Below are 57,671 nucleotides of genomic sequence, written 5' to 3' on the forward strand. Positions count from 1 at the left end.
CACCGTCAGCCTCGTAACCCGAAGCTCAGAGGTGCAAACCCTAATCACGTAAACAGCGTCAGAAACACAAAAAAACAACCCAAAATACTACTGGGCCAACACTTCAAGCCATGAACCGAGCCGCCGAAGCTCAGGACAACAGACGCAAATACGACTAGTCACATTCCCGAGACCAACACGAAGCTAGGTTGCTCAAACGGTCTGACGTTTCTTTTCCGGCCAGAACTCATCTACTACGACATAGGCTGCGATTACAAAGAACGCAGCGCTGGCGACCTGCAGAACGCGCGTAATGCTTTTGACATCTGCCTCGTCGGAGAATGGTGCAATTGATCCACCATACACAATCAACGCTGTTGTAATTGCAGACCCGGCTGCTGCGGCCAGAGGGAATTGGGACTTTCCAAGAGCACCAAGTGCCAAGCAAAAGAAAAAGCAAAGCAGAATTGATGTCAGAATGACTGGGGCTATGACGTTAATCTCATAACAAATGATTGATATTGCGGCTCCGAGCAGGTTTGACGTGAGCATCGCCTTTGCCACGGTTTTTCCTGCTGCAGGCATTGCTGCGAGTTGTTGGCTGAGAAGGGCCACAAAAAACAAAACCAGCAAAGCTGAGGCACCAGATACGAAGAATGCCAAAGCAAAGGGCACTGTTACAAGCGACATTCTGACAATTCGTCGATGAGGGTCAAAATCTGTCGATGCTGCGGCTTTGCTGCCCGATGCCGTTTGCGGGGTCGATGGTATCAGAACAAACATCAACGTTGAAACAAACCCTGCAAATAGCAGGTTCAACGGTATCCAGAACACAAGCACCAACGCCAAATCCTGGGATTGTAAAACAAGGTTTGGAATCATCAATGCGCCCATAAGAGCGATGACACCGGGCAGAACGCCTGCTCCGGAAACCGACCACATGAAGGACAGGATTATTCCGATGGCCACCAGTATGAGGAACACGAGAGGATAGGGTGCAAGCACAGACGACAGAAAGAAGGAAATGAACATCAATCCAATCGAAAAAATGAACAGTTTTCCGAAGGCTGCCAACGGTAGTGCTGCAGGTGCCTGAAGGAACAGGGCTGTGAAAACCGACCCGACCACGGCAAGTGGCCACCCCAGAAACAGGCCCAAGGCGAAGACGCCAGTCACACCCAGCGCCAGTCGCATAACCGAGTTTCGGTCCTCAATACGCATAGGACAGGATTGAAACCAGACGGATATAGGTCCGGCCGACCATGTTCAGCAGGGAATTGTCGCTGAGATACATGATCACATCGGCCTGTCCGTTGAGCTGGAAGCGAAGATCATCTTCAGCGTCTCCAGCCTCATATCCCGGCAGAACTATCCGTACGGGAAACCGTTCTGGTTCACGCAGAAAGCCCTTGGTGCTTGGTGGGCTGGCCAACTGACCCGGTTCATCCCCACCGCTGAGTGAGACGGCTGCGCTGAAGCTCTCAATCACGCCGGGAACAATCTTGCCGGGGTGCATGTCCAACACGACGTCAACCGGCGATCCCACCGAAGCGCGGCCGATGTTGTTCTCGGTAAAGTACGCCTCGATCCAGACGTCGGTTGCATCTAAAAACGTCAACAGGTCCTGACCGGATCGTGCATATGTACCAGGGGCGATCAGCAGATTGGATATGACACCTGTTGCTGGTGCGCGCAGTTCCGTCCATTCAAGGTTCAGTTCTGCGTCTGCCAAAGCGGCCAATGCGCGCTGAATTTTCGGGTTTTCGATACCGTCATCGCCCAGCCTTTGCTTGGCTTTTTCCAGATCAGCTTTGGCATTCTCAAAGTTTGCTTCAGACTCGGCCAGTTGCCCGCGTGCGTCATCAGCCTTTGAGACGGCGATCAACCCTTTCTTTTCAAGGGCAAACACACGTTCGGTTTGAATGCGCATCGTGTCGAGATCACTTTGCGCCCGCGCCAGTTTGGCCTGCGCGGCACTCACCTCTGCCGAAGATGCACCAACTTCCTGCGTGGCTGCTTCCAGATCAGCTTCTGCCTTGTTGCGATCGATTTCATACGGCCTGGGATCAATCCGAACCAGTATTTCCCCTGCCGAGACGACCTGACCGTTTGCAACAAGGACTTCGGTGACTGTTCCGGTGACCTGAGGAACGATCTGGGTCGCGACGGCCTTTACTCTGGCGTTTCCAGTAAATGGCGTCTTTCGGTCGGCGACGAGGTACCAGACGAGGAAGATCAGGATGATGCCCAGCGTGGTCCATATCGTCTTTCTCATTCTGCTTCTCCTGCCGCAGCACTCTCGGCTTCGGGCGAAGCATCAATCCAGACTTTGAACAGCTCGTAAAAGACAGCGAACAGAACCGGCCCCATGAAAATACCGATCAAGCCATAAGCCATCATGCCCCCAAGAACACCGATGAGGATCACCAGCATGGGTGTCTCGAGCCCTTTCGAGATGAACACGGGTCTTAGGAAGCTATCCATTATTGTGACGGGAACGGCCAGTATCGTGAAGATCAAGGCGGTGCCGCCGGACATCGAGCTCCATGCGTATATGATCACCGGCAGAAGAACCAAGCCGGGGCCAATCTGGATGATCGAAAGTATCAGGCAGACAAATGCCAGCGTCGCGGCCGAGTTGATCCCGAACAGCACAAGCAATATCCAGACGACGACCGCCTGAATGGCCGCCACGCCGATCACGCCTTTTGTTACGTTTCGAATCGTTGCTCCAGCCAGAGTGACGAATTCCCCGCCACGTGGTGCGAAAACACGGTTCGCAAAACGTTGCAAACCTTGAACCATAGTTGGTCCAGGGCTGAACAACGCCCCCATGATCAAAACGGACAGAGCAAGTCCCAACAGCCCAATTCCGATTCCCAGAACCTTACCGAAAAGGGACTTTGTGATCTCAAGGATCTGCGCGCCGTATTTCGCCAACGCTCCGTCCAAATTCCGCTCGAACATCCCCCAAACGTCGGCAATCTTGCCTCCAACCAGAGGTAGCTCTTTGATACCCTCTGGCGCAGGTGGAATTTTCAACTCACCTTTGTCAGCCTGTTCTGCAAACTCGGACCCAAGCTCTGCAGCGCCCGATACCGCCGTTGCCACCGGACCAAGGGTTAGTACAAGACCCAGCAACACCAGGATTGTTGCTGCAAGTTTCTTCCGCCCGCCCAGCTTGGACTGCAACCAATCGAAAACAGGATAAAGTGCGACGCACAGGATCGTGGCCCAGATGACCACGCTGGCAAGCGGCGCAACCATGACCAGCGCGCTATAGAGGAATAATCCGAGAAAGAGTAATCGTATTGCGAGGTCGACAATTTTGGCGTCCTGAGTCTTTTCCATTCCATCCCTCCGCTATCCGTTTTTTTGAATATTACATTCAAAAAAACACTATATGTGTATTTTTTTGACCTTTGGGGGTCACCTATCATTTTGAAGACACGTATGAATCCCGGTCAGAGCCTGTGTCGTCATGTTGACGCCTCGTCAGCACGAGGATTTGCTTAGCCGGGGACGATACGGCTATTTCTCTTTTTTCTCGTCGCTTTGAGACAAGATCGTGTCCGCGACCGTGGTTGCCGCAGTCACGAAGACGCCGAGGCCCACAATGATGTATACCATCGTGAATATCTTTCCCGCCGCAGTTTCAGGTGAAAAGTCACCAAAGCCTACGGTCGAAATCGTCACGACAGAAAAGTAGATGGAGTCAAGCCAACTCCATCCTTCGACAAAGCGGTAGAAGACCGAAGCCCACAAAATCATTCCGATTGTGAAGGCAAGTAAGCCTTTCACTCGACCGTCCTTGAAGGCGACACTTATCCCTCGTGTTATTCTGGTTAGTGAATTCAACGAGCCCTCACTGGTAAACAAATTCATATATACTATTAACAAAGAACTCGAAAATTTGAAGCATTTTGGCGGACGGTCGTGCACAGGGTTACAAGGTGTGTTCAAAGGACGGATGGGAAAACCCCTCAAGCGAAAGCATATTGGATATCTGAACCGGCAATTTAGCAGGGCTTAAACACTGACCCGCGACGTGTACCAAAGGCGGCTTTAAGTCGAATCCATGCAAACGGTTTGATGGTTGCTGACGTGCCAAGAATATTGCGTTCAAATTTGCGTCCCGCCGATGTTTGAAGACACAAATCCAACGGAGCAAACTTGGATAAATATAGACATATACGCAAATTAATTTGGTTTTTGCAGACTCAACCCTGAAACCCATGTTAGGAATAAAGTTGAAGTAAGGGGACTTCAGAGGGGCAACATGTCTCGGGACCTGAGCAAGTGGCTAAGCGCAATTGGATTATCTGACTACGCGCAGGCCTTCCTAGATAACAAGATCGATTTTTCCATACTGCCAGATTTGACGGCTGAAGATCTTATAGAAATTGGGGTAACTGCGGTCGGGGATCGTCGGCGGTTGCTGCGTGCTATAGAAAAACTCGACGTTACGGAAACGTCCGAGGCATCTGAATCCTCCGATCCAATTGAACCTGCACGGCGCCAAGTGACTGTGATGTTTGTTGACCTCACGGGGTTTACAGAAATGTCCAGTGGTTTGGATGCCGAGGATCTGCACGCGCTGCTCAACCAGTTCTTTGGCAAAGTTGACAGCGTGGTTGAGAAATTCGGCGGGCGCATAGACAAGCATATCGGCGATGCTGTCATGGCGGTTTTCGGTGCACCTATCTCACATACCAACGATACAGAACGGGCGGCCAGAGCAGCGGCCGAGATACATGCGGTATTGCCAACACTGACGCCACCATTGTCTTGTCATATCGGTATCGCTTCGGGTCAGGTCATTGCCAGTACAACAGGCAGCTTGGCGCATACGGAATATACCGTCACCGGAGACGGGGTGAATCTGGCCTCGCGCTTGACCGATATTTCAAAGGGCGGTGAAACATTGGTTTCACATGACATTCAACGCGCTCTGGGTCCGCTTTTCGTGGGCGAGTCTATTGGTGTGCAGGCGATAAAAGGCCTGAATGACCCTGTCGAAGTCTGGCGCTTGGACCGTTTGGCCCGGAACATTCGGACAAGACGACATAAGTTCATCGGGCGCGACCGCGAGATGTCGTTGTTTTCGGCGACATTTGACCGATGCAAGCGACACGGAGAAGGCGAGGTTCATGTGGTGCTGGGTGAGCCTGGGATCGGCAAGACGCATTTGTCCGAACAGGTGGCCGAGTTGGCCAAGAGCCTGTCCTATTCAACCCACAATGGCGTGGTTATGGATTTCGGAGCGCGCGAGGGGCACTCGGCTATTCAGACCGTGGCCCGCAGTGTTTTGGGCCTTGATCCGTCGGATGGCGCGGAAACAGGTACGGCCCTGGCCAAAGACGCGATCGCCAAAGGCTGGGTCAGCCCTTCGAACGCCGCGCATCTCAACGCACTGCTTGAACTTGAGCAGGATCCCGGTTTGGCTGAGGTCTATGCCGTAATGGATAACAAGACCCGGTTGCGTGGGCGCAGGCAGGTCATTGATGAGTTGCTGCTTGCCCGCAGTCAGGACGCGCCTTTGCTGATCCAGATCGAAGATATCCATTGGGCGTCACCCGACATTCTTGCAGCCTGCGCACATATCGCCGCAGCAACGCGGCAAATCCCCTGCGTCTTGATGATGACCAGCCGGGTCGAAGGAGACCCGATCGACCGAGACTGGCAAACAGCCACGGATGGCGCGCTTGTCTCCAAGTTGGAATTGGCACCGATGGGGGAAGATCAGGCACGGCAATTGGTCGAGGAGTTTACGGCCATCGACCCCGAGCTTTTGGAAACTTGTGTCAAACGTGCGGGTGGCAACCCGCTTTTTCTGGAACAGTTGCTGCGCAACATTGACATTCTCAAGCAGGAAACCGTGCCTGGAAGCATTCAAGGCATCGTCCAGTCGCGTTTGGATGCGCTGGACCGCGCCAGCCGCACCGCCATTCAGGCGGCGTCAGTGCTGGGGCAGAGGTTCTCACCCGAGGTTCTGAATTACATTCTCGGGGAAGGGCATCTGGACACCAACAATCTGATCCGTTCGGCCCTGATCCGAGAGGCCGGGGCTGATCTGATGTTTGCCCACGCGCTGATCCGGGATGGATCATATGCTACGTTGGTCAAATCCGAGCGCGCGCGCCTGCATCGCCAGGCGGCCAAATGGTTCGAAGATCGTGATGCAACCCTGCGCGCGCAGCATCTGGACCGGGCGGGTGCCAACAATGCGGCGCAAGCCTATCTTGAAGCTGCCGACAAGCTGATCCACGCGTTCCGGTTCGACGACGCCAGCCCGTTGATCGAACGTGCTTTGGAACTGCCGTCGCCCGCAGGCGTCCGGTTTGACCTGCTGTGTGCACGGGGTGAGACGCACCGGCTGCAGGGTTTGTCCAACGAAGCCTTGCAGGAATTTCGAGACGCAGCGCGACTTGCAGAGACAGATGAGCAAATCAGCCGGGCGCATATTGGTCTTGCACAGGCTGCGCGACAGGCCAGCTTGTATCAGGACGCGCTTGAGGCGCTGGATACGGCTGAAGCTGCGGCCGAGCGTGCTGGCTCCGAACGGGACGTGGCCCAGATCAACTATGTGCGCGGCAACGTGTATTTCCCCTTGGGCCGAGACAAGGAAGCGTTGAGCGCCAACGAACGAGCGCTTACTTTGGCCCGCAAACTGGACTCCGTGCGCCTTGAAGTGGGGGCGCTCAGCGGGTTTGGTGATGCCAACTTCATGAAGGCCACAATGAGGACAGCGACTGGGTTCTACACGCAGGCGGTTGATCGGGCGCGCGAAAAGGGTCTGGTTCGGGACCTGGCGGCCAATCTGCACAACCTGAGCGTTGCGCGCAGTTACATGGGGGATGTCGAACAAGGGCGCGCAGACGCAAACGAAGCCATCGAAGTTTCGCAGAAGTATTTTGCTTTTGTGCCCGAATGTGTGGCTCAGACCTGCCTGGGTGTGGCCGATACCTTTTTGGGCGATCTTGATCAGGCGCTTGAGGCATTCCGGGTTTCGGCCGAGATCGCCGAGCGTGTGGGGGCTAAGCGGCTAGAGGCGCAGGCGTTGGAACATCTCGCCCGCACCCAGGTTTATGCCGGGCAAATGGATCAGGCTTTGGAAACGGGCCGCCGTGCGGTTGAGATTGCATTGGAACATGGTCGGAATTTTGTGGGGCCCAAGGCCTTGTCGGCTCTGGCGATGGCCGAAACTGACCCGGACGAGCAAATACACCTGTTGAATTTGGGGGCCGAAATCATTGCGGAAGGATGTGTCGGTCATAGCCATCTGCACTTCTACCCCGATGCCAGCGCAGTCATGTTGGCACGAGGTGATTGGCAAGCTGCAAATGACTATGCGGATGGGCTGGCGGCCTTTACGGCCGGGGAACCTTTGCCACTGGTTAATTTGTCCATCCGCCAGACGCGCTTTCTGGCGGAATGCGGGCAAAAGGGTATCGTGCCAAGCGAACATGAGAGATTTACCACCCTTCAAGCCGAGTTTGCCGAGATGGGAATTACTCAATCCCTGCTGGGGCGCGCTGATTTTCTGACGGAACAGGCAGGGGGCTGAATGAGCGTCGAGAAGAAGGTTTGGCTTATCTCTGGCCTGCTGACCCTAGGGTTGGCAGGTCTTTTGCTGAAACTATGGATCGAACTGAACCATTTCGAAGGTGATCCGACGCAGTTGCCAGATCAGGCCGCCGTAGACTCATATCTGGGTAAACTGGATGTTGTTCCAGACTACTACGTGCGGACAGGGATATTCATAAAGTCATTCAACTTTATGGGGGCCAGTGATGTTCAGGTCACGGGCTATATCTGGCAGCACTACAAGACGGGCGAGCATGATAAGATTATCCCGGCAGAGGGCGAGGTCGGATTTCTTCTGCCCGAGGCGGTGGACACCGCAAGCGGCCTGATTGCCGAGGCGTATCGACTGCCGCAGCCTGACGGTGTTCTGATTGGGTGGTATTTCGAACAAACCCTGCGCCAGAGCTTTGATTACACAAGCTACCCCTTTGATCACAAAACGGTCTGGGTGCGGTTCTGGCCGGCATCGTTTGACGACGCCGTCGCTTTGGTTCCTGATTTCGAGGCATATCCAGCGACCGGACCGGACGATATTTTTGGAATCGACAATCAGATCGTGATGGGTACCTGGGAACGGGAAAACACTTATTTCGACTACAAGCTGTCAAATTTGGATACAACGCTGGGCATCGGACAGAATGCGTATCAAACTAACGCGCCCGAGTTGCACTATAATTTCGTCATCAAACGCAATTTTGGCAATGCGTTTATCGTTCATATGGTCCCTTTGCTCGTTGTGATGATGTTGCTGTTCGGTGCGGTCATGACAGTCACCCGCCGCGAGGGCTTGGCCGAGAGGCATGATTTCAGCACGTCCAGCGTGATCGGCACCTGTTCGGTTCTGTTCTTTGTGATCCTGCTGGCGCACGTGCAGCTGCGCGAAGGCTTTGCCGGCTCGCCCGTAATCTACATGGAGTCGTTCTTTTTTCTGATGTATTTCATGCTGCTGGCAGTCTCGATCAACACCTATCTATTCGCCTCCGAGGCGGTGCCGTCGCTGCGGATCATCCACTACCGGGACAACCTTATTCCCAAGGCAAGTTTCTGGCCATTTGTGCTGCTGTGCATGGTGACGATCACGGCTTATAACCTTAGCCTGAAGGAAAGCCATGAATCGCCGCCGATCATCACACAAGACGGTTAAGCTACAGGTTCAAACCCCGGTTTTGGCTCGCCCTGCGCCATGTCCAGCGTGTAATCGCTGACCATCTCTGAAGTACCATCGCGCAAGTTCTTCAGGTATTTCTGTGGGTCTGCGATCACATAGGCGTATGCGGGCTTCATCACGCCGTTCACAACCACATTGATCTTCTTGCGGATATACACGTTTTCAGATGAGTTTGGGCCGTGGTAACCTTCCAGCTTATCCAGCTCGTGCAAGCCGGATTCCGTCACGCGATAGACCTCACCACTGACCTGTTTGCCCATACCTTGTTGATCCACAAGCGTGGCCATACGGTGCAGGTATCCGCAGTTCGGATTGTCACAGAATGGCTCGTTCGGGACGATCAGCGGCATGGGTTGCCGGGTGCGGGCCGGACCCACGAAGTCGTTTAGAACTTTGCTGTGCGCGGCGTGGTTCGGGAATCCCTGTTTCAGCGAACCGTAGGTGAAATAAAGATATGTTGGCTCTTGCACGGCCACAAAGCTCTCGTCGCGCCCCTGTTCTGGTTCAGCGATCTTCACGTCATGATCGCGTGCCCAGGCGTCCAGCATGGCTTGGATTTCGGGTTCGATTGTCATGCCCTGGACAAACTCGATGCATGATGTTGCATCCATGCCCTTTGCCCCCAGCAGGATTTCCACCATCCTGGGCGCTTTGTTCATCACCGCCACGTGCAAGGCCGTAAACCCGTGGTCATTGACGATGTTGACGTCGATCTCGCGGTCGATCAGATTCTGCGCAGCCTCGTAATCCGGCTTGCCCAGATTGTGACCGCTTTCGTTCAACTCACCTTCACCACCGGCTGCATAATGTAGCAATGAATCACCATGGGCCTCGTCCACGATGTTGATGCCGACAATATCTTCGTCGATGGCGCGGAACACCCGCTTCCATTCGTTGATGTCATCGGCGGCGGCAGCTTCGCGCGCCCATTTGCAAACACGGTATTTTTGATCGTCCAACTCCTCGAAGGCGTCGGCCAAAGCCTCCATGATCTGGTCCGGAGTTGCCATCATTCCGATACCCATCCGCCCGTTTGACAGGCGACCCTCGCGCGGCCCGATGAAATCAACGCCCAGCGTCTTCAGCTTTTCGACATTGTTCTGCGTAGTGATGTTGTTCCACATATTCGTATTGCAAGCGGGGCAAAGGATCACCGGTTTCTTCTGGTACTGCCACGCCACAAAGACTGAGGTCAGAAGGTTGTCAGCAATACCGTTGGCCACCTTGCCCATCGTGTTGCAGGTGATGGGAGCCACGATGACGCAATCGGCCCAGTCGCACAGCGCCAGATGCGAAGCCCGCACTGGCATGTCGAATTTCATATAGCGGAAATTCCACTCATCATCGTCGCGGTAATAGTCATTGTGGGTAATTTTGGCGTCGATCCTCTCCGCCCCGAAATCGCGGAAGAACTTTTCGGCTGAGACTGAGGGGATAAGTTTCACATTGTGCCCGGCATCGACGATGCGCTCGACAAGTTCAGGGATTTTGTCTGCTGCAGACGAGCCGCAAGCACACAACAATACGTTGCGCTTGCCCGCGTTGACCTGATTCATCACCCCTTTGGGATAGCCGAACGGGTTCTTTTCCAGGCTTGGGGTTTCGTTCAGTTCGGAAACAGGCAGCCCTTCCTGGCGCATCCTGGCCTGCAATTCACCGGCCCGGATCATGTCCACGATGTCTTCCAGCTCTTCGCTTTTACTGATGCATTCGCCCTGGAAAAACAAATACGGCACGTCCGGTCGTTCACCAAGCGTTACCAATTGCCGCCGCATCCTGATCATATTGGGATCGCGTCCGCCTACGTCGATCTGCTTGACGGTTGTCGCGCCGATATTCGACAGAATGCTGCGCAGCATATAGGACCAGGGGTCTTCATCCTCATAAAACAGAACCATCGTGTTGTGCTTGAGAATACTGACAACATCGCTCGGGTCCTCGGGCGGGTCGATTTCTTCGATCATCACCAATGCGGGGTCTTCCAGATCGCGCAACCCGCGGAAAATATTGCCGCGTGGCGCTTGCCAGACCTGAGAGGTCGCGGGGCTCATGTCGACAATGGTGACAACATCTGTGTCTTCGTCATAGGCGATGCAAAGACACCAGAACTCTTCCAGCAGGGCAGTTTCCCGATAGACGTTTTCCGGTGGGCGGATTGCTTCAATCCCGGTGACGCGGTTGAAGTCGATATTGATCATCAGGTGACGATCTTTGTTCGTATTCAGGCTCTTTAGCTGTTCCTTGAACCAATCCTGCGGGGTTTGGATCGATCTGTCCTTGCGGGTTGCAAAGCTTTGGAACGTACTGCCCAAATGCACGTTTTCAGACTGGCTGAGGTATTTTTCCGCCATCTCGTGCATGTCTTTGGCGGTGGCGACCCGGCTGACAGCTTCTGTGAACGACGCCTCGGTGGCCCGCAAAAGCTCATCCTCGTCCACGCGGTTGTCGCCGTGAATGGCCAAACTTTCCGCCAACACACCGAGTGAGTTCATATTGGGTGTGGCCCGACGGAACAGGTTGCGGCGCTTCTTTGGGTCTTTTGCCAAATAGAGCGTACTGTCGACATAGTTGCACCGCTGTTTGAACGTTTTCAGATGGGTTTTGACCGCGGCACGCGCCGAGAACCGCAGTATGCCACGAGACCGCATCGAGGTTCCGTCACGGTCCGACATGGCCTTCCACAGCCGTTCGATCGTAGTGACCCAAAGCTTGCCGTATTTTTCTGGATGCACATCCATCATGTGGATCAGCCCGGTGCTTGGGTTGCACTTGGCAATGACGGCAAAATGTCCGCCCGGCATGTTTTCTTTGCCATGGGCGACGCCGACTTGAAAATTCGCCACCAGAATATCGTTTTCTCCGCCCAACTGATTGGACTCGTCGATTGCCTCAAGCAGCAGCGGCACGCTTGTTGTGTCTTCGTCCATGAAATAGGCCTGAACCTGAACCCGGTCCCTAAGCCCTTGCGAATGAATATAGGTGCAGGCGACGTCAAACAGTTCACCCAACGAGATGCCGTCATTCACCACAAAGGATGACGGCAGCGCGCATTCGCGGAATATGTCATTCACCTCGCAGCTGAAACCCAGAGCCGACATGCTGAGCGCGGCAGCCGTCACGCTGCAACAATTGATCGGCTGCTGGAAATTCTCCAACTGTACACTGACAAGGTCGCCGAACATTGTAGCGAAACAGCGTTTTCTGATGTCTTTGGGTATATTCCGCCAGCTCTCGCTGGACAGGTATGCCAACCGGGTTCCGTCCAGCGCAAGCGCTTCGAGGCTGACAGGGATATCCGAGATCTGAAGATGTTCTTCGTAGAAATAATCACCCACATCTGCGCTGGCCAGAGGGTGGCCGTTTTGCCGCAATTGAACGACACCACGCAACACAACATACATGCCGTTCGCGGGCAGGACCGTGTTTCCGGTTACCTCGATACACTCGAAATGAGGGTTGATAACAGCAGGCTCGGCCACTTCGGCCTCGCCGGGCAGCACTTTGTAAATCTGGCTCCAGTCTGCGTCATTTGGGATGTATGATCTGGCATTGGCAATTTGGTCTGTGGTCAAAACTATGTCCCCCCGGAGCTGCGTTTCAAATTTTGAATTTCGACCAGCAGAATGTTTGTTTGTTGTTCGGGTGGGAACTTATCTTCGCGCAACAAAGACCACCCGGGTCGGAGCTTTTTCTCTGATCGAGGCTGATCTGTTGATTTAAAAAGTATGAACAAATCGGCCCAATTGGCCGAACAATATCCGATTTTTAGACAAAAATCACGAATACTATGAGTTTGATTTCAATGGCGTTGATGCTTGGGTCGGCTGCGGTCTGAATCAGTGCACGGCGCGTACCCTGCCAGAGCCATTTTTCGTTTGTCGCGCAGAGTTTCTGCCTAATCGAGGAAGAGGTAATCTAGGCGCATCACGGCGCTGGCCTTTTCCTGATTCACGCCAAGGAACCTTGAGATGACGGCTTCGTTTTCACTGCGGTCGGCCGTTTCCCGCAGACGCAAACAATTCTCAATCCGCGCCGCTCGGATCTGTTGCGATTCATAACTCAGATCGTTTCGCAGCGTCGGCACTAGGCGCGCTACGTTTTCCCTCGGGCTGTTTTCACCCGCCAGCCCGACGCGGCGGGCATGTCCGATAAGATAGTCGTCGGAATACTCGCATTCGACTTCAAGCACATGGGTTTTGGCCTGATCCCCGCAGAAATCTTCAAGCACATCCAAATTGGCTGGGTCGAGGCACAGAACCAATTGATCCGACCGGAAACTGTCAAACAGCATGCGTACAACCGCCCGCCTATGGCGTGACCGCTTGGTAAGGCTCGCTTCTATCCCACCCAAGTCGGGCAGGTAGGTGTCCTCTTCGTTAAACAGGTACTCAACACAGGGGATATCCGTCTCAGACGCGATCTGACTGACCAGCCGTTTGGCAACATGCCATTTCTTGCACACGATCACGAAAAGCTCGCGTTCAGGGCCCAAGGCCCGACCGGATTCCCAGAAGCGTTGCCCAAAGCGGCGACCGATCCGCCCGCGTCCGGTCAGAAATGCGTAAAGGTTAGGCCCTTCATTCGAGACCGGAAAATCAATGCCCTCGCTGGCATAAAGCGACCCCAGGCGATCTTTAAGCTCGTGCGCTTCGGGGCTGATCTTACGAGCAAACAGGTAATCCTGCCCCAAAAGCATGTCATAGTGGTCGTTGTAGAATGTGACCGGCATTCCATAGTCAGAAAACATAAGGAAAGTCGGTGTGCGGTTTTCGATCTCACCCTTCGGAATCAGGTGGCGTACCAGCGTCTGAAAGAAGGTCTCGTCCGGGATCCATGTGGTTGAGAAAAACCGGATCACATCTCGTCGCTGGCGCAAGAAGTCCAGGATCATCTCAACCGTGCGGCGGCGCAAGCACCACCACTGGCTGCCGATCATGATTTGCAGATCTTCGGGAATTTCCCGCGTCAGACCAAACCGCTTCTGCATCTCATAGGCGGTGTAAAACAGTTTGGGCTGAGTGCGTTCGTTGAAATGATGGCGATAGATCAGCCGGTCTTCTTTCATGCCGGTCTTGATCCAGTTGCTTTCAAAGAAATCGTGGCTTTCGATGAAATCCTTATCGCGATCGTCCAGAAAACGGTGGGTGTATTCGGCAGTTTTTATGGCCATGCAATCGCCAGAAAGCATGTAGAAATGCGTGGCGCGCGGAAATGCCTCGACCGCGGCCTTCACGGCGTTCAGCGTGGCGTGCACCAGCGACCATTCTCCCCAGCCGCATTTGATGCGCTTGGCGGCAAAGGCCACGTTGGGATTTTCGCGCAGCGCGGTTCGGATCCGGTCATAGGCGTCAGAGCTTGCACGCGCATCGAAGTGGATCGCCATGCAATCGCCCGCTGCAGTTAGCTGTTCGGCCTGTGCGATGATCGCCTCGGGGTCCTTATGGCACAGCAATATGTAGGCAATCTTTGCCATTGGTATCAGGTAATTTCCATTTCTGCCCGGTTTCAACCGTGATACTGAGGATGCGCGATTGAATAAACAGAATAATTTTGGTTCTTTAAGACCAAACGCTGGCGTATCGGATCGAGTTCTGACCAGCGAAGGAGGCACAGCAGATGGGGTTTCCCGGTACCTGGATGACCGAGAGTGAAAGCATGGTGTACCGTGTGGTGCCCAAATGTGCGTGCTCGACCATTGGCCAGATCATGTATTACTCGGATCACGGTCAGTTTTTTGATGGCGACATCCACGATGCAAAGGACGGAATGCACAAATGGGCTTTTGACCAGAGTCAGGGCCTGATTACCAATAATGTGCGCAGCCACGCCTCGTACTCTTTCACCTGTGTGCGCAACCCTTACACCCGCATACTTAGCTCGTTCTTTGACAAGATCTGCGGCATCCAGCGAAACGGCAAGCGATACCGGGGCAATCTGGTGCCGACGCTGATCTACAACTACGGGATCGAAGTGGGTGGCGATGACGGAAAGGGCGAATTCGATCAGATTGCCAGCTTCCGCCGGTTCCTGCTGTTTGCCCGTGATACGATCCGCTGGCGGCGTCCGATGGACCCGGACATTCACTGGTCAGCCATGTCAGGTCATGTATCGACCTTCATTGTGAATGGCGGGCGTTACGACCAGATTTTCTGGACCGAGGCCTTCAACGACGGAATGCAGGGTGTTCTGGATCATGTCGAATTGAAGCACCCAGTCGCATTGGCCGATATTCCGCGGTTCAACGAATCCGAAGGCCACGGCCCCAAACGCGCGCATCCGGTCGAGGATTACTTCGACGATCTGTCGATGCATCTGGTCTATGAAATCTACAAACAGGATTTTGAGCTGTTCAAATACGATTTCGAAAACCCGGCCAACAAGATGCCGATCGGCGAAATCGATCTGGATGAAATTCACGCCAAACTGGGCGATTGAGGGCAGGGCCTCCGCCTATCCTCACTGTTTCCTGCCAAATACTTCCAAGTATTAGCCTAGAAAGGGTCGATTAACGGCCAGCTGAAAAGGCTGGCCGTTACCAGATCAAAGCTGGCGTACAGCTCCTTTTGCCGCGCTGGTGGTCAGCTTGGCATAAGCTTTCAACGCAGTAGAGACCTTGCGTTTGCGCGGCGCGGCAGGTTCCCACCCCTTGGCGTCTTGCTCCTGGCGGCGCTCTGCTAGCTCTTCATCGGACACAGCCAGGTGGATCGAGCGGTTGGGGATATCAATCTCAATTTTATCGCCGTTCTTGACCAGTCCAATTTCACCACCCTCGGCTGCCTCGGGCGAGACGTGGCCAATCGACAATCCGGACGTGCCGCCCGAGAAGCGGCCATCGGTCAGCAAGGCGCAGGCTTTGCCCAGCCCTTTGGATTTCAGATAGGAGGTGGGGTAGAGCATTTCCTGCATGCCGGGCCCGCCGCGCGGGCCTTCATAGCGGATGACAACCACGTCACCCTCTTTCACCTTGCCGGTCAGGATGTCACTGACGGCCTGATCCTGACTTTCGCAAACGTAAGCAGAACCGGTGAATTTCAGGATGTTTTCATCCACACCAGCTGTTTTCACGATACAGCCGTCGCGGGCGATGTTTCCGAACAGAACCGCAAGGCCGCCATCCTGGCTGAAAGCGTGCTCTTTCGCGCGGATCACGCCGCCTTCGCGGTCGGTATCCAATTCTTTGAACCGGTTCGACTGGCTGAACGCCTGCGTTGTGCGCACACCGCCAGGAGCGGCCCTGAACAGCTCTTGCGCCCTGGGGTTGTTGGCGACCTTGATGTCCCAGTTGGCAATCGCCTCGCCCATCGTGGCCGAGTGCACCGTGCTGCAGTCTTCGTGCAGCAGGCCCGCTCGGCTGAGTTCGCCGAGGATCGAGAAGATTCCGCCAGCGCGGTGAACATCTTCCATATGCACGTTCTCAGTGTTGGGCGCGACTTTGCACAAGCACGGCACCCTACGGCTGAGGCGATCCATGTCGGTCATGGTGAAATCGACCTCGCCCTCATGTGCGATGGCCAGCAGGTGCAGAACGGTATTGGTCGACCCACCCATGGCGATGTCGAGGCTCATGGCGTTCTCAAACGCGTCAAAAGTTGCGATCTCACGCGGCAGGAAGCCTTTTTCGTCCAGATCGTAATGTCGCTTGGTGATCTCAACGATACGGCGACCCGCTTCCAGGAACAGCTCTTTGCGGTCGGCATGTGTTGCCAGTGTCGAACCGTTGCCCGGCAAGGCCAGACCCAGCGCTTCGGCCAGACAGTTCATCGAGTTGGCCGTGAACATCCCCGAGCATGATCCGCAGGTCGGGCAGGCGTTTTCTTCGATGTGCTGAACCTGCTCGTCGGTGAATTTGTCATCCGCTGCGGCGACCATGGCGTCCACAAGGTCGATTTTCTTCGCGTCCAGATCGGCGATGTCGATCTTGCCCGCCTCCATTGGCCCACCTGACACAAAGATCGCAGGAATGTTCAGGCGCATGGCAGCCATTAGCATGCCTGGCGTGATCTTGTCACAGTTCGAAATGCAGACCATGGCGTCAGCGCAATGCGCATTGACCATGTATTCCACAGAATCCGCGATCACTTCACGCGAGGGAAGCGAATAGAGCATCCCGTCATGGCCCATGGCAATGCCGTCATCCACCGCGATGGTATTGAACTCTTTTGCAACGCCACCTGCGGCCTCGACTTCACGCGCCACCATCTGACCCAGATCTTTCAGGTGCACGTGGCCGGGCACAAACTGGGTGAACGAATTGACGATGGCGATGATCGGCTTGCCGAAATCATCATCGCCCATGCCTGTGGCGCGCCACAATCCGCGGGCACCGGCCATGTTGCGGCCATGGGTAGAGGTTCTGGATCGGTACAATGGCATGATGCTGTTTTCCCTATTTCCTCGGGTTGCATGTCTTTGGGGTCGTACGTTATAGCGCACGTAGCACATGTGCGTTATAACGTACAAGAGGATTCGCGGAGCGCTAAAATGGATGCTGATGACATTACGCTTAGGTTGCGAGATGTGCGGTCGGCTTCGGGTCTGAGCCTGTCGAAAGCGGCTGAGTTGACGGGCGTCAGCAAGGCCATGCTGGGTCAGATCGAGCGTGGTGAATCCAGCCCGACAATTGCAACACTGTGGAAGATCGCCAAAGGCTTTCAGGTGCCGCTGAGTGCGTTGATCGACACGGCCAATGGCGACCCCTCAGTCTTTCAGACTGTCACCTTTCCCGGCAGTATCGAAGTCAAGATCGTCTTCCCTTTCGATCCCGTTCTGAGGGCCGAGACGTTTCACGTCAGTCTGACCCCGAACCAAAGTCACGAGTCACCAGCGCACGCAACGGGTGTAACAGAAGAAGTCTTTGTTCTTGAAGGTTCTCTCGACATTCTGCGCAACGGGGACTGGGTACCCTTGCAAGCAGGCCAGGGCGTGCGATTTGCTGCTGATTTGCCGCATGGCTATCGCGCAGGTCCGCAGGGGGCAGCGTTTCTGAACATGCATCACTACGCCCAACACACCGAATATTCACAGACGACCAAGGCAGAGTCATGACCGCATTTTTCGACAGCCTCACCATCGTTGACGCCATCGGCTCGTTCGGAGCCCTTATTGTGGTTGCGGCCTATTTCGCGACACAAATGCGGATGATGAACTCTGACGACCTGGCCTTTCCTGTCGTCAACCTGCTGGGGTCGGTGCTGATCGTCTATTCCTTGCTTGAGAATTTCAACTTGGCTTCAATGCTGATCGAAGGGTTCTGGATTTTGATCAGTATCATCGGCATCATTCAGCACTTTCGCCCGCGCGGGGCGCGATAAATCAAGTGGGTATCAGGCGCTAGCGCTATCCACACTTGAACCTAAAAGACGCGGGGTATAGGGAAAATCCAAGCTCGCTTAGGGGAGGCTTTGATGCAGGACGATCCAAAAACCCTCGTTTCGACTGAATGGCTGGCCGCGCATATGAAAGACCCGGATCTGCGGATTCTGGATGGGTCTTGGTATCTGCCCGCGCAGAACCGCGACGCCAAAGCCGAATATGATGCCGGCCACATCCCCGGGGCGCGGTTCTTCGATATTGACGAAATCTCGGATCACCGATCGGAACTGCCGCATATGGCTCCTCCGGTCGAGAAATTCATGTCACGCCTTCGGGCGATGGGCGTGGGCGATGGTCATCAGGTTGTCGTCTATGACGGCGCTGGGCTGATGTCAGCGGCACGTGTCTGGTGGTTGTTCCGTCTGATGGGCCAGGAAAACATCGCGGTTCTGGATGGCGGTTTGCCCAAGTGGCAAGCCGAAGATCGCGAGATCGAGGATCTGCCGCCGGTCATCCGTGATCGTCACATGACTGTGCGCGTTCAAAACCAACTTGTCCGGGACGTCACGCAAGTTTCCGCTGCAGCCAAGTTGGCTGATCATGAGATCATCGATGCCCGCTCTGCCGGTCGGTTTACCGGCGCGGAAGCCGAGCCGCGCGAAGGATTGCGTTCGGGCCATATCCCCGGGTCCCGCAACGTCCCGTTCGGCCAGTTGCTCAATGCAGATGGCACAATGAAATCGCCCGAGGACTGTCGTGCCATTTTCCAGGCCGCTGGCGTTGATCTGTCCAAACCTGCAATCACCTCATGCGGGTCGGGCGTCACTGCCGCGATTCTGAGCCTTGCGCTTGAACGCATGGGCAAGAAAGACCACTCGCTTTATGACGGCTCCTGGGCTGAATGGGGTGCCTTCCCAACCCTGCCCGTCGCAACCGGAGAGAACTGATGTTCGAGAACCTCAAGCCGCAGCCTGCCGACAAGATTCTGGCCTTGATGCAGATGTACCGCGAAGACCCGCGCGATCAGAAGATCGACTTGGGTGTGGGCGTCTACAAGAACGCCGATGGCGTGACTCCAGTGATGCGTGCAGTCAAAGCTGCCGAGCGACGCATTTTGGAAGAGCAGGAAACCAAAGCTTACACCGGTCTGGCGGGTGATCCGGCTTTTGCAGACGCGATGATCGGCTTGGTCCTGGGCACATCGGTTCCGCGTGCCAACATTGCCGCTGTGGCGACACCCGGCGGCACGGGCGCTTGCCGACAGGCGTTCGAGATGATCCGCATGGCGAACCCTTCGGCGCGTGTGTTTGTTTCGAACCCGACCTGGCCGAACCACCTGTCGATCTTGAACTATCTGGGGATAGAGACCGTTCAGTACCGGTATTTCGATGGCGAAACCCGCGGCGTTGATTTCGACGGGATGATGGCCGACCTGAAAACCGCCAAAGCAGGTGACGTAGTTCTGTTGCATGGCTGCTGTCACAACCCGACCGGTGCCAACCTGAACATGGTGCAATGGCAAGAGGTCGTGAACCTGATCAACGAGCTTGGCCTCGTGGCGATGATCGACATCGCCTACCAGGGATTTGGTGACGGTTTGGAAGAAGACGCACAGGCGGCACGCCTGGTTGCCTCATCGGTCAAGGAATGCCTGATTGCCGCGTCTTGCTCGAAGAATTTCGGTGTCTACCGAGAGCGTACTGGTTTGTTGATGGCGATCAGCGCGGACGCCGGACAAACCGCTTTAAATCAGGGAACACTGGCGTTTCTGAACCGCCAGAACTATTCCTTCCCGCCGGATCATGGCGCGCGCGTCGTGACAACCATCCTGATGGATGAGGCCCTGCGCGCGGATTGGGCAGCAGAGCTGGAAGAAGTCCGCCTGTCCATGCTGGGACTGCGCCAGCAAATGGCCGACGAGTTGCAGCGTCTGAGCGGTTCGGACCGTTTCGGTTTCATTGCCCAGCACAGGGGTATGTTCTCACGCCTGGGTGCGGCACCGGAACTGGTCGAGAAACTGCGCGTAGATCACGGCATTTACATGGTTGGTGACAGCCGCCTGAACATCGCAGGTCTGAATGCGGCGACGGTGCCGATTCTGGCACAGGCGATTATCGCCGTGGGTGTCTGACCGGGTCACCATCAAATAACAGAAGCCGCGCCAACCAGCGCGGCTTTTTTCTGGAATATGGCATTCGGTCCGACTGGCCCTATCGCCAACAAACAACCGCCCCTAACCTCATAGAGGTACTGAATACGAGGTTAGGAATGCGCTGGGCTGTTATCTTCAAAGACACAGAGGACATGCTTCAAGTTCGCGCACGGCGCGACCTTCGCGATGCGCATGTCGCATATGCCAAGGCCCATCCCGAGTTGTTGATCGGCGGCGGCTTGAAGCCTGATACAGATGAAGACTTTTGCGGCGCGCTTTGGGTTGTTGAGGCCGACAGCAGAGCGGATGTCGTCGGTTTGATCGAAAAAGACCCTTTTTATGTGCCGCAATATCGTAGCTTTGAAATTTTCACTTGGGGAAAATTGCTCGAAGATCAGATGGCGGTTTTATAAAAAAAGCCGGGCGCGAACGCCCGGCTTAGGCTCTAATATCTCAGGATTTAGCCCTTCGAGAATTCGGGGTAGGCTTCCATGCCCAGCTCTGCCATATCGAGGCCGTTGATCTCGTCTTCTTCGCTGACGCGAATGCCAAGGGTGGCTTTCAGGATCGTCCAAAGGATCAAAGCGGCCACGAAGGTGAAGACACCGTAGGCCACTACACCGGTCAACTGGGTTATCAGGCTGGCTTCACCGTAGAAGATGACGGCGATGGTGCCCCAGATGCCTGCGAACAGGTGGACCGGGATGGCACCGACCACATCGTCGATCTTGAACTTGTCCAGCATCGGAACCGCGAAGACCACGATGATACCGCCCACAGCACCGATCCAAAGCGCGCCGAACAGGGTCGGGGCCAGAGGTTCAGCGGTGATTGACACCAGACCGGCCAGCGCGCCGTTCAGCACCATGGTCAGGTCAGGCTTTTTGTACAGGACCTGTGTCATGATCAGGGCTGCGACAGCACCGGATGCGGCGGCCATGTTGGTGTTGGCGAAGATGCGCGATACGTCGGTTACGTCACCCACGGTGCCCATCGCCAGCTGCGAGCCGCCGTTGAAACCGAACCACCCCAGCCACAGGATGAAGGTACCCAAGGTCGCCAGCGCCAGATTTGAACCGGGCATCGGGTGAACCTTGCCGTCCTTGTACTTGCCAATCCGCGGGCCAAGGATCAGACAGCCAGCCAGAGCGGCCCAGCCACCGACCGAGTGTACAACGGTCGAACCGGCGAAGTCGGAAAAGCCCATGGCGTCCAGCCAGCCGCCGCCCCATTTCCAAGACCCCGAGATCGGGTACAGGATACCGGTCAGCACGACGACGAAGATCAGGAAGGGCCAAAGCTTGATACGCTCCGCTACGGCACCCGACACGATCGACGCGGTTGCCGCCACAAAGACCAACTGGAAGAAGAAGTCCGACCCGATCGAGGCGTAGTCCAAAGCAGCCTCGGCAGGGTCAACGCCGACTGGATCAAGCACGGTCGGACCACCAATGGCAAGGAAACCATTGAAGTCGCCCGGATACATCGTGTTGAAGCCAACCAGCCAGTACATGATCGCGGCAATGGAAAAGAGCGCAATGTTCTTGATCATCTGCATGGCGACGTTCTTGGACCGCACCAGACCGCCTTCCAGCATGGCAAAGCCTGCAGCCATGAAGAAAACCAGAAAGCCCGCCATCAGGAACAGCAAGGTGGTGAAGATATACTGGGTGTGCAGCGCAGCCTCGCCTTCAGCGGCCTCTTGCGCCAGACCCATCTGCGGCAGCACGACAAGTGCAGCGGCAGGGATGAGAGATTTCATCAGGTTCATTTTACTTCCTCGAATGAGTGTGAGTGGCCGCGCTTACAGCGCTTCCTCGTTGGTTTCCCCGGTTCGCACGCGCAGAGCCTGCTCGACATCGAGGACGAAAATCTTGCCGTCACCGATTTTCCCGGTTTTGGCGGTTTTGGTGATGGTCTCGACGATCTGGTCGGCCATTGTGGCGGGCACCACGATCTCGAGCTTGATCTTGGGCACGAAGTTCACCGCATATTCGGCCCCACGGTAGATTTCGGTGTGACCGGACTGCGAGCCGAAGCCCTTGATTTCGGTCACCATCATGCCGCGCACGCCAGCTTCGGTCAGTGCTTCGCGCACCTCCTCCAGCTTGAACGGCTTGATTGTCGCAATGATCAGTTTCACGTCTTTCCCCTCTGATTGTCCGGTGGGACCGGTTTGTTTGCACCTGCAGAAAAAGAGCGTGACAGAACGTCGTAAGAAACGGTTACGGGTCGTAATTGCATACCAAAATGGCGTATTGTTGCACATTTTTTGCACAAAAAGTACGAAGTGGCTAAAAAATGAGCAGATTGATGAGGGGAAATTACGGAAATTCGGACCTCTACATAGACGGGTCTCCGGGGTATGGTGGCGCAAAAGTATAACGGGCAGAGTTTGAGCATGACTGAGTCCAAGCGCCGAAAGCCGCGATTGGTTGCGGACAAAAGATACCCCTCCAAAGGGCGTAAACCGTCGGCCTCCAAGCGCCCGGCGGGCAAGAAATCGACCGCACGCAAGACGACCGCCCGCAAAACCACGCGCAAGACAAAGCGCAAACGCACCGGCGGAAACGGAGGCGGTATTTTCCGTCGACTCTTCCGCTGGATCTGGAGGTTGATCTGGGGTTTGACGTGGCGCGTGGGGGCAATTGTCGCCGCCCTGATCGCATTGGCGGTCGGCATCGTGTATACAACTCTGCCCAATGTAGATGCCTTACTGGACGGGCGCGCGCGCGGGTCAGTGACCTTGTTGGATCGCGATGGCAAGGTTTTTGCCTGGCGCGGGGATCAGTTTGGCGGGGTGATCACGGCGGATACGGTGTCGCCCCATCTGAAGAACGCCGTGATCGCGACCGAGGACAAGCGATTCTACCGTCATTTCGGTGTCAGCCCGCGCGGCGTTGCAAGTGCCGTGCGCATCAACCTGAGCGAAGGACGCGGGCCTTTGTCTGGCCATGGCGGGTCAACCATCACCCAACAGACAGCCAAACTGCTGTGTCTGGGAGAGCCGTATGATCCGTCTGAATGGGACTCTGAAGCCACTTACGAGGCCGATTGCCGCCAGGGCTCGCTTTGGCGCAAGGCCAAGGAAGCCGTTTATGCAATGGCGATGGAGGTCAAATACTCCAAGAACGAGGTTCTGACGATCTACCTGAACCGGGCCTTCTTGGGTGCAGGCGCGCGCGGGTTTGAAGCGGCCAGCCAGCGATACTTTGGAAAGTCTGCCGCAGAAGTTTCCCCAGCTGAGGCTGCGATGCTGGCCGGTCTGCTGGTGGCACCCACGCGGTATGCGCCAACGAATAACCTGCAACGTTCTCAGGAGCGGGCACGGCTTGTGATTGGTTTGATGGAGGACCAGGGCTATTTGACCGCGGCACAAGCCAGCGAAGCACGCACCAGACCGGCCGAGCTTTCAGAAGCTGCCGCTGCGCGCGCAGGCGGATATTTCGCGGATTGGGTCATGGCAAGTGGGCCCGAGTTCTTTACGCGCAACACCACCGAGGATGTGGTGATCCGTACCACTCTGGATCAGCGCATCCAAACCTCTGCCGAAGAAGCGCTGAAGTTCATCTTTCAGGAAAAGGTGCGCGAAGGGTCCGAGGCGCAGGCCGCGATTGTCGTGATGTCTGCGGACGGTGCAGTGCGCGGCATGGTTGGTGGGCGCAAGACAAGGGTGTCTGGTGCGTTTAACCGGGCGACGCAGGCGTTGCGTCAGACAGGGTCGTCCTTCAAGCCGTTCGTTTACGCCACCGCGCTGGAACTTGGGTATTCGCCGCTGGATACGGTGATGGATGAGCCTTACTGCGTGAACATTCCCGGTTCAGGTCAATGGTGCCCCAAAAACTACACCAACAAGTTCTATGGGCAGGTGACGTTGGCAGATGCGTTGATGAACTCTTTGAACATTCCGGCTGTGAAAGTGGCGGAGATTTCGGGTTTGGAAAACGTCCGCACTGTCGCAAGCGGCTTTGGTATTGCCAGCGATCTGGCGCAGGGTCCGGCCTTGGCGCTGGGCGCGTCGGAAAGCACGCTGATCGAGATGACCGGAGCTTACGCAGGAATCCTGAACGGTGGATCGGCAGTGGAGCCTTATGGCTTAACCGAGCTGAAGCTGCTGGGGGATGAAACTCCCGTCATGGTCACGACGACAGGTATTGGTGAACGGGTGATCAACGACTCGGCCGCCAAGCAACTGACCTGGATGATGGAGCGTGTGGTGTCCGAAGGCACCGGCGGACGCGCCAAGCTGCCGGGTTGGCAGGTGGCAGGCAAAACCGGGACAACTCAGGCCGCGCGGGATGCGTGGTTCATCGGCTTTACGGCTGATTATGTGACCGGCGTCTGGATGGGGTATGACGACAACACGCCGCTGTCTGGCGTAACCGGGGGCGGGCTGCCTGCTGAAATCTGGAAAGAGACCATGCTGCGCGTCACCGAAGGGATGACGCCTACGCCCCTGCCGATGATGGCACCTGAACCGCCGGTGCAAGTTGCGCAGCCACAGCCCCGTCGTAGGCAGGGCGGTTTTGCGGAAGACATCAATAACCTGCTGAGAAATATATTCGGCGGCAACTAACAAAAAAGGCGGTGCACTGGGTACCGCCTTTTGTCGTTCGTTTCTTGCGTGGTTTAGACGCTGGCATCCAAAGCTGCCAGGATCGCATCACCCATTTCGGTGGTGGACACCGGTGTGACGCCTTCATCCGCCAGCAGGTCGCCGGTGCGGACGCCTTCAGCCAGAACTTTCTCGATCGCGGCTTCAAGGCGGTCTGCCTCTTCGCCCTGATCGAAGCTATAGCGCAGCGCCATGGCAAAGCTGAGGATACAGGCGATCGGGTTTGCTTTGCCCTGACCCGCGATATCAGGGGCCGAGCCGTGGACCGGTTCGTACATCGCCTTGGGGCGGCCATTGGCCATAGGCGCGCCCAGCGAAGCTGAAGGCAACATGCCCAGAGAGCCCGTCAGCATCGCGGCACAGTCGGACAGGATGTCACCGAACAGGTTGTCGGTCAGGATCACGTCGAACTGCTTCGGCGCGCGCACCAACTGCATGGCGCCGTTGTCGGCATACATATGGCTCAGCTCAACCTCGGGGTAGTCGGCGGCGACACGATTCACGACTTCACGCCACAGGATGCCGGATTCCATGACGTTGGCTTTTTCCATCGAGCACAGCTTTTTGTTCCGGCGCATCGCCAGTTCAAAGGCCGAGCGTGCGGCGCGTTCAATCTCGGATTCGGTGTAACGCTGGGTGTTGATGCCGACGCGTTCATTGCCTTCTTCGAAGATGCCGCGCGGTTCGCCGAAATAGACGCCCGAGGTCAGCTCGCGCACGATCATGATATCCAGACCGGCAACGATGTCTTTTTTCAGCGACGAGAAATCGGCCAGCGCGTCAAAGCACTGGGCCGGGCGCAGGTTGGAATACAGGTCCATTTCCTTGCGCAGGCGCAGCAGACCGCGCTCGGGCTTGAGGCTGAAATCCAGATCGTCGTATTTCGGGCCGCCAACAGCACCCAGCAGAACCGCGTCCACCTCTTGCGCTTTGGCCATCGTCTCATCAGACAGCGGCTTGCCGTGGGCGTCATAGGCGGCACCGCCTACCAGATCCTCGCTCACGTCAAATTGAAGACCGCGATTGGTGCCGAACCAATCGATGATTCTGCGCACTTCGGCCATAACTTCCGGGCCAATTCCGTCTCCGGGCAGGATGAGGAGCGAGGGGTTGGACATGAAGGGTCTCCTTGCGTTTTGTTGCACAGGCCCTAGCGTCTGCGGTGCATCGGGTCAATGAGACGAACCCGTCAAAACACGAGGAAAACACATGCTGACACCTGGAAATCCGGTTCCTGCGCTGAAAATCGAAACCGTGGCGCATGGCAGCTTCGATCTTGAGGCAGACAAGGGCGAAAACGGGACTCTGGTGATTCAATATCGCGGACTTCATTGCCCGATCTGCATCAAGCAGATGACCGAGGTCGAGGCGGCGCTGGACGATTTTGCGGCGCTGGGCGTCGAGGTCATCATGATCACAACCGATACCGCCGAACGTGCCGCCGAAACAGCCGAGAAAGCCGGGGCAAAACGACTGCGCGTGGGTCACAGCCTGCCGCTGGCTGCCGCCCGCGAGGATTGGGGGCTGAACATCTCAACCAAGCGCGAAGGCAGTGCAGAACCCGATTTTTTTGCAGAGCCCGGTCATTTCTATATCGCACCCGATCAGACGCTCTATTACGCGTGGCAGCAAACCACGCCATTTGGGCGCCCGTCGATGTCGGATATTGCGGGTGGTCTGAAGTTTACCCTTGGCAACAATTACCCTGCGCGCGGGACTTATACAGGGCCGCTTTGACCGTCAAAGACTAGCCTTGAGCCCTTCGGCCAAAAGGTCCCAGACCCTGCGAATGCGCGGGGTCTGGCGCATGGCTTGCGGCGCGGCCAGCCACACCGGCATTTTCTTGATCTCGACCCCAATATCCAGAATTTCGATCAGCGGATCGGCCTCGGCCACCTGAATCTGACTGAATCCCAGTCCGCAGCCTGCTCTGATCAGTTCCCAATACACGGTCTGGTGGTCGCATCGTGTGGCAAAGGCATCGCGCCCAACGTTCCAGCCCCTTTCCTGCATCGAAGCAATGATGCGGTCATCCGTGTCAAATCCCACAAGGTCGTGTTGGAACACCTCTTCTGGTGAGGTCGGGCGACCTGCGCGATCCAAATAGCTTTTAGCGGCGCAAAAACATAACGAGATCTCACCCAAATGCCGGGTCAGAATGTCCATCTGTTCGGGGCGGTACATGCGCACGGCAATATCGGCTTCTCGGAACAGCAGGTTTTCGGTGGCATCGGTGGCAACCAGTTCCAACTGAATCGCAGGTTCCTGTTGCCGGATATGTGCCAAAATCGGCGGCAGGATGTGGTTCGATGCAAAGACCGACGCGGTAATGCGCACTGATCCTTCCAGTTGTTGCGACTGACCGGCTGCTGTCATGCTAAAAGCGTTCATGGCCGTGTGCATCTGTTGGGCCATGGGCAGCAATTGATGGCCCACATCGCTTAGCTTCAGCCCTCTTGCGTGTCGTTCAAAAAGAGAAACCTCCAGCTCGGCTTCCAGCGTCTGAATCTGCCGTCCCAAGGTGGGCTGGCTGCGGTCCAACTGTCGGGCTGCGGCAGAAAGAGACCCGGTTTCGGCCACCGCAAGAAAGCTTTGGATCAGGGACCAGTCGGCATGTGTAAGGGCTTTGTCCATTCAAAAATGAATACATGATCTGCAATTTGGGGCAATTCCCTATTGCTTTCCTTAGGGTAATCTCTGCCCCAACAGGAGGGAACCATGCCGCAATCCGTACTTATTCTGGGGGCCACGGGCCGATTTGGTCGCAACGCTGCGCTGGCGTTTCGCAACGCCGGGTGGACCGTGCACAGCTTTGACCGCACGCGCGACACGCTGGAACAAGAGGCGCGCGGAATGGACGTTATCGTCAATGGCTGGAATCCACCCTACCCCGATTGGGCAGGTCTTGTACCGGGCCTGCACCAACAGGTGATTAAGGTAGCGGAGGAGACCGGGGCAACGGTTTTGGTGCCGGGAAACGTCTATGTCTTTGGACCTGAAGCACCGGGTCCCTGGTATGGTGGAACACCGCACAAGGCGCGCAACCCTTTGGGTCGTGTCAGAATAGAGATGGAGGAAGCCTATCGCCGCTCGACCGCGCGTACCATTATTCTGCGTGCCGGGGATTTCATTGACACATGTGCCTCGGGCAACTGGTTTGATCAGGTCATGATCAAAGATCTTGCTAAGGGGCGGTTGGTCTATCCCGGCAACCCGGACATCCCGCATGCGTGGGCTTATCTACCAGATCTGGCCCGCGTTGCAGTGCTGCTGGCCGAAAAGCGCCATGAGTTGCCCCGGTTTTGCGATGTCCCATTCGAAGGTTACATCCTGACCGGATCACAATTTGCTCATGCTCTGTCGAAGGTCACTGGGCAGGACATTTCCGTGAAGCCGATGCACTTGTGGCCCTTGAAATTGGCTCGACCGTTTTGGCGTATGGCCGCGCACTTGCTTGAGATGCGGTATCTTTGGCAAGTGCCCCATCAGTTGGACGGCACATACCTTACCGAGTTGCTAGGCGCGGTGCCGCGGACTGATTTGGATGTTGCCCTATGTTCTGCGATTCCAACGCAACTTGTAGCCCCATCGCCTGCGATCCGGTCCGTCGGCGGCGGTCTGTTGAAACCTGCCAACAACTGACCTTCGTTGCGTTTACTTTGGACGGTGAAGGTTACCCGGTTCAATAAGAGGCCAGACCTCGCGCTGCTAATCCAATTGGCTGTGGCGGAGCGACGGATGCCGCCGCGAACAATTTTTCTGTTTATTGGATCTGATCCTTCAACGGGTGCGCCACGCCCCTTCGGGACCAACTATCGCGTCGCCCGAGGTTTCACGACCTCCACCGGTTTGTTGGCAAAAACCCTGATAGCTGAGGCTCACGAGGCGTGTTGACCCACAGCTCACGGTCCGGGTGCATACCGCCGCCGCGCACAGCGGGCACGGCGGATGACCGCATCCGGTGCAAAAGGCGGGTATCCGCTGTACCGCAATTTGGATGTACGCCGCCGTTTCCAGCCACCTCGGCCTCCCAGCGTGCCTTGCGTTCAGCAACAACATTTGGGTCGTCCAAAACCGGCGCGTTTAGCTCGTTCACATTCAAATCGGCAATAATCTCATCTCCGTCCTCAACCAAAGCAATCGGGCCACCCAAAGCAGCCTCAGGTCCGACATGCCCAATAACCAGCCCGACCGATCCGCCCGAAAAACGCGCGTCGGTCATCAGAGCAACTGTGATCCCCCGTTCGCGGCACAGGGTCGTGATCCGTGCCGTTGCGTCCAACATCTCGGGCATGCCTGGTGCACCTGACGGCCCTTCGTATCGAACAATGATCATATCATTGTCTTCAAATCCCATTGGGTTGGTGTCGAGCATCTCAAGCAGGCGGGCTTCGCCCTCGAACACCCTCGCTTTACCTCGGAACACGTTGTCCTCAAGTCCGCGCTCGACACCTGCAAGCTTCAAAATGGCGCTGAATTCCGGTGACAGATTACCGCCCAGAAGGCGCAGGCCGCCCGTTTCTTTAAAGGGCGCTGACACAGGATAGATCACCGTACCGTCCGGCGCGGCAGCGCCCAGACGTTGGACCTGTTCCGCCAGAGTTTCGCCAGTGCACGTCGGCGCGTCGCCATTGACCATGCCAGCGTCGATCAGTTCCTTGACGATCACCTGCACACCACCGACCCTGTCGATGTCCACCATCGAATAGCGGCCGTAGGGTCGTGCGTCTGTCAGGACCGGAACAATTTTCTGAGACCATTCATTGAACTCTTCTGGTGTGACGATGTCTTTCCAGAAATTCGCGTAACCTGCGGCACGGGCAATCTCGGGCACGTGCAGAACCACGTTGGTCGAGCCGCCGATCGCCATCGCAACAGTCAACGCGTTGCGCAGTGAGTCGCGCCCGACGATGTCGCGCGGTCGCGTGCCGTCTTCAATCAACTTGGCAAGGTAGCCTACCAACTGCGACGGAAACTCTTCCATGCGGCGCGGGTCGTCCGAAGGCGGTGCCACCATATGCAATGGCTGCATGCCCACAACGCCAATAAAGGTCTGCATCGTATTGTAGGTGAAAATCCCACCGCACGATCCAATACCGGGGCAGGCAAGGCAAGCGATGCGTTTGCGGTATGCTGCGTCCTCGCTCCCGGCAACTTGATAGGCGGCGATGATGTCCAGCATTTCGCCGGTTTCCGGGTCTTTCGAGGGATGAATGGACCCATCGGACATCATGATCGCAGGCTGGTTGTGTTCAAGCAAAGCAGCCAGCGTACCAACCGGTGGCTTGTCACATGCCACCACAGCAATTGTGCCCCCCAGGCCGGAGGCTGAGAGATGTTCGGAAAACACGTCGTTGGTCACTTCGCGCCCGATGAGTGAATAGCGCATTTCGCGCGTTCCATTGCGGATGCCGTCAGATGTTGCGATGGAGTATTCAGGCTGAACCAGACGCATGGCGATTTTGCCTGCGTCTTTGCCAATCTGGTCTCGCAGTGCTGCATGTATTGCTTCGACCTTGGGCTGCACGCCAAGATAGCACTGACTATCGCCTTTTGTGCCGACAACACCAACAGAAGGCGCGTGGATCAGATCTTCGTCCGTGCCAAGTTCGCGCGCAATTCCATAGGCCTGAGAGTTGCGTCCAGGATGGTCGTCGATCAGTACAGGATTCTTAGCCACGAGATACCTCCAAAATGGATTTCAGAACTCAATCGACCGCCATCACCTCTGAGGGAAACTGTGGGCGCAAAACCTTGCGCGCAGGCAGGTATGAGGGTTCCAGATCAGTGAAACTCAAAGACGCGGTTCCGTCAATGAAACTCAAATTGGGGTTTTTTAAACGTATTCTCGGGGCAAAGAGCTATGGCAGCGCCACGTCGACCCAGACCAGCCGGTGCCTGCTTGCACGATGCGCATTGTCCCACAAAGGTTCACCATCTTTGGGCCATAGAACACCTGAATCCAAGACACGCAGATCGCGAGACGGTAAAACGTAATCGACGCGCATTTCACCCGTCGCTTTCCAGTCAACTGTTGCGGACGAGCCTGATGGGTCTGTCGGTACCGGATCTTGAAGGCGAGGATCGGTCAGAAGGGTGCGAATGGCCCGTTTGTGACCTTCCCCGCGCTCGGGATCGAGGTTGGCATCACCCGCAATGACGAAGGGACCATTTGGAACCGGCCCCAGATCACCGCTCAGCAGGACAGACCAAAACCTAATCTCATCCCGATTGCGCAGTCCGTTGCGATCCTCGGGCCCATCGAACACCGGTGGGGCTGCGTGAAAGGTCATCAGGTTGAGCCGCCCCAAAGGTGTTTCAATGGGCACCACCCAATGCGCTGTTGAGGACAGGCGCTGTATTTGGTGTGCTTCTTCAGACGGAAAAGGGCGGTCATCCACGAAAGGTAATGCTGCCCCCGGAAGATCTTGCCAGAGCAGCTCTGAAAAGTTCAAAATCTCTTCGGTGACGATTTCATAGCGGGACAGAATTGCCAGCCCGCCCTGTCCGGTGAAACGGCCCCAGCCCTGCGCGTCACCGGGGCCTTGTGTGCGTCCATCACCATCCAGATCCAACGGTGTTTCCAAGCCAGCATTGGGCTGAACGGCATAAAAGTAACCATAGTCCAGACCAGCGGCGCGCAGCTTTTGAGACAGAGCGTTGACTGCGGCTCCCTCCAGATCCCAGTCGATACCCTGAAGCGCGATAATGTCGGGGCGGGCGGCTGAAACCACGTCGATGGCTGCAAGAACCTGGGCGTCATCCCGGTCTATGTCCCGCAGCAACAGCGCCGGGCCTTTTCGGCTCAGCTCGGTGTTGTAGGTGGCGATGCGCACGACTTCTGCCTGCGCCGCAATGGGCAGCAGAAGCAGGATAAGCAGGCGGATCATGCGGCCTGAGTCGTCTCGCTTGTTGAATAGGCGCGCCGTTTTTCCACGATCAGCCCGGCGATACGCAGGGTGGCCACACCGCGCATGATCATGCTGGCGGGCAGGAAGGCCCAGGCGCTCATCATCCAGATCAGTGTCTGTGGATTGTTCAGCGAAATCGGAGCGATCACACTGTTCATCAGTTTTATGACGGCCGGTATGAGGAACGGTAGCAAAATACCGATACAGATGTTCAGGCGGCCATCACGTTGCAACCGAATAACGACATCTCCGCCCTTGGTGGGGTCAAACAAAGGAAGATTGGTCCATACATTGAAGGCACCGTTTCCTGTGGGCCACCCCCGGACTTTGACGGCATAGGCAAAACTGGCGATCGTCACCAAAGCCGCGACGTAGGCTACGCTGGCTGTAACCCTAATCAGTTCGATCAGCGACTGGCTGGCATCCGCTGGCAGCATCAACACGATCAGGCGCACCGGAGAATAGGGAAAGTCCACCACGTTGGCGACGGCCAGACCAACGCCGTAAGAAAAGGTTGTCAGTTCTGTTGGAGCATAAACGTTTTTGCAGATTAGCGTCAAAAACGTGACCATCGACATAAGGCCAACAAAACGCAGGCGGTTGACCGGTGGGGCATCGCGAAATTCTATAAAGCTGGGAAAGGCCGAGTTATACTCGGCGAACGTCAGTATGAACGCGAGGATCGCGAGGAAGACCAGTATTTCGGTCCCGTTCGTCGATGATACAGGCAGATACAACGCGGGTGTCAGCACCATCAGTGCCACAAGTACTCCGCGTATCGCCGCCCCTGTTGTGCGTGCAATCACATTCCGAACCCTTTTTCAAACCGGACCAGCCGATCTTTGCCGACTTGTATCCAACTTGTGCCCGTCCAATCTCGTCTTTGCGACGGATGCCTCGTTAGCGCCAAGATGAACGATAAGCGGCGTTTCGCTCAAGACAGGGTGCAGAAAACACGTGATTTCGGGCAAAATGATGGCGCAACTGGTGCGGGATTGCATCATTTTGGGCGCAAATTCGACGTGTATCTCAATTTGAGACCAAGATGTTGTGGTTGTTGGAAAATCAACCCCAAGAATGAGAGCGGGGCCACCTAGGCGACCCCGTTAGGTTGAGTATCCACAGATTCGACCCCAGAATCAGACCCAAGGGCGGGCTTGACCGGCGTGATCTTCGAATTTGTCGATGTGGTGGTCTTTTTCCATTGTCAGGCCGATATCGTCCAAACCGTTCAGCAAGCAGTGCTTGCGGTGTGGGTCGATGTCGAATTCGATGACAACACCATCCGAGGTTGTGATCTGCTGATCTTCCAGATGAACGGTCATGCGGGCGTTCTCGCCTTTGTGCGCGTCTTCCATCAGGACTGCATGATGCTCTTCCTCGACCACGATGGGCAGGATACCGTTCTTGAAGCAGTTGTTGAAGAAGATGTCGGCAAAGCTGGTCGAGATCACAACCTTGATGCCGAAATCCTTGATCGCCCAAGGCGCGTGCTCGCGCGATGAGCCGCAGCCGAAATTGTCGCCAGCCACCAGAATCTCGGCCTCGCGATAGGCGGGTTTGTTCAGGACGAATTCCTCGTTCTCCTGCCCGTCATCGTGATAGCGCATCTCGTCAAACAGAACGACGCCCAGGCCGGACCGCTTGATAGTTTTCAGGTGCACTTTCGGAATGATCATATCGGTGTCGATATTGATCAGCGGCATTGGGGCGGCCACCCCGTGGACTTTGTCAAACTTTTCCATGTTCACACTCCTGCGGGAGAGGGCCGCGCCCATGCCCCGCGTTTAAGCTTCTTTTGTTTCGTCTTTGGGTGCGTTCTTGACGAAGAACGCCATGAAGACCAATCCGAACCCGTTGAACAGCATCTCGATGCCCAAGAAGATCCCCAGTATACTCAGCAATGCCTGTGGCTCCTGCCCGACATAGCTCCAGATGATACCGGCAAGGATGATCGACAAGATGCCCGAGATCATGGTGGGCCAGAAAAACTGTGTTCCTTTCATCTGGAACGACAGAATGACCCGCGCGATGCCGCCTGCCATGAACAGGATCAGCATCACGGTCGCCAGCGTCAGCGTACCCTGCAATGGGTGACCCAGAAAGGACCAGCCCAGAAACAGCATGACCGCACCCATGATGAGCGACAGGATCTTGTTGCCGGTGCCTTCAACGGTGAAACCGCCGACCACCTGCAACGCGCCCGAGATCAGAAGCAACGCTCCGGTCACGACCGTGACGGCCACAGACGCCACAACTGGCGCGCCCAGCACAAAGATACCGAACGCTATGGACAGAAGCCCCAGCAGGAGCCATTTGATCCAGTCACTCATGTTTTCAATCCCTCAAATATCTAGATATGAGGGAAGCTTACATCAATTCACGGACGTCTGTCAGCCGTCCTGTGATTGCCGCTGCGGCAGCCATTGCCGGGCTCAGCAAATGGGTCCGACCACCACGGCCCTGACGACCTTCGAAGTTGCGGTTCGAGGTCGCGGCACAGCGCTCGCCCGGTTGCAACTGATCCGGGTTCATCGCCAGACACATCGAACATCCGGCCAGACGCCATTCGAACCCGGCCTCTTTGAAGATGTCCGCCAGACCTTCTTCCTCGGCCTGCGCACGAACCAGACCCGAACCGGGCACGACCATGGCGCGCATTCCGTCCTTGATCTTTTTGCCCTTCAGAATTTCGGCCGCGGCGCGCAGGTCTTCGATGCGGCCATTGGTGCAGGACCCGATGAACACTGTGTCGATTTCCACATCGCTGAGCTTCTGACCGGCTTCCAGACCCATGTATTCGATCGAACGGCGGGCCGCGTCGACCTTGCCTCCTTCGAAGTCTTCAGGGTGAGGTACAGATGCGGTGATCGGCAGAACATCTTCAGGGCTGGTGCCCCAAGTCACAACCGGAGCAATATCCTCGCCACGCAGGGTGATGACCTTGTCAAAATGCGCGTTTTCGTCTGTGTAAAGCGTTTTCCACCAGTTCAAAGCGGCTTCCCACTGCGCGCCCTTGGGGGCGTGCGGGCGGCCTTTGACGTATTCAAAGGTGGTTTCATCCGGCGCGATCAGGCCAGCGCGCGCGCCGCCTTCGATGGCCATGTTACAGACGGTCATACGACCTTCCATCGACAGATCACGGATCGCTTCGCCGCAATACTCTATCACATAACCCGTGCCACCGGCTGTGCCGGTTTCACCGATCACGGCCAAAGTGATGTCTTTGGCGGTCACACCCGGCTGCAGTTTGCCGGTGATTTCCACCTTCATGTTCTTGGATTTCTTCTGGATCAGCGTTTGCGTGGCCAGAACATGCTCGACCTCAGAGGTGCCGATGCCGTGGGCCAACGCACCGAACGCGCCGTGAGTCGCCGTGTGGCTGTCGCCGCAAACAACGGTCATGCCGGGCAGGGTCCAACCCTGTTCAGGGCCAACGATGTGCACAATGCCCTGACGCACATCGTTCACGGGGTAGTAGTGAATACCGAAATCCTTGGCGTTCTTGTCCAGTGCTTCGACCTGGATGCGCGATTCCGGGTTTTCAATTCCGTTCACGCGGTCCGGTGTAGTGGGCACGTTGTGATCCGGCACAGCGATAGTTTTTTCCGGCGCGCGCACCTTGCGACCGGCCATCCGCAGCCCTTCAAAGGCTTGCGGGCTGGTCACTTCGTGCACCAGATGGCGGTCGATATAAAGCAAACAGGTGCCATCATCGGCTTCGTGCGCGACATGGGCATCCCAGATCTTGTCATAGAGTGTTTTGGGGGACATCGGTCCTCTCCCGTATGTAATGAGAAATGGCTGGCGAGTTGGCTCAGGCCGCAGATAGGCGGGCCAGAACCGTGCGGGCGGCCCCAAAGAACCGTTCACGCAGGCGCGTGCGGTCTTGCAGTTTCGGAGCAGGGGCCAAGTTGAGTCTCATGCGGTCCAGATATATCGGGCTTGACTGTCAATCAAGGTTCAATCCGGTGTCAGGCTTGCATCACCCGGCGTTGCTGTCCAAGCTGTGATCATGAACCAAGACCTGATCCCCAGCACGTTGTCGGACCTATACAACAACATGGTCGGGGCTTTTTCTGTTCAGTTTGGAAAAATGGTCGAATTGGTCGTTACACCGGGCTGGCGGCAATACCAGTTGATTATCATCCTGTTCCTGTGGGCGCTGGCCTTCCTGCTAAAAGCTCTGACGCAGTCCAGATGGGAAGCTTGGGCACGAGCGCGAAGCGGATGGCCAAAGTGGCGCCTGCGCGTGCTCGTCCAGCTGATGCGGCGGCTGACACTGGTTTATTTCGTGATTTTATCCTGGTCGCTGTATTTGATTATGCAGCACGTCACCTGGCCGTCTCGCAGCTATTTTATTGGTGTGCTTGCAACATTGGCAGCGGCTTGGCTGGCTATTGCGCTGATCGCCAGACTTGTACGAAACCGCACACTGCGGCGCATCTTCAAATGGGCCATGTGGGTCTATGCAACGCTCGTTGCATTGAACCTGACGGATGACGTGGCAGGTTTTCTGGATGGCGTGGCGATTTCCATCGGCGATCTGCACATTTCGGCGCTGGGCATTCTCAAGGCGATTCTGCTGATTGGCGTTCTGCTGACGTTGGCGCGCATCGGCACCCGGGCGGCTGAGCAGGGGTTGCAGAGCAATGATGACATCACGCCGTCAATGCAGGTGCTTTTAGCCAAGGGCATTCAGGTTCTGCTTTATGGCGCAGTCTTTTTGACCGCCATCCGCACGCTAGGGTTTGATCTGACAGGTATCGCGCTGCTGTCGGGGGCGATCGGTGTGGGCATCGGGTTTGGCCTGCAAAAAGTGGTGTCAAACCTGATTTCCGGGATCATCATTCTGATGGACCGCTCGATCAAGCCCGGCGACGTTATTTCGCTGGGCGACACGTTCGGTTGGATCAACGCATTGGGTGCGCGATACGTCTCGGTGGTCACTCGGGATGGGCGGGAATACCTGATCCCGAACGAGGATCTGATCACCAATCAAGTGGTGAACTGGTCGCATTCCGACAAGTTCGTGCGTTTGGATCTGGATTTTGGCACCAGCTATGACGATGACCCTCACAAGGTTCGTTCCACGGCGATCCGGGCGGTGAAAGCGGTGACACGGGTTCTGAGCGGAGGGTCCCATGAGCCGGTTTGCCACATCACCGGCTTTGGCGACAGCAGCGTTGACTATGTGTTGCGCTTTTGGATCAGCGATCCGACCAAAGGGCTGACCAATATTCGCGGCAATGTCTATCTGGCGCTTTGGGACGCTTTCAAGGAAGAAGGCATCTCGATCCCGTTCCCGCAGCGCGAGGTTCGGTTACTGCCAGACGGCGTAACCGCGCAACAGATCGTTGAAGAGTGAACACGCGTACGCGACCTTTGGTTTGCATTCATTGAAATGTTGCAATCCCCTTGTTACCTTATTAGTACCCCGGCGCCGGGGTTTCACGGCGCGCAGCAAAGGAGGACTATGTCCTGTCTCTACATACTCAGGCGGGTTTGCCCGCCGATGATGGGGCCAGTGTAATGGCCCACTCTCAGTCAATCAGCGACAAGCTGCTTGAGCGTATCCTTTCCTCACTTACCGATGACAAGGCCGAAGACGTCGTGCAGATCAACCTGCAAGGTAAGTCTTCTGTTGCGGATCACATGGTGATTGCCTCGGGTCGGTCGACCCGTCAGGTATCGGCCATGGCGGAAAAGTTGACGGATCGCATCAAGCAGGAATTCGGTTTCACTTCGAAGGTTGAAGGCAAGGATGCCGGCGACTGGGTGTTGATCGATACGGGCGACGTGATCGTCCATATCTTCCGCCCCGAAGTGCGTGAATTCTATCAGCTGGAAAAGATGTGGCTGCCTCAGGGCGGCAGCGCCTCGGCGAACTGAGGCGCCATCCTGGCCCGCATTGAGGGGCCGGAGGCGAGAGAGATATGCGTATCAGCATAGTTGCGGTCGGGCGATTGCGCGCTGGACCGGAAAAGTCCCTGCTTGATGATTACGTGAACCGATTTGACCGGACCGGCCGCGGCTTGGGCCTTGGTCCCGCCCGCGTGATCGAGGTCGAAGACAAGAAAAATGCAGGCATGGGGGCCGAGGCTGCTCTTCTGCGCAAAGCGCTGCCCAAAGGCGCGGTGATCTGTACATTGGATGAGCGCGGACGGGTCATGTCCTCACCCGATTTTGCCAAGAAGCTGGGCGGCTGGCGTGATGCCGGGCGGCAGGATTTGGCGCTGGTTATTGGCGGAGCGGACGGAATAGACCCTAATCTGCGGGCCGAGGCCGATTTTTCCATCTCATTCGGGTCAATGGTCTGGCCCCATATGCTGGTCCGTGTGATGCTGGCCGAGCAACTTTACCGGGCCGCAACCATCCTGTCGGGCGGCCCTTATCACCGGGTCTGACATGGCGCAGCTTCTGATCGTTTACCATTCGCGCACTGGTGGCGCCCGGCAAATGGCCGAAGCGGCGGCTGCGGCGGGTCACGACGAGGCAGACATTGTTCTGAAAACCGCTGATCAGGCCGGTCCTGAGGATTTGTTGGGCGCGGATGGCTATATCTTCTGTGCCCCGGAAAATCTGGCCGCAATTTCAGGTCTGATGAAAGAGTTTTTCGACCGCAGCTACTATCCGGTTCTGGGTAAGATCGAAGGTCGCCCTTATGCGCAAATGGTTTGTGCAGGATCAGATGGTGCCAACGCCGCGCGCCAAACCGCGCGCATTGCAACCGGCTGGCGGTTGAAAGAAGTGCAGCCGCCTCTGATCCTCTGCACTCATTCACAAACGTCCGAAGCGATTCTGGCCGAAAAGACCATCCCCGAAGGACAACTTGAGAAATGCCGCGAGATCGGTGCAGCGATGGCGGCAGGCTTGGCCCTTGGGGTGTTCTGAACTTCAGTACAGGTCAATCACCGTTGTGTCTTCACCCCAGCCACCGACATTGTCTCGTGCCTGAATCTGGACCTGGGTTGTGCCTTCGGGTATCGCTACACCGCTCAGCGAGCGGGTGAACGGCTGCTCATCCACATGCGGATGATGCAGGACACGCATCCCTAGTTCATTGCCATTCATGTCCAAAACGCGCCAGCCATCGGCGTAGTCATCCCATCCGGTGTCCGGGTGCCGGATCGTGACATCGAAGCGCCATGTGTCGCCGCCGCGGGTGGCCGCGACCTTCTCGATCGTTGGGGGGTCGGCAAAGGCAGGGCTGGCCAGGAAGGCGCTGAGAATCACATATCGCATGGCGCGAATGTACGGGTTATCGCGGCGCATCGGGATCACGTCTCTGTGTAAGGGGATTGGGATATCAGGATTGTTCGGGACTGCGAAGCAAACTCGCGTCGATACAAAACACCGAACGTGATTATGGTGCTCAGCATCAAAGCGATTGGCCCGAGGAACCATGCCAGCGAGGCCAATGCAAAATAGGTGGCGCGCAGGCCACGGTTAAAGCTGCGGGCGGCTGTGACGCAAATTTCGGCCGACTGAGCGGCGCGCGGGTACGCCTGCGGGTCTTCGGGATCGTTCGGGACCGAGGCCATCAACACAGCACAATAGCCAAACAAGCGATGCGCCCAGACATATTTCAGGAATGCGTTGGCCAGCAGAAGTACGACGACAAGTATCTTGATTTCCCACACCAAAGCGGGTGCGCTTCCAATGGCAAGGTCGCTGGCCACCCCGGCAAGTCGCTCGGTATTGCCCAGCAGGGCCAGCCCGCCGCCGATGGCAATCATCGTGGTGGATGCAAAGAACGTGCTGCCCTGCCGCATGGCGGCCACAACCTGCGCGTCAAACATGCGCGGTTGGCGCGTCACCATCTCGCGCATCCAGTCGCGGCGGTAATTGTCCATCATTTGCGAGACAGATCGCCTCTGTGGCGACGGATGTTCGATCTTCCACCCTATCCACAGCCATGCGCCCAGCAGCAAGCCGAGGGCGGCGTAATCCAAAGGGGCAAACAAAGCGGCACGTTCGATCCAGGTCATGGGCGTGACAGTAAAACTGAACGGAAGAACTTGCCAGATCATGAAATTGGTAATATTATTTTACCAAATTGGAGGATCAGCGATGGAAATGCCCCGGCCAAATCCCGATGTTCTGGCGCGAAAGCAAGCCGTTCTGGCGCGATTGCTGCAGGTATTGCCTGAGGATGCTGTGATTCACGATCCGGCTGAGACGCGGGCCTATGAGTGTGACGCGCTGACCGCTTATCGCTGCCCGCCGATGCTGGCAGTACTTCCGTCAACGACGCAGGACGTGTCTGATGTCCTGCGAATCTGCTATGAAGAAGGGGTTCCTGTGGTGCCACGTGGCTCCGGCACGTCACTGGCGGGTGGGGCCTTGCCGACTGCGGATTGCGTCATTCTGGGCGTGGCGCGGATGAATGAGGTGCTGGAGGTCGATTATGACAACCGCTTCATAAAGGTGCAGACCGGACGGACCAATCTGAGCGTGACAGGCGCGGTCGAGGAAGAGGATTTCTTTTATGCGCCCGATCCGTCTTCGCAATTGGCCTGTGCCATTGCGGGCAATATCGCGATGAATTCGGGTGGCGCGCATTGCCTGAAATACGGTGTGACCACGAACAACCTGCTGGGCGTGACCATGGTGATGATGGACGGCAGTGTTGTGGAAATCGGCGGCGCGCATCTGGATGCCTCTGGCCTGGACCTGCTGGGTGTTATTTGTGGCTCAGAGGGGCAGCTGGGCGTGGTGACCGAGGCCACGCTGCGCATTCTGCGTAAACCCGAAGGGGCGCGACCGGTTCTGATGGGGTTCGACGACAATGAGGTCGCGGGCCAATGTGTCTCTGACATTATCAAATCGGGCATCTTGCCGGTTGCGATCGAGTTCATGGACACCCTGTGCATTCAAGCCTGCGAGAATTTTGCGCATGCCGGGTATCCCGATTGCACCGCCTTGCTGATTGTCGAGGTCGAAGGCTCGGAGGCTGAGATCGACTATCAGTTGGCGAAGATCATAGAAATCGCCAAGCGCCACAATCCTGTTGAATTGCGTGAGAGCCAGTCTGCCGAAGAAAGCGCGAAGATTTGGCTGGGTCGCAAATCGGCTTTTGGCGCGATGGGTCAAATGAACGATTACATGTGTCTGGACGGCACCATCCCGGTATCCTCCTTACCCGAAGTCCTGCGCCGCATCGGTGAGTTGAGCGAGGAATACGGCCTGCCCGTTGGCAATGTCTTCCACGCGGGTGACGGCAACATGCACCCCTTGATCCTGTTTGACGCCAACAAACCGGGCGATCTGGAGAAATGCGAAGCATTTGGTGCTGATATTCTGAAGCTGTGTGTCGACGTAGGCGGGTGCCTGACCGGAGAACATGGTGTCGGCATCGAAAAGCGTGATCTGATGGCACACCAGTACGCGCCAGCGGATCTTGAGGCGCAGATGGCGATTAAAGATGTGTTCGATCCGCAGTGGTTGTTGAATCCCGCGAAGGTGTTCCCCTTGGACGCATCCGAGGCGAGGCGCCTTGCGGCGGAATAGGGGCTCTGCCCCAATTGCGCAGGCGCGGTTTCCCCGGAGTTTTTGTGAAAAGATGAAGCACATGAGACCTGAAACGGAAGACGAATTGGCGGATCTGGTGGCCGGGCTGACCGAGCCAGTGCGCATAGCCGGGGGCGGAACGCGTGGTGTGACCGGGCCGGAGCCTGAACTGAACGTTTCCGGGCTGAGCGGTATCACCCTTTACGAACCCGGAGCCCTAACACTTGTGGCTAAGTCAGGCACGCCGTTGGCCGAGATTGAAGCCGCGCTGGACGCGGAGGGGCAACAACTGGCGTTCGAGCCGATGGACCATCGTGGATTGCTTGGAACTTCGGGCGAACCGACCATCGGTGGTGTTGTGGCGGCAAACGTATCTGGGCCGAGGCGGATACAGGCCGGGGCGTGCCGGGATTTTCTGTTGGGCGTTCGCTTTGTCGATGGGCGCGGTCAAGTGGTCAAGAATGGCGGACGGGTGATGAAGAACGTCACCGGTTATGATCTGGTGAAGTTGATGGCTGGGTCCTGGGGCACTTTGGGCGTGTTGACCGAGGTTTCGCTGAAAGTGCTACCCAAGCCAGAGGCCGTTGCGACGCTTGTTTGGGAGGATCGCGGATGGGTCGTGACGTCCAAGTTGTTTTGTGACGCGTTGGGATCGCCATACGAAGTCAACGGTGCGGCTCGGTTGCCCGAGGGCGGCGGCAAGCCGTCCCGGACGGTGCTGCGGATTGAAGGGTTTGACCAATCGGTCGAATATCGCGTTTCCAAGTTGCAAGAGCTCTTTGCGGAAACGAATCCGGATCAGGTTGTCACTGATGCGGCCGAAAACACCGCCATTTGGCGCGAAGTGCGTGATATTGAGCCTTTTGCCGACAGACCGGGCAATGTCTGGAAAACCTCTGTCAAACCGACTGACATGATCCGTGTGGTCGGTGACGCCAACCCGAACAGGGTCGTGGACTGGGGTGGGGGTCTGATCTGGACTTTAGCAACGGAAGGCACTGATCTGCGATCTGAACTAAGTGATCTCGAGGGACATTCGACCCTGGTGCGCGCGACCCCGGAAGACATACAGAATCTGGGGCGGTTTCAGCCAGAAAATGCTGCTGTTTCGGCTCTAACACAGGGGATACGGGCAAGATTCGACCCGCGATCTGTGTTCAATCCGGGACTCATGGGATAGCGCGATGCAGACAACATTTACGAAAAAACAGCTGGAAGATCCGGCCATTCAGCGTTCGAATGAGATTTTGCGCAGCTGTGTCCATTGTGGGTTTTGCACTGCGACATGCCCAACCTATCAGGTGTTGGGGGATGAATTGGACAGCCCGCGCGGTCGTATTTACCTGATCAAGGACATGCTGGAAAACGAACGTGTACCGGATGAAAAGACGGTCAAGCATATTGATCGCTGCTTGTCCTGCCTGGCTTGCATGACCACTTGCCCTTCGGGCGTGCATTACATGCACCTGGTCGATCATGCGCGCGAATATATCGAGGCGAATTACAAACGTCCTTTGACGGACCGTATCCTGCGTTCGATTCTTGCCCAAATCCTACCCTACCCGATGCGATTTCGCTGGGCCTTGATCGGAGCAAAGTTGGGCCGTCCGTTTCGGTTTCTGATGCCCGACGCCCGGTTGCGGGCGATGCTGGACATGGCCCCAAAGCACATCCCGCCGGTCAGTCGCAACGACGACCCTCAGAGCTTTGCGCCCAAGGGAGAACGAAGAAAGCGTGTCGCGCTGATGACCGGCTGCGCACAGAAGGCTCTAAATACCGACATTAACGATGCTACGATCCGGTTACTGACGCGTTTGGGGTGCGAGGTTGTGGTGGCCGAAGGCGCCGGATGTTGTGGAGCCTTGACGCACCACATGGGTAAAAGTCGTGAAAGCCACGCGGCTGCCGCAGCCAATATCAAGGCCTGGGCGCGCGAAATGGATGGTGACGGCTTGGACGCCATCGTCATCAATACGTCTGGTTGTGGCACGACGGTGAAAGACTATGGGCACATGTTCCGCAATGACTCTCTGGCCAAGGACGCGGCGCGTGTCGCGGGTATTGCCATGGATATCAGCGAGTTGGTCATGCAACTGGACCTTCCTGAAGGGCGCGACCAAGACCTTACGGTCGCTTATCACGCGGCCTGTTCGTTGCAGCACGGACAAAAGATTAAGACCTATCCTAAGGACTTGCTGAAACGGGCAGGGTTCCAAGTTGTTGAGCCTGCAGATAGCCATCTGTGCTGTGGCAGCGCAGGCACCTACAACCTGATGCAGCCCGAGATTTCGGGCCAATTGAAAAAGCGCAAGGTCAAAACGCTGGAGGCGAAGAAGCCGGACCTGATCTCAGCCGGAAACATCGGATGCATGATGCAGATCGGGTCGGGTACCCAAGTGCCGGTCGTGCACACGGTTGAATTGTTGGACTGGGCGACCGGCGGACCAAGGCCGCAGTCGTTGCAACACCCCAGGGACGCTGTACCGATCCTGAAGTAATTCGCTTTGGTGCCGACGCGCATCACTTGCCCGGAATTTCTTATAACCCCTGATTGCCCTATTTTCGCCCAACGTAACCCGTAGGACAAAAAGGTCAGAGTGAGTCCCGGAGAACCGCGTGCGCAACTGGATCAAGGCTATTGTGCTCTGTGTCATGCCGATGGCGGCCACAGCGCAGGATACCGGGCTGGAAAGTCTGGACACCTCGGATTCCGGGCGCGATTGGATGGCCGTGGGGCGGCTGGACATAGCAGGCAGAGGGTTTTGCACCGGAACGCTGGTGTCGCCAACACTGGTGCTGACAGCAGCGCATTGCCTGTTTGACAAGGTGTCCGGGCAACGGATCAATCCGTCGGAAATTGAGTTTCTGGCCGGGTGGCGTTTAGGCCGTGCCCTGGCCTATCGGACTGCGCGGCAAGCTGTGGTCCATCCCGACTATCAATTTGGTGCAGAATCCACGGCCGACAGGGTCAGCGCAGACGTGGCTTTGATCGAGCTGTGGCAACCGATCAGAAATACCGCCGTCATTCCTTTTGAGTCAGGGAATCAGCCCCGCAGAGGTGCCGAAGTTGGCGTGGTCTCTTATGCGCATGACCGGTCCGAGGTCCCTTCGCTGCAGCAGGTCTGCTCAGTCATGAACCGGCAGCAGGGTGTCATGATCATGTCCTGTGACGTTGATTTTGGCTCATCAGGTGCGCCGGTCTTTTCCTTTGCAGGCGCGCGCCCTCAGATCGTGTCGGTTGTGGCGGCCAAGGCCAGTCTGGACGGCCAGAACGTAGCAATAGGCACTGCGGTTGAACACTCGCTGCAACTGCTGCGCGACGAGCTTTCTGCAGGGCGAGGGTTTGGGCTGTCAACGCCTGGGCCGGGGGCAGGGAAGAACATCGGCGCAAGGTTTATCAGACCATGATCAGAGTTTTCTTCAGCCTCATTGTCGGACTGAGTGTTTTGGCAACCACGTCCCACGCTCAATCAAACAAGCGTAAGCTGACGGATCGCGACGATCTTTACGGATGGGAGGCGGTTGGGCGTCTGGACATGGGGGACGGATCCTTTTGCACCGGTACGCTGATCGCGCAAGACATGGTGCTGACAGCTGCCCATTGTGCCGTGGACCAAAGTACCGGAACAGCGTTTGCCGGCGAGGACATCACTTTTCGTGCAGGGCTGAGCAACGGGAAAGCCCTGGCAGAACGTCAGGTCACACAGGTTGCGATCCACCCCAACTACGGCTCTAGACCGCCGCTTTCGAGCGAAAGCGTTCGGATTGACGTTGCGCTGTTGCGACTTGATAAGCCCATCCCCTATTCCGTCGCAGATCCCTTTGCGCTGTACAGTGGGCGTGTTCTGGGGGATGAGGTCAGTATCGCTTCGTATGGGCGCGGCCGGTCCGAGGCGATCACACGAGAACGCTCCTGCCGGATCATTGATCGTCGTCAGGGCCTGATCCTGTTCAATTGTGACATCACGTTTGGCTCGTCCGGGTCCGCCATTCTGACGAAGAAGGGATCGCGATGGCAGATTCTGTCGGTGGTTTCGGCGGTTGGTACAAATGGCAGCCGAAAGGTTGGCTTTGGTATGGAGCTTGGTGAAATTGTCGCCGAGCTAAAGGCAATCATGCGACGCGATGCGCCGCAACCCAAAGCGTCAATCCGCAGGCTGCAGGTGGGGTCAGGCAAGTCCGCGTCTGGTGCAAAATTCATCAGCTCTGGCGGGGGTTGAACTCGGTCAAATCGCTACCCATGTGATGAATATCGGATCGCCACAACGGGGTCCGGTATGAACCACTGCCCGTCCAGTCGGAGGGCAAAATTTCGTAAATCGCTCAAGGATGAGGATACGACACATGCGTACATTTGACTTTGCACCGCTGCACCGCGCGACCATTGGCTTTGATCAGATCGCCGATATGATGGATCGCGTTCTGACCAATGATGTGGCTCAGCCGAGCTACCCACCATACAATATCGAAAAAACTGACGCCGACACCTATCGCATTTCGGTCGCTGTTGCCGGTTTTTCGGAAAATGACCTGTCCGTCGAAGTGAAAGAGAATTCGCTGATTGTCGCTGGCAAGAAAGCCGCCGAGGAAAAGGATCGCAGCTATCTGCACCGCGGCATCGCCACCCGCGCGTTCGAGCGTCGTTTTGCGCTGGCTGACCACGTCCGCGTCACGGGCGCAAGCCACGAAAACGGCATGCTGAACATCGACCTGAAGCGTGAAGTACCCGAGGCGCTGAAACCACGCCGTATCGAGATCACTTCGGCCAAGGCCATCGAGAAGGACATCGTTGACGCCAAAGCTGTCAACTAACGCGCCTTAACGTTCCGCGGCAGTCGCCTCCTCCCTGACTGCCGCAACACCCGCCCCGCGTTCCTCCAGACGCGGGGCGATGTTTTTTCGTCATCGGGACCTTCGGTAGGCGGACAATTCTGCCATTTGGCATATCGGAACGAGTGTCGGCTATTGGTCGTCGGTAAACTTGATACAGAACGCTTACAGTACCTTTTGTGCTTAGACGCAACTTTGGTACTGGGTGGGTCATTGACGTTAGCGTCAATCATGGAGTTTTCTTTATTTTGAAAGCATCTTTCCGGTTTTATAAAGTCGTCGCGCAGTGACTTCGATCAAATCCGTAAGCCTTCCGCGCTTCTCCATTTGCAAAACGCCCGCGTCCAACGATCGAAGCACTGAATCAATGTCAGTCGTTTCAATTTCGTAAACTGTTAAGTACTTTCCCTTGCCCTCACACACTTCGGCACGTTCATAGCGTGAATTCAAATCAGCTTCACAGATGTATCGTGTGGCACGCAGGATTCCTTTGATGGCGAGGACATCCGGCAGGTCGATGTCGTCATACCACTGATTGTACTCATCCTCACGAGAAGGATCGACGCAATTGGATTCTACGACGAAAATATGCGTGACCATGGTGAAACAGTCTCCGTATTGAGGGGTCCTAATTGAGTGTTAGTGCATGATTGGCCTTGGTTCCATTAGCCCCTGAAGTTTCTATCATTCCAATTTCTCAAACCGATCGTTCGTGCCTGGCGCAGCATCGGTCAATATGGGCTCAAAGCTGACGCTAGAATCAAAATGACCCCGCACAATTTCGTGCGGGGCCCATTGACGTCTTGCAAATAAATTAGTTCCCAGCCGTCACTGACCCGATCGACCAGAACATCGTCTCGCCCGAGGCATCGTCAACGCCGTCATTGTCGGTCATCACAAACGCCTCGCCCGAGGGCAGGATGGCCAGACCTTCGATCTTGTCCAAAACATAACCACCCGTCGAGGTCAGGTCGGGCAACAGGTCACGGACCTCTTGCTTGCTGACCACGGGCAGAGCGCTACCCAGCGGGGACGGTGTCATTTCCGACAGCGGGATGCGGTAGACCTTTTTGGTTACGGCGCGGTGGTCATGTTGGTTGTCGCGCTCGATGACATAGACATGATCACCAAAGGCCACGATTTCCGACAGACCGACCCAGCCCTTTTGCGGGTCTGCCTTGGGGTAATGCACGGCACCCCACTCCTTAGTCTCAAGGTTGTAGGCCACCAGTTTCACGTGGTTTTCCGGATCATCCTTCCATTCGCGCTGAACTGCCATCCACAGGGTATTGCCCACCTTGGTGATGCCTTCGAAACCAAAGCGTTTCTCAACTGCCATCAGTTCCGGCGGCAGGCCGATCTCGCCCTTGCGGTCCTTGATCAGACCATCTGCCGAGACGTGATAGATCGCATGGGGGATGACGCGGTCGGTGCGGCCTTCGGAGACGACGTAGAAACCACCTTGGCCGTCCAGCGTGATGCCCTCCAGATCCAGCTTCTGCGCCGGATTACCGTCCTGACGGTGGATGCGGATCACGTCCACGATCCGTGCCGGGCTCTGGCTGGGGTCGATCTTGAAGATCGACGGCTGGAAGCCATAAAAGCTGTCATTGACCGCATAGATCATGCCGTCCTCATCCGCGACCAAGCCGGACAGAGCCCCCCATCCGATCAGTTCATCCGCACCTTCCGAGGTTAGATGCGGATAGTTGGCCGGGGCGTCCTGATATTCGAAGATCGAAACATGCGCGCGTGGGCCGCCATCTTCGATCAGGTCTTTCTCGTTGGCCGAGATCAGAAGGTTGCGTTCGGGGATTGCAACATAGCCTTCCGGTCCAACGCCTGAAGGCAGCAGTTGTTTCAGCACTGGGTTGGCTGGTTCGGTGGCGTCATAGACACCCACGACCGAGGCGCGCTCGGCCCCGACAAAGATCATTGGTGTGCCGCCAAAGGTGGCCGCGGTTACACTTTCCGGCTCAACGCCTTTGCTGTCTGAACGCTTGTCAGGGTAGTGGCCGATCTTAATGATGGCCTTCTCGAAATCGGTGCCGTTCTCGTAAACAACCGTGCCGTCTTTGTGGAAGATCGTCCAACCGCGCGACCCGCCTTCATAGTCACCTTCATTGGCGGTCGCGAAATGATTGTCGTCAATCCATTTCACCGCGTCCGGTTCGCGCAAACGACCCGGCTGGCTTTCGGTGAAGATCAGCGCGCCGCGCTCATCAGTGGCGTCGATGCTTTCCAGATCAACCGCGCCTGCCGAGAAATGGCTGACCACGTTGCCGTCCCTGTCGACCACTGCGATGTGGTTGTTTTCCTGCAATGTGACGACAATTTCACCCAGAGCGTTGATGTCAACGAACTCGGGCTCGGGGTCGGTGGGCGCGACCTCTGCCAAACCGGTTAGCGAGGCCATCGTCATACCCGCGCACTCCAGCGCGCCGTCTTTCAGTGGCACCAGTGCTAGCGATCCGGCGGGCAATTGTGGGATTATGCCATCGTTCAGGTCTTCGTCGCGTTCGTTTTCGATCGCAACGGCAACAAAGCTGCCATCCGGTGCGATGGCGACGCTGTCAGGCTGACCGCCCAGATCACAGGCACCGGTTTCGGCCTTGCTTGCGATATCGACTGAGATCAGTTTGCCGGACGGGGCGGTATAGCTTTCCGACGTGTTCACGCCGACAAAAGCCGTCGTGCCAACAATGCCCACGGAGGTCGGTTCGCCGCCCACTTCCATCGCGCCCAGCGGGGCCGGGTTCGCGGGGTTAGTGATGTCGATCATGCCGATCACGGCCAATGGGCTGTCGGTATAAACCAGCGTCATACCATCCGCGGTGGCCGCGATGATCTCGGGCGAGGTTTCTCGGGTGGTGTCGGCCCCTTCGGCTATGTTCTTGACGACTGGAAAAGACGCAATTCGGTTGAAGTTCATCTCTGCCACGGCCTGACCGGCGGTCAGGGCAAGGGCAGATGTCAGGCAGGCAAAACGCAAAGACATCGTTGAGTATCCCCTCTCAGTTGGATGAGAGGGGGATGAACGCAGGTCATTGCAGGGATGTGACGGTTTATTTGCAGTTTTATGACAAACCGAATGGCCCCGGCGCTTTGCACCGGGGCCAGGTCAGATTAAACCGACATGCAGACGTATTTCATTTCCAAATAGTCTTCCATACCGTGGTGGCTGCCCTCACGGCCCAGACCGGATTGCTTGACGCCACCGAACGGGCCCAGCTCGGTTGAGATGATGCCCGTGTTCACGCCTACGATGCCATATTCCAGCGCCTCGGCCACTTTGTAGACGCGGCTCAGGTCCTTGGCGTAGAAGTAAGAGGCCAGACCAAAGATCGTGTCATTGGCCATGGCGATGACATCGTCCTCATCTTCAAACTTGAACAAAGGCGCCAACGGGCCAAAGGTTTCGTCCTGCGCGACCAACATATCCTGGGTCACACCGGTCACAATGGTCGGCTGGAAGAACGTGCCACCCAGATCATGCGGCAGGCCACCGGTCAAAACCGCGCCGCCCTTGTCGGTGACGTCCTTGATATGCTCTTCAACTTTGGCGACAGCTTCAGCATTGATCAGCGGGCCGGTTGTGGTTCCGTCGGTCAGACCGTCACCTACCTTGAGCGCCTCGGTGGCGGCTTTCAGCTTGGCTGCGAAGGCGTCGTAAACGCCAGCCTGCACGTAGATACGATTGGCGCAGACGCAGGTCTGACCGTTGTTGCGGAACTTGCACATCATCGCGCCTTCGACCGCTGCATCCAGATCGGCGTCGTCGAACACGATAAACGGAGCATTGCCGCCCAATTCCATCGAGCATTTCATCACCTGATCGGCAGCCTGTTTCAGCAAGATGCGACCGACCTCGGTTGAACCGGTGAAGGTCAGCTTGCGCACGCCGGGGTTTTCGCAGAATTCCTTGCCGATTTCGCTGGCGCGCGACGACGGAACCACGTTGAACACACCAGCCGGAATGCCAGCCTTTTCGGCCAAAACGGCCAGAACCAGAGCGGACAAGGGTGTTTCCTTGGCCGGGCGCGCAACAAACGCACACCCAGCGGCCAGGGCAGGACCGGCTTTGCGGGTGATCATTGCGTTGGGGAAGTTCCATGGTGTGATCGACGCCGCAACACCAATCGGTTGTTTCAGCACCATGATCCGCTTGTCACGCTGATGCCCCGGGATCATCTCACCGTAGACACGCTTGGCTTCTTCGCCGAAGAATTCGATGAAGGACGCGCCATAGCCGATCTCACCAATCGCCTCGGCAAGTGGTTTGCCTTGCTCGGCCGTCAGGATTTTGCCCAGATCCTCAGCGTTTTCCATCATCAGATCGAACCAGCGGCGCAGGATCACCGCACGTTCCTTGCCGGTCAGTTTGGCCCATTCCTTTTGCGCGGCTTCAGCTTGTGCAACCGCTCCGGCAACCTGGGCACGGCTGACATCGGCCACTTCAGCGACTACGTCACCGCGTGCGGGGTTGGTCACGTCAAACGTCCCGTTATCCCCGTCCACCCATTGGCCGCCTATATAGGCTTTCGTCGCCAGCAGTTCAGGGTTCTTCAAAATCGACTTCAGGTCTGTAGTTGCGTCCAGCATGGGCCAGCCTCCGGCAGGAATAATGTTTGCGCGCACCCAATCAGCGGGTTCGAAACTGTCTATGGCCACTTCGCCCCCTAAATCAATCCAGATTTGGCTGAATAGTGTGTGATTTTCGTATACCGATCCACGTTAGGCTGCAGCCAGCCGCCTATCTTTTTTGCCCCGAGTTTGCAAAAGTCTGGTGGAAAAATTAGCGCAGGGGGATGTAAATCGGTGTAACATTCCCTATCTTATTGGTTAAACAGACAAAAAGGGACACCAGAGATGTCGAACCAGCAATTCGAAGCCCTTATAGAAGAAACTCAGGCAAAAGTGCGTGAGTCTCAGTCACAAATCGAAGGGCTGACCTCACGGATTGAGGCTGCGCGGGCCAAGATCGGCACCGCCGAGGCGGATATCGACATTGAGAACGCAACGCTCGAGGATGTTCACGCCCATACCGAGGTGATGAATGCCAATATCGCCGAGCTGATCATGGGGCTGGACGACGTTACAAACGCGTTTTCCAAAGATTTCGACGAAATGCGCTCGAAAACCGGGTGGGAGGCGTTTGTTGGCATCTTCTCGAAAGGTAAGTCCGAGTCGATGCGGCAGGAACGGATGCGCACGGCCAATATCGACGACAAGCTGCAGGACCTGATCGCTAAATCAGATGTGATCGTGCAATTGTTGCAGGGGCAGCTGTCCGTACTGGAAGAGCAGCGCGTCAAAGTTGAGGACAACTTGACCGGCACAATGGATGACCGTGAGGCGACCGTGGCCGAGCTTGAGGCGTTGCGCGCCGAGATCCAAGGCATGGATCCGACCATTATCACGCTGGAAAACAAGATCAGCGTTGAACAGGACGCCGCTGCACGGACCCAGTTAGAGACTGAATTGGCCGAGCTGAACAAGCAATACAACGCCAAGGTTCAGGAAGAGCAGGTCAAGCTGGCCAAGTCTCAGACGCTGGAGCGCTATATCGAAAAGGGCAAGACCTGGGTCGACTCACTGCAGAACCAGGCGGCGACTCAGATGGTGCTGATCAACAAGCTGCAGACAGACACGCAGCAGCGCGTGGTGCTGTATGACGCGCTGACCAAATCGCTGAAAACCGCGCAGCAGCAGGACGTGGCGCACCGCATCAACGAAATCGGCGTGCAGACCGACCAAGAGGCGCAAACCGCAATGGCCGCCATCGGCACCGCGACCAACCAGAAAATGGCCGATATGCTTGAAGCGCACGAGGACCACATGGTTTTTGCCCGCGACGTGCTGGAGAAAAAGGCCAAGGCGGACGAACGCTTTGCCCGCCGGTTTGCGTCTATTGTCGAGAAGCATGATAAAAATTTGTATGGGGGTTAAACCCTGATGTGGAGCTGGAAAGTATTTTGCAGGTTTGGCCTCTTGGGCATTTTTTTCACGATTGCAGGGGGATTAGTCTCCTTTCTCTCTGGTGTCGGTGTTTCGTTGTCGAAAATTGGTGCCGATGCGCCCTTTCAGGTTGCCAGCCAAGAGGCAGTAAACGGAATTGTGTTCGCAGCACTTTTTCTGGCAATTATTTTCATCTTGGTTGGGTGTCTTGGAAATCTAGCCCGCGCGCTGTTTTCAATGACTGCTCACACCATTCGGAGCCGCGAGCCACAATTCTTCAATGTGCGCCAATCGGAGGCCAATATGCTCTTTAGCTTCTTTGAACTTGATGCATTTGGAAGAGTGCTTTCTGTCAAGGATGAAGGGCAGTGATTTCAGAAGTTGAAATGCTGCCGAGAACCGCAAATGACTGACCCCACCCAAGACCATGTCGGCCTGACCGACACCTTCGCCTCGCGCCGCTATTTCCGCAAATTTGAGGTGATCACTGTCCACCTCCTGCGCGTGGCCGCGACGATGGAGGCGGAGGGCGCGATCAGCAAGCAAGAGGTGCGGATCGTGTCGCGGTATCTCTCGGGGTTGCTCTATACCTTCCGCGCACTGTCCATGAAATACCTGCTGGTCGGGCGCGATACTGGGCGGTTCTTTGGCAGCCTGGCCATGGACAAGCGCGACAGCGGGTTTCCGGTGGCGGCCGAATTGTTGACCATGGCCAATGACGCGCAGCAGGCGCAGGTGCATCTGGCGAATATGCCGTCGGAAGACGATCTGAAAACCGACATGGTTCGGACAATTATTGGCGACCGGGAGATCCCCACCAAGCTGCAATTCGCCCTGTCACAAAGGCTCTTTTATGAAGAATTACTGAAAGGTCAGCTGTTCTGGGCCCGCAACGATCCCGAATGCCATTGGATCGGGAATGAGGGGGATCGGCGCAAGTTCATGATCCACTGGGCGGTCTATGACAGCCAGATCAACCTGCCGGTCATCTACTTGATGCAGCTTGAGGACAGCGGCAAGACGGCCCTGCCCAAGGACCAGCGCCGCTGGCCCGAGGTGCAGGCGCATCTGATGGCGCAGTCTTTGGGCGGTTTGAAACTGGTGACCATCGCCAAGGGCTTCGACCAGGATTTTGACGACCTGCATCCCAAACACCTGCGCCGCATTCATGTGGGGCCAATGTATTCCTCGGCCTATACCGAGCAATCGGGTCCTTTGCGGCAGGTGCTGGAGGACGCACAGGCACCCGAAGGTCAAGATTGGGCACTGGCCTGGACCACCGAGGAGCTGGAAAGCGAAGAGGTCATCGAAGAACGCGCCGGATGGTTTTCAACCGTCGAGCGCGAGATTTTCGCGCTGGATCCGTTTGGCGGGCAGGGCGCTGAGACCGGGGCCACGCGGACGCAGCGGTCGATCATCCTGCCCCAACGCCCCTTTCAGGTGCTGGCCGAGCGCAACCCGCCGGGGTTTGCCGATGTGCGCAAATTCGTCGTTAGCAAGGCAGGACAGGTGTTGCGCTATTGAGTTTTTCGCCTTCGGCGACCGTATTTTGGACGAGAAGAAGATGCAGGGTTGAGCAAATGAGTTTGACGTCAGATCAGATGGAATTGCGCGAAGACAATATTCGCAAACATTACCCGGCGGCGACCGCCTTGCTGAATGGGTTCGAACACGCGCCGCGGATTGCGAAACCGGTTGAAGTGGCGGTCGAGCGATCTCCGGGTGTCACGACCGGGAGGCGGTTTCGATCCACCACACCCGGTTTGGTGACGCGGCGCACTGTACGCGCAGACGGGGTGCATCTGGTTGAACGGATTGAGGCATCCGATGACGGCGATACGCTGGTCTCGCCGCCGCAGGCCACCACGCAACAGGCCATTCGCCGCGCCATCGCAATCGCTTTGGCTGTAGCCGAGGCTTATGCGGACCAGACACCGCTGGCCGATTTGAAGCGTGCGAACCTAGCCGGGGATCTGCCTGCCGCGCGGAAGGCCGAGTTCTCGGGTTTGCTGACCGCGGAGGCGCTTATCTCATCGCATGTGCTTGGAAATGCGCTGGCGTATCTGATGTCCTCACATCTAAGTGAAACCACCGTCGATATCGGCGAGGTCGAAGAGATCCTGACCGACAACGGCCAACTCGCCCTGCATGGCGCGCTGTGGGAGCTGGACCAAATGTTGGCCAAACACGCCCCTGACGACGCCCACCTGATCGCCGCCACAAGTGCCTATGCCGAGCAGTTGATGGAAAAGGCCGCCCTGCGTGCGCAGTCGGCGGACCATCTGGCCCCGTTCCAGAACGCCGCCTGGCATATCGACGCCGATGACCTGACGATCCGAGGGTTCGAGCCGGCCTCAAAGGCCAAATCCTCCACTCTGACCATGACGTTCAAGAAACCGAACGAGGTGGTGGGCAACCATATCGCCAAGTATCAGGCGATGAAGCTGGCCAAGATGCTGATGGCCTATGACTTCGACCGCCGCCTGAACCCGTTTGCGGAACTCGGCGGGTTCATCTTTACCTTCATGGGTGACGGCAAACCGGGCACCGGCAAGACCACCCTGATCCAGATGATGGCCGGGCTGATCAATGACTATTGCCAGAACGCGGGCTATCCGTTCCGCTATCAGAACCTGAGCACCGACAATATCGACAGCTATCAGGGCAAGTCCGGCCAGAACGCCAAAGCCTTTATCAATACGATCATTGATCCCTCGGTCATCGGTTTCGGGACCATCGACGATATAGACCAACTGGCGGGAAAACGCGGCGACCGGCAGTCCAGCGCGGGCCAACTGGAAATCACCGCTGTTCTGATGGAGAGCTTTGCTGGCGCCAACACCGTCGTGCGCGGCAATTGCACCTTTGGCATGTTCTCGAACTACCCCGAGAATGTGGACGACGCCCTGCGACAGCGGGCCGGCGCGCGGTTTCTGGTGGACGGGCCGCAAACGCGCGAGGATTACATCGACATCCTGCACCTGCTGATGGGCCGCAACCACGACATCCCGCTGGGCGAACACGAGGCTTACGCCGCGCAGGAGATCAAGAAGGCCGTCGCCGCCAGTTTCGAAAGCCATGCCCGCCCGCATGAGGACGCCCTGTTGCAGGTCTATGACCGGGTTTCGGGCGAGATCGGCCAGATGGACACGATTGCCAAGCTGGGCACCTACCTCAAGGCGATCCAGGCCGCGGATGAGCGGTTCACCGGCCGTGCGATCAAGAACATCACCGACGCGGTCAAGGTCCGCGCGATGGATTTCGAATTGCCCGACGAGTGGATGGAGAACCCCGACCTGTTCCTGTTCCGCGACTACGACACCAAGAAAGCGATGATCGAAGACCTGCGCCAGCCGATCACGGTTGAGATGGTGATCCAAGAGATCAACCGCTACGCCGACAGCGAGTTCCGCTATGCCGACAAGAGCGACGAGGTCGCCATCGAGAACGCTGTCCGTGAGATGGGCCGGATGGAAGAGGCCAAGCGGCGGTATTTAAAAGGAAAGAACTTTGACTAGAAGATTTGTTATTGAAGCAGAAGGCTACCCGGAAATGCCTGGCATGATGCTGGTAACCGTCGAGGCTATGAAACAGGTAGGGGGCTCCGCAAGTATTTACGAACTTGACGAGAAGGTCGCGGAACTTGAAGGCGTTTCTGAGGAAGAACAATCCTTCATGATGACCGGAACTAACCAAGGCCAACCACGATTGAACTACTATCTGGCTTGGGCTCGAACCTTTTTGAAGAAGGGTGGTGCGCTCGAGAATTCCGCTCGTGGTATTTGGGCGTTAACTGAGTTCGGAAGCACCATAGATACAATTGACGATACTCAGCGAATAATCGACCAGGTTAACGAAGAAGAAAAAGCTAGAGCTCGCGAGCGCCGGAAGAAGAAACAACAAAACGGGGATGAGCCCGAGTTGTTTTCACCTTCTGATCAGAGTGGCAATATCGAAGAGACGCCTGATACAGAGACGTGGAAATCAAGGTTACTTACCACTCTAAAACAAATGGACCCATACGCCTTTGAACGTTTAGCACAGCGCTTGCTTCGGGAAGCAGGGTTTACCAAAGTCGAAGTCCGTGGAAAATCCGGTGACGGTGGAATCGACGGTGTCGGCGTTCTTCGGGTGAACCTCGTTTCGTTCCAGGTGTTCTTTCAGTGCAAACGCTACAAAGGAAGTGTTGGGTCATCGGAAATTCGCGACTTTAAAGGGGCGATGATGGGGCGAGCAGACAAAGGATTGTTCATAACGACTGGAAATTTCACCGCGCAAGCTTCGGACGAAGCTACAAGGGATGGGGCTACCGCGATTGACCTAATTGATGGGGATCGCCTGTGTGATTTGCTCAAAGAAAACGACCTTGGGGTTGCGACAGAAATGATTGAGTCGGTCACAATAGATGAGAAGTTCTTTGCCAGCGTTTAGTGTTAAATCAAAGGAAGGAAGGTCCGCTTAGTGATCCGCCTCATCGAAAAAGGCCTGATGTTCGGTAATCTTGTCCACATCTCCAGCCCGGCTCTGGTCGAGCGGTATAACCGCGCGCTGCAGCATCTGGCGGGCAAGACCACGGCGCTGACGGATTTCCATGTCGATATCTCGGGTTATTCGCCGGAGGTGGGGATTGAGCTGGAGGACACGCTCTACCTCAATCCCAACGGGGTCAACCGGCAGTTCATCCTGCTGACGACCGAACAGAAACGCGCGCCGCTGTTGAATGTCAAATTCTCGACCTCGCGTGATATCCTGCGTGAATTCATCGAGATGAACGAGGCGCAGTTGTTCGCCCTGACCGCCACCGATGCAGTGGCCGGAGAGCTGGTGAACTCAGTCTTCAAACTGTCCACACCGCGCGACCTGCTGAACCTGCGCAAAATCGAGATTGAGGCCGACACCGCAGGCGGCACCTTGCGCAAGGCCCAGCAACTGGCGGGGATGGTCGAACGGTTCAAGACCGAAGAGGATGCGTGGTTCGACGACGTATTGATCGCCAAGATGATCGAGACGGCCAAAGAAACCGGCGACGTCACCCGCAATCCGGTCCGTCTGCGCCACACGGATTTTGAGCAGCGCAATTTCTGGACCGCGCATTTTGGCGGGCTGTATCTGTTTCCGGATGTGGATCACCCGGCGGCCATCTGTATGGGCGAAAAGCCGGATGATCTGCCGATAAAGTACACCTTCGACCCGTCACAGCGGAACCAGATTGCCAAGTTTCTGGACTACAACGATCTGGTCGAACCGATTGTCAAAGCGCGCGGCGTGGATGCCGCCGCGATCCTGCAACAAAAGATGGATTTCCTGACCGTCGATGCGGCTGCGGATGCAGATGTCGACCTGACCGGGCTGGATCGCAGCGACATGCGTCGGCTGGCGCGCAACCACTCGGATCGCCTGCCCGAGGCTTATCACGGGCTCGCTCAATTGCTGCGCTGGGCGAGCGATGGGGGGCCATGGCCGCGTATCACCTCGGACCATCCGGCCTATTTCTATACTTTGCGCGCGGCGGATACACCGAACCGCGATCTGGTGAACATGCTGCTGTCTGAGTTGGCCCCGCTGGACCCGCGCCAGATGTTCATCTGCCATAAAGAGCTGTTCTACCGCACATATTCAGGTTGGCCCGAGAGCAAGAAAGCCTAT

50 protein-coding genes (1 of these 50 running past the window's edge) are annotated in these 57,671 nt (G+C 56.5%); 27 read left to right on the forward strand and 23 right to left on the reverse strand.

Annotated elements, in window-relative coordinates; genetic code table 11:
• Window positions 1-192 precede the first annotated feature (192 nt).
• The 4 genes from GOV85_RS18730 to GOV85_RS18745 all read right to left on the reverse strand — a co-directional run bounded on the left by GOV85_RS18730 (window position 193) and on the right by GOV85_RS18745 (window position 3,780).
• On the reverse strand, window positions 193-1,173 hold the full coding sequence (locus tag GOV85_RS18730; RefSeq protein ID WP_171238822.1) for a DUF2955 domain-containing protein: 981 nt from the start codon (window positions 1,171-1,173) through the stop codon (window positions 193-195).
• Window positions 1,174-1,189: 16 nt separating this feature from the next.
• Complete coding sequence (locus GOV85_RS18735) at window positions 1,190-2,254, reverse strand: HlyD family secretion protein (protein WP_171180988.1); 1,065 nt, start codon at window positions 2,252-2,254, stop codon at window positions 1,190-1,192.
• Entirely contained in the window at window positions 2,251-3,330 is a 1,080-nt protein-coding gene (locus GOV85_RS18740) for an AI-2E family transporter (RefSeq protein ID WP_171180990.1), read from the reverse strand. The genes GOV85_RS18735 and GOV85_RS18740 overlap by 4 nt, the downstream gene beginning before the upstream one ends.
• A 180-nt stretch (window positions 3,331-3,510) precedes the next feature.
• The gene (locus GOV85_RS18745) at window positions 3,511-3,780 is read right to left on the reverse strand and encodes a potassium channel family protein (protein WP_348540126.1); all 270 of its coding nucleotides are present in this window, start codon (window positions 3,778-3,780) and stop codon (window positions 3,511-3,513) included.
• Between the two features lie 478 nt (window positions 3,781-4,258).
• On the opposite strand from GOV85_RS18745, the gene GOV85_RS18750 reads away from it, so the two are divergent.
• Together GOV85_RS18750 and GOV85_RS18755 are read left to right on the forward strand one after the other, a co-directional pair.
• On the forward strand, window positions 4,259-7,546 hold the full coding sequence (locus GOV85_RS18750; protein WP_171180994.1) for an adenylate/guanylate cyclase domain-containing protein: 3,288 nt from the start codon (window positions 4,259-4,261) through the stop codon (window positions 7,544-7,546).
• Complete coding sequence (locus GOV85_RS18755) at window positions 7,547-8,710, forward strand: hypothetical protein (protein WP_171180996.1); 1,164 nt, start codon at window positions 7,547-7,549, stop codon at window positions 8,708-8,710. It abuts the gene before it with no gap.
• On the opposite strand, the gene GOV85_RS18760 is transcribed toward GOV85_RS18755, so the two are convergent.
• Together GOV85_RS18760 and GOV85_RS18765 are read right to left on the reverse strand one after the other, a co-directional pair.
• A complete protein-coding gene (locus GOV85_RS18760; protein WP_171181002.1) occupies window positions 8,707-12,306 on the reverse strand; it encodes a flavoprotein in 3,600 nt (1,199 codons plus the stop codon). The two genes, GOV85_RS18755 and GOV85_RS18760, sit on opposite strands and share 4 nt — an antisense overlap.
• Before the next feature lie 323 nt (window positions 12,307-12,629).
• Window positions 12,630-14,207: a DUF5928 domain-containing protein gene (locus GOV85_RS18765; RefSeq protein WP_171181003.1), complete on the reverse strand. Its 1,578-nt coding sequence runs from the start codon at window positions 14,205-14,207 to the stop codon at window positions 12,630-12,632.
• Window positions 14,208-14,350: 143 nt separating this feature from the next.
• On the opposite strand from GOV85_RS18765, the gene GOV85_RS18770 reads away from it, so the two are divergent.
• Complete coding sequence (locus GOV85_RS18770) at window positions 14,351-15,169, forward strand: sulfotransferase family protein (protein WP_171181004.1); 819 nt, start codon at window positions 14,351-14,353, stop codon at window positions 15,167-15,169.
• A gap of 105 nt (window positions 15,170-15,274) precedes the next feature.
• Here GOV85_RS18770 and ilvD read toward each other — a convergent pair whose 3' ends face one another.
• Window positions 15,275-17,107, reverse strand: a complete 1,833-nt coding sequence (gene ilvD, locus GOV85_RS18775) for a dihydroxy-acid dehydratase (protein ID WP_171181005.1) — start codon at window positions 17,105-17,107, stop codon at window positions 15,275-15,277.
• Between the two features lie 108 nt (window positions 17,108-17,215).
• On the opposite strand from ilvD, the gene GOV85_RS18780 reads away from it, so the two are divergent.
• The 5 genes from GOV85_RS18780 (at window position 17,216) to GOV85_RS18800 (ending at window position 20,611) form a co-directional block, all read left to right on the forward strand.
• Window positions 17,216-17,779 carry a helix-turn-helix domain-containing protein gene (locus tag GOV85_RS18780; protein ID WP_171181007.1) on the forward strand — a complete coding sequence of 188 codons (564 nt, stop codon included), beginning with the start codon at window positions 17,216-17,218 and terminating at the stop codon, window positions 17,777-17,779.
• Window positions 17,776-18,045 (forward strand): hypothetical protein, encoded by a 270-nt coding sequence (locus GOV85_RS18785; protein ID WP_171181009.1) that lies wholly within the window; start codon window positions 17,776-17,778, stop codon window positions 18,043-18,045. The genes GOV85_RS18780 and GOV85_RS18785 overlap by 4 nt, the downstream gene beginning before the upstream one ends.
• A gap of 93 nt (window positions 18,046-18,138) precedes the next feature.
• Window positions 18,139-18,993, forward strand: coding sequence for a 3-mercaptopyruvate sulfurtransferase (gene sseA, locus GOV85_RS18790; RefSeq protein WP_171181011.1), 855 nt, complete (start codon window positions 18,139-18,141; stop codon window positions 18,991-18,993).
• Entirely contained in the window at window positions 18,993-20,177 is a 1,185-nt protein-coding gene (locus GOV85_RS18795) for an amino acid aminotransferase (protein ID WP_171181013.1), read from the forward strand. The genes sseA and GOV85_RS18795 overlap by 1 nt, the downstream gene beginning before the upstream one ends.
• A 137-nt stretch (window positions 20,178-20,314) precedes the next feature.
• Window positions 20,315-20,611: a YciI family protein gene (locus GOV85_RS18800; protein WP_171181015.1), complete on the forward strand. Its 297-nt coding sequence runs from the start codon at window positions 20,315-20,317 to the stop codon at window positions 20,609-20,611.
• Between the two features lie 47 nt (window positions 20,612-20,658).
• On the opposite strand, the gene GOV85_RS18805 is transcribed toward GOV85_RS18800, so the two are convergent.
• Window positions 20,659-21,969, reverse strand: a complete 1,311-nt coding sequence (locus GOV85_RS18805; protein ID WP_171181017.1) for an ammonium transporter — start codon at window positions 21,967-21,969, stop codon at window positions 20,659-20,661.
• 33 nt (window positions 21,970-22,002) lie between these two features.
• Window positions 22,003-22,341 (reverse strand): P-II family nitrogen regulator, encoded by a 339-nt coding sequence (locus GOV85_RS18810; protein ID WP_058273036.1) that lies wholly within the window; start codon window positions 22,339-22,341, stop codon window positions 22,003-22,005.
• A 258-nt stretch (window positions 22,342-22,599) separates the two neighbouring features.
• Here GOV85_RS18810 and GOV85_RS18815 point away from each other — a divergent pair, with 258 nt between their 5' ends.
• Window positions 22,600-24,774 (forward strand): transglycosylase domain-containing protein, encoded by a 2,175-nt coding sequence (locus GOV85_RS18815; protein ID WP_171181019.1) that lies wholly within the window; start codon window positions 22,600-22,602, stop codon window positions 24,772-24,774.
• A gap of 53 nt (window positions 24,775-24,827) precedes the next feature.
• Here the strand turns inward: GOV85_RS18815 and leuB are convergent, their stop codons facing one another.
• Window positions 24,828-25,931 carry a 3-isopropylmalate dehydrogenase gene (gene leuB, locus GOV85_RS18820; RefSeq protein WP_171181021.1) on the reverse strand — a complete coding sequence of 368 codons (1,104 nt, stop codon included), beginning with the start codon at window positions 25,929-25,931 and terminating at the stop codon, window positions 24,828-24,830.
• Between the two features lie 91 nt (window positions 25,932-26,022).
• Here leuB and GOV85_RS18825 point away from each other — a divergent pair, with 91 nt between their 5' ends.
• Window positions 26,023-26,550 carry a redoxin domain-containing protein gene (locus GOV85_RS18825; protein WP_171181023.1) on the forward strand — a complete coding sequence of 176 codons (528 nt, stop codon included), beginning with the start codon at window positions 26,023-26,025 and terminating at the stop codon, window positions 26,548-26,550.
• A 3-nt stretch (window positions 26,551-26,553) separates the two neighbouring features.
• Here GOV85_RS18825 and GOV85_RS18830 read toward each other — a convergent pair whose 3' ends face one another.
• The gene (locus tag GOV85_RS18830; RefSeq protein WP_171181025.1) at window positions 26,554-27,447 is read right to left on the reverse strand and encodes a LysR family transcriptional regulator; all 894 of its coding nucleotides are present in this window, start codon (window positions 27,445-27,447) and stop codon (window positions 26,554-26,556) included.
• Window positions 27,448-27,531: 84 nt separating this feature from the next.
• Here GOV85_RS18830 and GOV85_RS18835 point away from each other — a divergent pair, with 84 nt between their 5' ends.
• Window positions 27,532-28,455 (forward strand): epimerase, encoded by a 924-nt coding sequence (locus GOV85_RS18835; RefSeq protein ID WP_171181027.1) that lies wholly within the window; start codon window positions 27,532-27,534, stop codon window positions 28,453-28,455.
• 190 nt (window positions 28,456-28,645) lie between these two features.
• On the opposite strand, the gene GOV85_RS18840 is transcribed toward GOV85_RS18835, so the two are convergent.
• From GOV85_RS18840 to GOV85_RS18870, 7 genes are all read right to left on the reverse strand, one after another.
• Window positions 28,646-30,493, reverse strand: coding sequence for a dihydroxy-acid dehydratase (locus GOV85_RS18840; RefSeq protein ID WP_348540127.1), 1,848 nt, complete (start codon window positions 30,491-30,493; stop codon window positions 28,646-28,648).
• A gap of 181 nt (window positions 30,494-30,674) precedes the next feature.
• Window positions 30,675-31,703 (reverse strand): endonuclease/exonuclease/phosphatase family protein, encoded by a 1,029-nt coding sequence (locus tag GOV85_RS18845; protein ID WP_171181029.1) that lies wholly within the window; start codon window positions 31,701-31,703, stop codon window positions 30,675-30,677.
• Window positions 31,700-32,530 (reverse strand): hypothetical protein, encoded by an 831-nt coding sequence (locus GOV85_RS18850; RefSeq protein WP_171181031.1) that lies wholly within the window; start codon window positions 32,528-32,530, stop codon window positions 31,700-31,702. The genes GOV85_RS18845 and GOV85_RS18850 overlap by 4 nt, the downstream gene beginning before the upstream one ends.
• A gap of 333 nt (window positions 32,531-32,863) precedes the next feature.
• Window positions 32,864-33,469, reverse strand: coding sequence for a 3-isopropylmalate dehydratase small subunit (gene leuD / locus GOV85_RS18855; protein ID WP_171181033.1), 606 nt, complete (start codon window positions 33,467-33,469; stop codon window positions 32,864-32,866).
• Window positions 33,470-33,511: 42 nt separating this feature from the next.
• A complete protein-coding gene (locus tag GOV85_RS18860) occupies window positions 33,512-34,057 on the reverse strand; it encodes an HdeD family acid-resistance protein (protein ID WP_171181036.1) in 546 nt (181 codons plus the stop codon).
• A 37-nt stretch (window positions 34,058-34,094) separates the two neighbouring features.
• Complete coding sequence (gene leuC, locus GOV85_RS18865; RefSeq protein WP_171181038.1) at window positions 34,095-35,498, reverse strand: 3-isopropylmalate dehydratase large subunit; 1,404 nt, start codon at window positions 35,496-35,498, stop codon at window positions 34,095-34,097.
• A 43-nt stretch (window positions 35,499-35,541) separates the two neighbouring features.
• On the reverse strand, window positions 35,542-35,649 hold the full coding sequence (locus GOV85_RS18870; RefSeq protein ID WP_171181041.1) for an isopropylmalate isomerase: 108 nt from the start codon (window positions 35,647-35,649) through the stop codon (window positions 35,542-35,544).
• Window positions 35,650-35,739: 90 nt separating this feature from the next.
• Here GOV85_RS18870 and GOV85_RS18875 point away from each other — a divergent pair, with 90 nt between their 5' ends.
• The 4 genes from GOV85_RS18875 (at window position 35,740) to GOV85_RS18890 (ending at window position 38,618) form a co-directional block, all read left to right on the forward strand.
• Window positions 35,740-37,092: a mechanosensitive ion channel family protein gene (locus tag GOV85_RS18875; RefSeq protein WP_171181043.1), complete on the forward strand. Its 1,353-nt coding sequence runs from the start codon at window positions 35,740-35,742 to the stop codon at window positions 37,090-37,092.
• A gap of 164 nt (window positions 37,093-37,256) precedes the next feature.
• Window positions 37,257-37,616, forward strand: a complete 360-nt coding sequence (gene rsfS, locus GOV85_RS18880) for a ribosome silencing factor (RefSeq protein WP_171181054.1) — start codon at window positions 37,257-37,259, stop codon at window positions 37,614-37,616.
• A gap of 44 nt (window positions 37,617-37,660) precedes the next feature.
• Complete coding sequence (gene rlmH, locus GOV85_RS18885) at window positions 37,661-38,131, forward strand: 23S rRNA (pseudouridine(1915)-N(3))-methyltransferase RlmH (protein WP_171181056.1); 471 nt, start codon at window positions 37,661-37,663, stop codon at window positions 38,129-38,131.
• Window position 38,132: 1 nt separating this feature from the next.
• Window positions 38,133-38,618 carry a flavodoxin family protein gene (locus GOV85_RS18890; protein ID WP_171181058.1) on the forward strand — a complete coding sequence of 162 codons (486 nt, stop codon included), beginning with the start codon at window positions 38,133-38,135 and terminating at the stop codon, window positions 38,616-38,618.
• Between the two features lie 3 nt (window positions 38,619-38,621).
• Here the strand turns inward: GOV85_RS18890 and GOV85_RS18895 are convergent, their stop codons facing one another.
• Both GOV85_RS18895 and GOV85_RS18900 read right to left on the reverse strand, forming a co-directional pair.
• Entirely contained in the window at window positions 38,622-38,999 is a 378-nt protein-coding gene (locus GOV85_RS18895; RefSeq protein ID WP_371732334.1) for a hypothetical protein, read from the reverse strand.
• 5 nt (window positions 39,000-39,004) lie between these two features.
• A complete protein-coding gene (locus tag GOV85_RS18900; protein ID WP_171096663.1) occupies window positions 39,005-39,715 on the reverse strand; it encodes a DUF599 domain-containing protein in 711 nt (236 codons plus the stop codon).
• 82 nt (window positions 39,716-39,797) lie between these two features.
• Between GOV85_RS18900 and GOV85_RS18905 the strand changes: the two genes are divergently transcribed.
• From GOV85_RS18905 to GOV85_RS18930, 6 genes are all read left to right on the forward strand, one after another.
• The gene (locus tag GOV85_RS18905; protein ID WP_171181061.1) at window positions 39,798-41,237 is read left to right on the forward strand and encodes an FAD-linked oxidase C-terminal domain-containing protein; all 1,440 of its coding nucleotides are present in this window, start codon (window positions 39,798-39,800) and stop codon (window positions 41,235-41,237) included.
• Between the two features lie 61 nt (window positions 41,238-41,298).
• On the forward strand, window positions 41,299-42,417 hold the full coding sequence (locus GOV85_RS18910) for an FAD-binding protein (RefSeq protein ID WP_171181063.1): 1,119 nt from the start codon (window positions 41,299-41,301) through the stop codon (window positions 42,415-42,417).
• Window positions 42,418-42,421: 4 nt separating this feature from the next.
• Complete coding sequence (glcF, locus tag GOV85_RS18915) at window positions 42,422-43,735, forward strand: glycolate oxidase subunit GlcF (protein ID WP_171181065.1); 1,314 nt, start codon at window positions 42,422-42,424, stop codon at window positions 43,733-43,735.
• A 118-nt stretch (window positions 43,736-43,853) separates the two neighbouring features.
• On the forward strand, window positions 43,854-44,645 hold the full coding sequence (locus GOV85_RS18920; RefSeq protein ID WP_348540128.1) for a trypsin-like peptidase domain-containing protein: 792 nt from the start codon (window positions 43,854-43,856) through the stop codon (window positions 44,643-44,645).
• Window positions 44,642-45,457 carry a serine protease gene (locus tag GOV85_RS18925; protein ID WP_171181067.1) on the forward strand — a complete coding sequence of 272 codons (816 nt, stop codon included), beginning with the start codon at window positions 44,642-44,644 and terminating at the stop codon, window positions 45,455-45,457. The genes GOV85_RS18920 and GOV85_RS18925 overlap by 4 nt, the downstream gene beginning before the upstream one ends.
• Before the next feature lie 124 nt (window positions 45,458-45,581).
• Window positions 45,582-46,049, forward strand: coding sequence for an Hsp20 family protein (locus GOV85_RS18930; protein ID WP_171181070.1), 468 nt, complete (start codon window positions 45,582-45,584; stop codon window positions 46,047-46,049).
• A gap of 261 nt (window positions 46,050-46,310) precedes the next feature.
• Here the strand turns inward: GOV85_RS18930 and GOV85_RS18935 are convergent, their stop codons facing one another.
• The 3 genes from GOV85_RS18935 to GOV85_RS18945 all read right to left on the reverse strand — a co-directional run bounded on the left by GOV85_RS18935 (window position 46,311) and on the right by GOV85_RS18945 (window position 50,669).
• Entirely contained in the window at window positions 46,311-46,667 is a 357-nt protein-coding gene (locus GOV85_RS18935; RefSeq protein WP_171181072.1) for a hypothetical protein, read from the reverse strand.
• Window positions 46,668-46,881: 214 nt separating this feature from the next.
• Complete coding sequence (locus GOV85_RS18940; protein ID WP_171181074.1) at window positions 46,882-49,065, reverse strand: esterase-like activity of phytase family protein; 2,184 nt, start codon at window positions 49,063-49,065, stop codon at window positions 46,882-46,884.
• Between the two features lie 128 nt (window positions 49,066-49,193).
• Entirely contained in the window at window positions 49,194-50,669 is a 1,476-nt protein-coding gene (locus GOV85_RS18945) for an NAD-dependent succinate-semialdehyde dehydrogenase (protein ID WP_171181076.1), read from the reverse strand.
• A 267-nt stretch (window positions 50,670-50,936) separates the two neighbouring features.
• Here GOV85_RS18945 and GOV85_RS18950 point away from each other — a divergent pair, with 267 nt between their 5' ends.
• The 6 genes in view from GOV85_RS18950 to GOV85_RS18975 are tightly spaced (at most 56 nt apart) and all read left to right on the forward strand, a layout consistent with a single transcriptional unit that may run on beyond the window.
• A complete protein-coding gene (locus GOV85_RS18950; protein ID WP_171181078.1) occupies window positions 50,937-52,016 on the forward strand; it encodes a hypothetical protein in 1,080 nt (359 codons plus the stop codon).
• 42 nt (window positions 52,017-52,058) lie between these two features.
• Window positions 52,059-52,397: a hypothetical protein gene (locus tag GOV85_RS18955; RefSeq protein WP_171181080.1), complete on the forward strand. Its 339-nt coding sequence runs from the start codon at window positions 52,059-52,061 to the stop codon at window positions 52,395-52,397.
• Between the two features lie 33 nt (window positions 52,398-52,430).
• Window positions 52,431-53,549: a hypothetical protein gene (locus GOV85_RS18960; RefSeq protein WP_171181082.1), complete on the forward strand. Its 1,119-nt coding sequence runs from the start codon at window positions 52,431-52,433 to the stop codon at window positions 53,547-53,549.
• Window positions 53,550-53,605: 56 nt separating this feature from the next.
• On the forward strand, window positions 53,606-55,543 hold the full coding sequence (locus tag GOV85_RS18965; RefSeq protein WP_171181084.1) for an ATP-binding protein: 1,938 nt from the start codon (window positions 53,606-53,608) through the stop codon (window positions 55,541-55,543).
• Window positions 55,536-56,456 (forward strand): restriction endonuclease, encoded by a 921-nt coding sequence (locus GOV85_RS18970; protein WP_209509746.1) that lies wholly within the window; start codon window positions 55,536-55,538, stop codon window positions 56,454-56,456. The genes GOV85_RS18965 and GOV85_RS18970 overlap by 8 nt, the downstream gene beginning before the upstream one ends.
• A gap of 30 nt (window positions 56,457-56,486) precedes the next feature.
• On the forward strand, window positions 56,487-57,671 hold the 5' portion of the coding sequence (locus GOV85_RS18975; protein WP_171181085.1) for a DUF6638 family protein. Its footprint extends 153 nt past the window's final position; the window shows 1,185 of its 1,338 coding nt (coding positions 1-1,185); it begins with the start codon at window positions 56,487-56,489; the stop codon falls past the right edge of the window.

The organism is Ruegeria sp. HKCCA4633, from assembly GCF_013034605.1.
Lineage (GTDB): Bacteria > Pseudomonadota > Alphaproteobacteria > Rhodobacterales > Rhodobacteraceae > Ruegeria.

Coding starts and splice junctions, on each gene's coding strand:
- GOV85_RS18905 (WP_171181061.1), top strand. CDS start 39,798: ATGGAAATGCCCCGGCCAAATCCCGATGTTCTGGCGCGAAAGCAAGCC.
- GOV85_RS18805 (WP_171181017.1), bottom strand. CDS start 21,969: ATGAACCTGATGAAATCTCTCATCCCTGCCGCTGCACTTGTCGTGCTG.
- GOV85_RS18945 (WP_171181076.1), bottom strand. CDS start 50,669: ATGCTGGACGCAACTACAGACCTGAAGTCGATTTTGAAGAACCCTGAA.
- sseA (WP_171181011.1), top strand. CDS start 18,139: ATGCAGGACGATCCAAAAACCCTCGTTTCGACTGAATGGCTGGCCGCG.
- glcF (WP_171181065.1), top strand. CDS start 42,422: ATGCAGACAACATTTACGAAAAAACAGCTGGAAGATCCGGCCATTCAG.
- GOV85_RS18895 (WP_371732334.1), bottom strand. CDS start 38,999: ATGCGCCGCGATAACCCGTACATTCGCGCCATGCGATATGTGATTCTC.
- GOV85_RS18860 (WP_171181036.1), bottom strand. CDS start 34,057: ATGAGTGACTGGATCAAATGGCTCCTGCTGGGGCTTCTGTCCATAGCG.
- GOV85_RS18800 (WP_171181015.1), top strand. CDS start 20,315: ATGCGCTGGGCTGTTATCTTCAAAGACACAGAGGACATGCTTCAAGTT.
- GOV85_RS18890 (WP_171181058.1), top strand. CDS start 38,133: ATGGCGCAGCTTCTGATCGTTTACCATTCGCGCACTGGTGGCGCCCGG.
- GOV85_RS18765 (WP_171181003.1), bottom strand. CDS start 14,207: ATGGCAAAGATTGCCTACATATTGCTGTGCCATAAGGACCCCGAGGCG.
- GOV85_RS18825 (WP_171181023.1), top strand. CDS start 26,023: ATGCTGACACCTGGAAATCCGGTTCCTGCGCTGAAAATCGAAACCGTG.
- rsfS (WP_171181054.1), top strand. CDS start 37,257: ATGGCCCACTCTCAGTCAATCAGCGACAAGCTGCTTGAGCGTATCCTT.
- GOV85_RS18770 (WP_171181004.1), top strand. CDS start 14,351: ATGGGGTTTCCCGGTACCTGGATGACCGAGAGTGAAAGCATGGTGTAC.
- GOV85_RS18900 (WP_171096663.1), bottom strand. CDS start 39,715: ATGACCTGGATCGAACGTGCCGCTTTGTTTGCCCCTTTGGATTACGCC.
- GOV85_RS18875 (WP_171181043.1), top strand. CDS start 35,740: ATGAACCAAGACCTGATCCCCAGCACGTTGTCGGACCTATACAACAAC.
- GOV85_RS18750 (WP_171180994.1), top strand. CDS start 4,259: ATGTCTCGGGACCTGAGCAAGTGGCTAAGCGCAATTGGATTATCTGAC.
- leuC (WP_171181038.1), bottom strand. CDS start 35,498: ATGTCCCCCAAAACACTCTATGACAAGATCTGGGATGCCCATGTCGCG.
- GOV85_RS18950 (WP_171181078.1), top strand. CDS start 50,937: ATGTCGAACCAGCAATTCGAAGCCCTTATAGAAGAAACTCAGGCAAAA.
- GOV85_RS18960 (WP_171181082.1), top strand. CDS start 52,431: ATGACTGACCCCACCCAAGACCATGTCGGCCTGACCGACACCTTCGCC.
- GOV85_RS18925 (WP_171181067.1), top strand. CDS start 44,642: ATGATCAGAGTTTTCTTCAGCCTCATTGTCGGACTGAGTGTTTTGGCA.
- GOV85_RS18870 (WP_171181041.1), bottom strand. CDS start 35,649: ATGAGACTCAACTTGGCCCCTGCTCCGAAACTGCAAGACCGCACGCGC.
- GOV85_RS18795 (WP_171181013.1), top strand. CDS start 18,993: ATGTTCGAGAACCTCAAGCCGCAGCCTGCCGACAAGATTCTGGCCTTG.
- GOV85_RS18935 (WP_171181072.1), bottom strand. CDS start 46,667: ATGGTCACGCATATTTTCGTCGTAGAATCCAATTGCGTCGATCCTTCT.
- GOV85_RS18830 (WP_171181025.1), bottom strand. CDS start 27,447: ATGGACAAAGCCCTTACACATGCCGACTGGTCCCTGATCCAAAGCTTT.
- GOV85_RS18845 (WP_171181029.1), bottom strand. CDS start 31,703: ATGATCCGCCTGCTTATCCTGCTTCTGCTGCCCATTGCGGCGCAGGCA.
- GOV85_RS18755 (WP_171180996.1), top strand. CDS start 7,547: ATGAGCGTCGAGAAGAAGGTTTGGCTTATCTCTGGCCTGCTGACCCTA.
- GOV85_RS18780 (WP_171181007.1), top strand. CDS start 17,216: ATGGATGCTGATGACATTACGCTTAGGTTGCGAGATGTGCGGTCGGCT.
- GOV85_RS18930 (WP_171181070.1), top strand. CDS start 45,582: ATGCGTACATTTGACTTTGCACCGCTGCACCGCGCGACCATTGGCTTT.
- GOV85_RS18965 (WP_171181084.1), top strand. CDS start 53,606: ATGAGTTTGACGTCAGATCAGATGGAATTGCGCGAAGACAATATTCGC.
- GOV85_RS18785 (WP_171181009.1), top strand. CDS start 17,776: ATGACCGCATTTTTCGACAGCCTCACCATCGTTGACGCCATCGGCTCG.
- GOV85_RS18730 (WP_171238822.1), bottom strand. CDS start 1,173: ATGCGACTGGCGCTGGGTGTGACTGGCGTCTTCGCCTTGGGCCTGTTT.
- GOV85_RS18735 (WP_171180988.1), bottom strand. CDS start 2,254: ATGAGAAAGACGATATGGACCACGCTGGGCATCATCCTGATCTTCCTC.
- GOV85_RS18815 (WP_171181019.1), top strand. CDS start 22,600: ATGACTGAGTCCAAGCGCCGAAAGCCGCGATTGGTTGCGGACAAAAGA.
- GOV85_RS18835 (WP_171181027.1), top strand. CDS start 27,532: ATGCCGCAATCCGTACTTATTCTGGGGGCCACGGGCCGATTTGGTCGC.
- GOV85_RS18910 (WP_171181063.1), top strand. CDS start 41,299: ATGAGACCTGAAACGGAAGACGAATTGGCGGATCTGGTGGCCGGGCTG.
- GOV85_RS18740 (WP_171180990.1), bottom strand. CDS start 3,330: ATGGAAAAGACTCAGGACGCCAAAATTGTCGACCTCGCAATACGATTA.
- GOV85_RS18940 (WP_171181074.1), bottom strand. CDS start 49,065: ATGTCTTTGCGTTTTGCCTGCCTGACATCTGCCCTTGCCCTGACCGCC.
- ilvD (WP_171181005.1), bottom strand. CDS start 17,107: ATGCCATTGTACCGATCCAGAACCTCTACCCATGGCCGCAACATGGCC.
- leuB (WP_171181021.1), bottom strand. CDS start 25,931: ATGTCCAACCCCTCGCTCCTCATCCTGCCCGGAGACGGAATTGGCCCG.
- leuD (WP_171181033.1), bottom strand. CDS start 33,469: ATGGAAAAGTTTGACAAAGTCCACGGGGTGGCCGCCCCAATGCCGCTG.
- rlmH (WP_171181056.1), top strand. CDS start 37,661: ATGCGTATCAGCATAGTTGCGGTCGGGCGATTGCGCGCTGGACCGGAA.